Origin of the sequence: Parasporobacterium paucivorans DSM 15970 (assembly GCF_900141895.1) — a bacterium.
GTDB classification, from domain to species: domain Bacteria; phylum Bacillota; class Clostridia; order Lachnospirales; family Lachnospiraceae; genus Parasporobacterium; species Parasporobacterium paucivorans.
The window spans coordinates 1-46,179 of the sequence record NZ_FQYT01000024.1 but is presented as its reverse complement, the minus strand read 5'-3'; the positions used below and the strand labels follow the sequence as shown (position 1 = coordinate 46,179).

Sequence of the window (46,179 nt, the reverse complement as noted above, 5' to 3'; positions counted from 1 at the left end):
ATCATGATTGAGCGGTGGTTCCGCAGCTTCAAATATGAGGAAGCATACCTGACACAATATAACAATATCCGGGAAGCCAGGTCTGCAATCGGCAGTTATATCCATACTTACAACTTTGAAAGATGCCATTCATCCATCAATTATCAAACTCCGGCAGAACGCTACTATCCAGCAATGCTTTTGGACTATGTGGCTTGATGCATATATCTGGGGAGTGTTCCACTACATCTCCCCAAGCAACATGTTAATCATATCGGTTCATTAAGAAATGTCGATGTTTTTGTCTTGACAACTGACCCACTATAGAGACCTCCGATGTTTATGCCATCAGAACCGGCGCCCTGAATCGAAACGTCAACACCCAGGGAATCCAATACGGCGCCAGTATTCACATATCCGAAAAGACCCGCGGAATTATAGCCGGCTGCCAGTTGGGAGGTGTCCAGGACCAAACCGGTAATTGTATGGCCCTGGCCAAGGAATGTCCCATTAAAGTCATTGGTGGTATTCATTCCGATTGGAATCCAGAAGTGACCCGTGAGATTGATATTCCCTTCCAGGCGGATGGTTTTGCCGGTGAAATCATTTCCGGTTGCGGCCAGAACAGACAGGCCGGCTAGTTCAGAAGCTGTGGAGATGGAGAACGATGTGTTCGATGAATTATACCAGGAAATATCATAATACCCTTCCTGGTTCCAGGTGCCGGACGAGGCCTGTGCCTGGGATGGGAGAACTGCGAAGAACGCTAGAAACAGTAAGAAAAGACATGTCGGAAAACTGCGTAAGTTTTGGGGCATTTTACTCCTCCTTATAATGTTATGTAAATATTTTACGGTATTCCCAAGCAAATGTCACGAAAAAGTGATGTTGGTACCTGACACCATGAACAAACTGTGAACAAAAACAGAAAGAAAGTGCATAAAATCCCGTAAATAATGGATTTCATGCACTTTTTCTGATATAATGAATTATCAAAAGCGTGAAGGAATACATAATAATGAACAGCAGGATAACACTTCATAAAAATAGAACAGTGCAGCTCGTACGGGAGAATGAGATACTTGATGCTTCTGTCGAGCACCTGACCCGTAGATTGTGCGGGTCCAGTTTTGGGACATCCAGATTCCTTGGTTAAGGGGGCGGATGTCCTTTTTTATGTGAGCTTGCCGAGGAAAATCAATATCAGTTATGGAGGATGTTTCAGAAGGAGCCATTCATCTATAATGAGCAGAAGTGGATTGGCGTACCTTGCCATGACTTTCTTATAGGCACCTTCGTTTCCTGCCATCTCAAGGTCAATCAAAAGATCAGGAAGGCGAACATATCTGTTATTGAAGTGCTGCGTACATGCCTCCATACCCGGCGCACAAGCAAGGTATCTTTTTCCACTGCCTGTGGCACCGGTAATAAATAGGTTCCGGTGTTCGGTGATATATTCGCAGGTTGCCAGCCGTTGTATCTGGTAAGCTGAAAATGGAGGGAGAAATTTGAATGATTTGTATACTGAGTTAAAACGAAAAGAAGAATCATACGAAAGACTATATTACTACACAAATATAGAAGCTCTTAGATTGATTCTCGAAAATAATTCGATGTGATTGTCATGCGCGGGTCAAAATTTACAAGTGATTAAAAGAAGTGAAATAACGCATAAAACATATGAGTCAGTAAGTGATTGGGGATTTTTCGATATCTCTTTGGCTGATATAATGTATACGGAAGATGCCGAAAAATACAAATATTTTGATAAAGAGCTATATGATGATTACGGGGATTGCATTAACATGAATAGGAGTTGTTATCAAAAATAGTAAATGGATGGTTGCCAACTTGGAGAATTTTCCAATTGTTGTAAATGCATGCGATTATTGGGAACACACCCAGGTTGGATATATGAACCAGAATTTCGAAGCTGGCTACCATGACACCATGAACAGACTGTTTGGGAGGTAATATGAAATTCAGAATAACGAATCAAGCCATTATAACGAAAAAACTTTTTGTATGGTATATCCCTGCTGTACTGTTGCTGATTCATGGTTTCATGTTAATGAACGACATTGAGTTTTGGGAGAATGTCGTAACACCGCTTCTGATTATTTTTTCTGCAATCAGCTTAATACCTATTTTAAGGAAGCGGACTCCTAACTTCATGTCGGTCTTTTTCTTCATGGCTGGTCTTTTTGTCTTTGGTATTGCTGAGTCAATCTGGTCTGTTGTTGAAGGGGTTCTCCATCAGATGCCTTCAGAAAATGTGTATCTGGCGTATTTCTACACGCTGGCCAATGTATGCTTTTTTGCAGCCGCCATTGCCTACATGTACACAAATCAGAAGTGCTTCAATCTGATTCAGCTGCTTCAGGACTTAATTGCATCGATGCTGATGGGGATTGGCTTTATCGTAATGATCTATTATGACACCCAGATTTTTGGAAAGGTTGAGGTGGGAATTGAAAATACTTCCAACTTTATCTTTCTTTTAACCAACACCCTGACATTGATCATATTGGTCGGCATAGGGCTTTCGTTTCGTATTAAAAGACTCCGTTGGGGGGGAAACATTATCCTGAGCTCCCTGGTAATCTTTTTTTTGGCGGACAGTTTCTATGTCAGTGAAGTGACCAATAATATGTATGTTCCTTATGGATTTCTTGATTGGGTATATGCGTTTTCGCTGTTGTTTCTGTCAGCAGGTGTAAAGGTTGCATATAATGAATTTGAAGAAATGTCGGTATGTACAATCAGAATGGCGAAGCAAAACGAAGGGCCAATCCGGCATATGTGGTTATTGATAAGTATACCGATTTTGGATTTCTTATTGTGTGGGCTGCGTTTAAACCATGTAATTTATTTTGCTTCAGTAATAATCATTCATATTGTCCTTTCCCTGCACATCCAGAAAAATATATTTTCCGAAAAAAGTCTTAAGACAAATCTGGAAGTGAATGAATTGCTGCGAAAAAAAGTCGAGGAAAGAACCTTACAGCTCAGGACAATGAACACCAATTTGTCTTATCTTCTCAAGCATGACAATCTTACAGGCCTTGAAAATAGAGATTCGTTTTTTGAGCAGCTGGATGAAATATTATTGAAATGCAGGCAGAACGAAACAGTGCATCTTCTCATCCTGGACGTTAACCATTTCAGAATGGTCAATGAATTGTATGGAGATAGTGTAGGAGATAAGGTGCTGATAGAAATTGCAAAACGGTTGGAGAGTGTTTGCAAAGAGGAATACGCCCTTGCCAGAATCTATGGAGATGAATTTACCATATTTTGGGGAGGAACAGATGATAAATGCCGGATGAAGATGTTAACAGAGAACCTGTGTGCTGCATTTTCCGATTCCCTTGTCATCGAACCCTTTTCAATACCGATAAATATCCATATGGGAATCGCAAGCTTTCCTGAAAATGCCAAGAATCGGGTTGACCTCATAAATTGCGCCAAAATCGCTCTCAAGCAGGTTAAATCTTCAAAAACGGAATCGTATGCGTTGTATGATGAAACGCTTCATCAGCAGGAGCGCAGGAAGCAGGAACTCGAACTTGCTTTACGGGATTCGGATTTCGGCCGGGAGTTGAAACTGTATTTTCAGCCGGAATATGAGCCTACAGGCACGACGCTGATTGGAATGGAGGCACTGCTGCGCTGGCGTTCCCCTGCGCTTGGGCTCGTCGGCCCGGTTGAATTCATACCGATAGCGGAAGAGACGGGATTAATACTGGAAATTGGCGAATGGGTCATGAAAACTGCCATGGAACAGATCAGAGACTGGAATAAGAGGTATGAAACTGAATTTTTTGTAGGAATAAACATATCTGCCGTTCAGCTTCAGAACACTGGATTCGTCGGGCTGGTCAGAAAACTCATCGAGGAAACCGGTGTAAATGCAAGCCAGCTTAATTTTGAGATAACGGAAAGTTCAACACTTAATCCCAATGGAGCCGCTGTATCTATACTGAAGCAGCTTTCTGAAATGGGAATATCGATTGCCGTCGATGACTTTGGAACCGGGTATTCATCATACGGCTATATAAAGCGTTTTTCCATTGACATCTTAAAAATCGATAAACAGCTGATTGATACGATTACGACAAATCCAAACGATGCCCAGGTTGTTAAGGCCATAATAGCTATGGCATCAGCGCTGAATATCAGAACGATTGCAGAAGGCGTCGAAACAAAAGAACAGGCCCGGCTGCTGAAAAAGATGAATTGCGATATCATACAGGGATACCTTTTTGGCAAGCCGGTTCCTGCAGAAGAATTCGCTGACCTTCATCTTGACAAAGAGGAATGCGAAATAATTGCTTAACTGCAGCCGCTGCTGGTGCCTCGCTGCCTCGCTGCTTGGTACCTGACACCATGAACAAATTGTGAACTAAAGTTGAATGTTGAAAGGGGACACAAATGGGGTTGTTTGATCGATTAAAGGAACCGGTATTGCTGAAGGAATCAGGAGATTCTCAGGCACAGCTGGAGGCGCTGAAGGACCTTCACCTGCAGGCGCCGGACAGTGTGAAGCCGCAGATTGAACAGGATATAAGATTTCTGACTTACGGCATCCGAGGCGAGGAGACAATAGCCTTTGAATTGAAAAACAGCCATATTCCGATGTATGTACTGCATGATCTGCATTACGAATGGGAAGGCCTCACTGCGCAGATTGATTATCTGCTCATAACGAGAAAGAGGTTCTTTGTCATTGAGTGCAAAAACCTCTTTGGAAGCATTGAAATCAATAATAGCGGCGATTTCATCCGGACAACGGAATTCAAGGGCAGGTATCGAAAAGAGGGAATCTATTCTCCGATTACGCAGAATAAAAGGCACCTGGAACTGCTGAAGCAGATAAGGAGAGAATCCAAAGGCAACATCCTGACCAAGACCTTGTTTGATAAAAATTTCTATGATACTTACCGAGCAGTTGTTGTACTGGCAAATCCGAAAACAGTTTTGAATGCCAGATTTGCGTCCAAAGAGGTCAAGAACCAGGTCATCCGGGCAGACCAGCTGATTGAATATATCAAAAAAGTGAATAATCAACCGGGTACAGAGGCTATGTCCGATAAGTTCATGGAAGAGCTGGCCCGGTTCTATCTGGACGCACACAGCCCGAATCCGGTGAACTATCTGAAGAAATACGAAAAGATGGAATCAGCGGCCCCGGAGAAGGGAAGCACTTCTCACCCAGGCAACGCCGGGGATTCGGATTTGGAGTCGGAACTATGGGACGAATTGAAAGCCTTCCGCCTGAAGCGAAGCAGGGAAGAAAATATTAAACCGTACTGCATTTTCAGCGACAATCAGATGAGAGAGCTTATCGGTGCAATGCCGAAAACCGTGGAAGATTTGAGAGCCGTGTCGGGCTTTGGCGACGTGAAATGCAGCAAGTATGGGGATGAGATTGTGGAAATCATGACTGCTGCGTTGGGAAAGGCAGACAGGTGCCGTTTCTCCTGGGATGTTAAGTAGTTCTTGTGTCTATGAGGTCGAAAATTGCTATAAAAATGGATGTTGTCGATGACGGCAAGTACAATAGCTTTTTTGGTTTCATAGAAGCCGGTATGCTATCCACACTCCACAATCGCCAGAAGTTTGTGACAATTAAGATGCGTTGCCGAACATTTAATTTTGATATATAATCAAATTACGATAGTTTGCCTGATAATTATGATAAATACGTTTTACATGGAGGAGATGTCTATGAATGTTAAGTTTTTAGGAGCAGCTATGTCTGTTACCGGATCTTGTCATCTTATCACAACGGATAAATATACGTTTCTGTTGGATTGCGGACAGTTTCAAGGTGGTAAAACATTAGAAAAATTGAATTTTGGAGATCTGGGTTTTGATCCAGCTGAAATCGATTTTATGATTTTAAGTCATGCCCACATTGACCATTGTGGAAGAATACCGCTCCTTACAAACCGAGGGTTCAGGGGAAAAATCTATTGTACCGACGCGACGGCAGACTTGGTGGACATTATGCTGAAAGACAGCGGACATATTCATGAAATGGAAGCGGAATGGGGCAACAAGAAGGCGAGAAGGCAAGGAAGAGCTCTGGTTGAACCGCTTTTTACAATGAATGATGCTGCTGAATCATTGCAATATTTGAAGCCGGTTTTGTATGAACAGTTTATCGATATCAATCCGGATATAAGATTAAGGTTTCTTGATGCGGGACACATTTTGGGATCGGCAATAGTAGAATTGTGGATCAGAGAAGGTGATAAGATTTCCAAGCTTGTATTCTCTGGTGACCTTGGCATGAGAAATGCTCCAATTTTAAGGGATCCTACAATGGTAGAAGAAGCGGATTATCTAATTATGGAAACAACATACGGAAACAGAACGCATGAATCCAGTAGAGATAGTCTGGATAAGTTTATTCAAATTATATTGAAGACAATAAAAAGAGGCGGAACAGTAGTGATTCCTTCGTTTGCAGTCGGCAGGACACAGGAACTCATATATCATTTAAATAGATACTATGATCAGGATAAGGAATGTGAAAGTGCATTGAAAAATGTCATGGTATATGTCGACAGCCCTATGGCAACAAGCGCTACCGAAATATTCCGCAGGCATACCGAGGACTTTGACGATGAGACCAGGGACTATATTCTCAAAGGCGACAATCCCCTTGATTTCAAGAATTTGAGGTTTACCAGAACAAGTGATGAATCAAAGGAGTTAAACTTTATTAAGGACCCTAAGATTATTATTTCCGCCAGCGGAATGTGCGATGCGGGCAGGATAAAACATCATCTGAAACATAACCTTTGGAATCCAAAATCCAGCATCATTATTGTTGGATATCAGGCAGAAGGCACACTTGGCAGATCCATAGTAAATGGAGATAAGGATGTGCACATCTTCGGAGAAAAGATTCATGTGAGCGCTGAAATTTACAGCCTGGAAGGTTTATCCGGCCATGCGGACAAGAATGGACTGTTAGAATGGATTACCGGATTCAAAAAGCTGCCTCAAAAAGTTTTCCTTGTGCATGGAGAAGAGGATGCAAAGCACGCATTCGCAAGTACAGTAAAACAGGTTCTTGGATATGACTGCACGGTCGTTGAGGATGTATCAGAGTATAATCTGGATGCGGATGTCAGAATCAGCATTGATGATGTCAAAAACAGAGTTTCCAAAGGTGTAGAGATGTTTAAGTTAAGGGACAAACTTGCCAAAGTTCATGAAGAATTCGAGGCCATAGTCCATAATGCGAATCTTGCTGAAGATAGAGGCATATCCGCTGACAGGATGAACGAGATTTCAAATACAATTATTGAACTGGAAAAAACAACGATGAAGCTTGGAAATTTAGTTACAAAGGAAGAATCCTGAAAAGGCCGTAATGCTGGCAACTCTTGGAAAGCTTCTTCCCGGACACGGCGCTGCCAGCAGTAGAACTGCTTCTCGTTAATGTTATTTGCAGACATCCAGGATTTCTTCGGCATGCCGCTGTTGTTGCATTCACGGATAATGGATTTGTACCTCCGATTATTTACCGTGTACTTAAAATTGCAGACTGTACGATGAGAGAGGTCAGGGATAAAACGGCCCAGCAGATAAATCCCAGTAGAATCGGCCTGTTGCCGCCTTTGATGAGCTTGACTACATTGGTGTTCAGACCGACTGAAGCCATTGCCATAACTATGACAAACTTTCCTATTTGAGCAAGCGAACTTCCCAAACCCTGCGGCAAGGGCAGGAAGGTGTTGACAACGGAGGCTATTGCAAACCCGAGCACAAACCAGGGGAAAATCTTCGCGATACTGTAGCGGTTTCCGGATCTGGTGCCGGACGTTTTTTTTGAGGTATATAGCGCGAGGAAAAGAGTTACCGGGATGATCATGAGTGTCCTCGTCAGCTTGACAATAACGGCGAGATTACCTGCCGCATTGCTGAATGTATATCCTGCCGCTACAACCGAAGACGTATCATTCACTGCGGTTCCGGTCCAAAGTCCGAAGCTGTAGTCGCTCATTCCCAGCACATGCCCCAGAAAAGGAAACAAAAATGCTGCAATTACGTTGAATAGAAAGATTGTTGAAATGGAGTGGGCCACATTATCATCGTCGGCATGTATGACCGGAGCAGTCGCTGCAATTGCCGAACCGCCGCAGATGGAGGTGCCGACTCCAATCAGGATGGTGGTTTTTCCTTCAACTTTTAGCAGTTTACCGGCGATAAAGGCTGTGACAAATGCTGCAGTCAGGGTAAAACACATTAATATGAATGTCTCACTGCCGACTTTAAAAACATTGAACAGATTCATATCGAAGCCGAGCAATATTATGGAGTATTGGAGAAGTTTTTTTGATGAATATTTGATTCCGTCATCAAAAATGGCCGGCCGTTTCCAGAAAGACAATATCATGCCAAACAGGATACCAAGTACCGGGCTTCCGATGATGGGATAGGATTTTCCAAGCAACCATGACGGAACGGCAATGGCGAAAGAAATCAGAATTCCTGGTAATATACTAATGATTGTTTTCATATGAGAATATCCTCCTGTATGTCTAATATCATATTCCTTGACATGAGATAAGTAAAATATTATTATCATATCAATATTATAAGTAAATACTTATCAAAGGAAGGATATTATGACAATCCGGCATTTTAAGATATTTGTGTCCGTTTGTGAAGCTATGAACATGACAATGGCAGCAGAATCACTTTATATGTCCCAATCTGCTGTCAGCCAGGCAGTTGCCGAACTTGAGAAACATTATGATGTCCGGCTGTTCGAGCGGCTTTCACGCAAACTTTACCTGACGCAGGCGGGGGAAAAGCTTCTCATGTATGCACAGCATATGGTTCGAATGAACGCTGATATTGAAAAAGATATGAAAAGCTTGCATGAGACAGGTCTGATTCGGCTCGGAGCCAGCGTCACAGTTGGGGCGACTGTGCTTCCGGCTCTCGTCTCTACGTTCAGACAAGCAAACCCATCTGTCGACATTGAAGCCTATGAAGACAATACCAAACAAATACAAAAGAGGCTGCTTATGGACAAGACTGATATTGGCATAGTGGAAGGGGAAATAACTTCTCAGGATATCCTGAGCACACCCTTTATGAACGATGAGCTGGTGCTCATATGCAGTAATAATCATCGGTTTGCGGATTTGTCAGTGATCTCTCCGGACGAAGTGGAAAAAGAGGATTTTATTTTACGTGAGCATGGCAGCGGAACACGCAAAACATTCGAAGATGTGATGACGGCACATCAGCTTTCGTGGAAGGTTACCTGGATATGTAATAATACGGACACCATAAAAGCTGCGGTAATTGCCGGGTTGGGCATTTCAGTCATTTCAAAACGTGCCGTAGAAAAAGAAATGGAATCCGGAGCTTTGATAGTAAAGCCCATCGAAGGAGTACGCTTTTTTCGTACATTCAAGATTGCTTATCATAAAAACAAGTATATAACCGCACAAATGAAAAAAATCATTGACTTATGCATCGCTTTGTATCCTGAAGAAACATATTGATTCCTTTGATTTGATTCGGCCACAGAACTGTTTTCGATAAGATTATAATTGTACAATAGCGGTTTTAGGTCATGGGCTCGATATCTGTTATCCAAGCGAACATAAACTGCTCATGAAACGAATAGAAGAAACAGGATTATTATTGTCTGAATATGAACAGGGAGTCCAACCTGAAAAGAGCTATTTTCCGAGAAGAAATCGAATCATTGCGGCATGGTCGAATCTGATATTGGCGGATTCGGATATATCAGCTATTGAAATATCTTCCGAATAATGTGAATGGACATACTCCATCATTAGTTTTGTCCGTCCTACGTCTGGCGGGCTTTTTTTTCTTGTACCTTTCAGGGATTCACCCAGATTGGTTATTATCTCTAGCCACGCAAGGCAGATATTAACAGGCCGGCTAGATCAGAAGCGGTGGAGATGGAGAAAGAAGAAACGGATGGATCATACCAGGAAATATCGTAATACCCTTCCTGGTTCCAGGTGCCGGCCGAGGCCTGTACCTGGGATGTGAGAACTGCGAAGAACGCTAAAAATAGCAAGAAAAAACATGTCGGAAAACTGCGTAAGTTTTGGGGCGTTTTGCTCCTCCTTTTAGTGTTATGTAAATATTTTACTGGATTACCAAACAAATGCCACGAAAAAGATACTTCTTGTTGCCCAATTGAGACATTGACCCCTGGCACCACCTACCTGACACCATGAACAGGTTTTATATTCCCCATAATAGTAATTTCTCTTTCTTACGCCTAAAGAAATTGAATTCTGCATAATTTGATGATAATATTATGTAGAAAGAAGACATAATACCAGGAGGTTTGAAATTGAGAAATCTTACTGTCCTAATTTGTGACGACAATGTGGCTGTCCATGAGAGCATTTCTGCGTACCTGAATGCGGAAAATATCAACGTGGTGTCAGTATATGACGGGGAAAAAGGACTGGAACAGCTGCAGCAGCGACATTTCGATATGGTAATACTTGATATTATGCTGCCTAAAATGTTCGGAACGGATGTATGCAGGGAAATCCGGAAGACAAGCGATGTGCCCATTTTGATGCTCAGTGCAAAAAGTGAGGAATTGGATCGAATCATCGGACTTGAACTTGGCGCGGACGACTATGTAACCAAACCATTTTCTCCCCGTGAGGTCGTGACAAGGATAAAAACAATACTGAAGAGAACAACCCCTAAAATTGAAAAGAAAGTGCGGTTCGCCGAACTTTCTATTGACATGGAGGCATACTCCGCCTTTGTCCATGATGTGAAAATAGAATTCACTCCGAAAGAAATTGAGACGCTCTATTGTCTTGCAAGCAATCAGGGGAAAGTTCTGTCCAGAGAGCAGATTCTGAACAAGGTGTGGGGGTACGATTATTACGGGGATGCAAGAGTGGTTGATACACAGATTAAGAGGCTTCGTCAAAAGCTGGCAATAGATGATGTTCATTTCGCGATTAAGGCAGTTTATGGCGTGGGCTATAAATTTGAGATATTATGATTAAAGTATTTTCGAAAAAAATCAATTTGTTCATTGCGATTGCAATCCTTTTTGCTTTCGGTCAGCTTGCCGGAAGCCTTGCCATTCGCCATTTTTATATGCAGAGCAAACTGGAGGAGCTTGCCCCGCAGGCAAAACAGATGGCAGATGCATACGCCGATGGGCAGACAGTGCAGGTACCAGACAGCATGATTATCAGGCTGTATGATCTTTACGGCAAGGAAATTGCGATCGGTCATCAGGATGTGGAATTCATATATGAAGTGGATTTCGACACCCTAGCAAATAAATACATGCCAAAGCTTCTGACATCTCAGACCGTTTCCGCATTGGAAAGGGTGGACGGACTTCCGTCTGTCTCTGTGGTGGTTGGTGTGCCAATGGTAAGAGATGGGGCCACAATAGGCGGGCTCTTCATTTTGATGCCGGCATCTGTCTATAGTGGAACGCTTTGGGGATTCTTTTTGGTGTTTGGGGCAACACTTGCTGTGGGTCTGCTGCTGATTGGTGTTTTCTTCCGCCAGTATATAGTTCAGGTCAGGGAACTGGAAGAGACCAGAAGAAACTATATCGCCAATATAAGTCATGAATTGAAATCACCCATCGCCTCGGTCAGGGCGCTGACAGAGACGCTTGCGGACAACATGGTAAAGGATGAGGAAACGAAACAGCGTTACTACGACATAATTCTTGCGGAGAACAGCCGTCTTGAAAATCTCGTGATGGACGTCCTTGACCTTTCGAAAATACAAAGTGGAAAGATGGATTTTGTCCTTGCAAAGTTGGATGCGGAGGAAATTTTCCTGCCGGTCTGTAAAAAATACAAAATGCTTTGCGATGACATGGGGATAGGGCTTTCGGTTTCCGAGCGTATCAATAATCTTCCGCCGCTTTTTACCAATAAAGAGCGTGTTTCGCAGCTCCTGGTCATCTTGCTGGACAATGCGGTGAAATTTGTGGGCGAGGAAGGTGAAATCAGGCTGGATGCCCGGGTCCATGGGGGCAAAGCGGTTATTTCTGTGAGCGACAACGGAGTCGGAATTGAAAAAGATATTCTTCCTTATGTTTTTGATCGCTTTTACAAAGGGGATACGGCACATAATTCAAAGGGCAGCGGGCTGGGGCTGGCAATTGCTGAAGAAATCACGGCCGGATTGAAAGAACGGATCCGGGTTCAAAGCCAGCCCGGAAGGGGAACGGTGTTCACATTTACAGTTGCCATAGCATGAGGGAAAGGGAACGGAGGCCGTTTTGTTCGATCTTTGTGCGAATATATTCCCTTTTCCGCCATTTTTGCGCCACAATCGAAATGTATAATTCTTTGTATAAATAAATTCAAAGGAGATACAAGCATGAAAAAAATACTTGCTATAGCATCAGCATTACTACTGACTCTTTCCCTGGCAGCATGCGGGTCAACGGCCGATAATACAGAAACTCAGCAGGAAACGGAAGCTGAAACGACCGTGGCCGAAAAAACGCCGACAGGCGGCCTCGGTCAAAGCAGTCTGGATACCTCCTGGATTACCAACCAGTATACAGGCATTGCTTATGGCACACAGTCTGATACGCAGACTCTTGATATTTATCTTCCGGAGGAAGAAAGCAGCGAACCCTATCCTGTTATTGTGGCTTTCCATGGAGGAGCCTTTATGCTGGGAAGCTCAACTGGTGGAGATGTGAGCTCCATGATTGAGGGAGTGAATTACGGATATGCAGTCGTAAGCGTGAATTACCGTCTCTCCGGTGAGGCCATTTTCCCCGCGGCCATCAACGATGCCAAGGCCGCTATCCGCTGGATAAAAGCAAATGCGGAAGAGTATAACCTTGATGCCGAAAACATTGCGGTATGGGGCGGAAGCGCAGGAGGAAATATTGCCGCTATGCTCGGAACCACAGGAGACCTGGAAGGAATCGGGGAAAACGATAATCTTGAGAACCTTGAGTATTCTTCAGCCGTACAGGCGGTTGTTGACTGGTTCGGCCCGCTGGACTTCCTTGCGATGGACCAGCAGTTTGAAGAAAGCGGCATTACGCGTACGGTTATGATGGGTGTTGACAAAACTTCTTCCGAAAATTCTCCGGAAAGCAAATACATCGGGCAGCTGATCACCCTTGATGAAGAACTGACACAACAGGCTAATCCGGCTACCTATGTAAACACAATGGATGCCAGTGACGCACCTTCTTTCTTTGTTGAACATGGAACCGCGGACGGAAACGTACCGACGCAGCAATCCGTCGATTTCGCAGAGCTGCTTAAGGAAGCACTTGGAGAAGACAAAGTGGGAATCGAGCTTATTGATGGTGCCGGTCATGGCACATCAGAGTTTGGAACGCAGGAAAATCTGGATAAAGTGTTTTCGTTCCTGGACGGTGTCTTAAAGTGATGTGAATGAAAATATTTGAGGCAAGTGTGCTTGTGAATTGATACTTCAAATTACTGTCTGAAACCTCACGTTCTCCCAGAAATCAAATAAAGAGTATTTCAATGTTTTGCCAAGCATTGTGGACAGACCCTTATTTGTCATTGTCGGATTTTTAAACAAAAAGTACTTGTATAGACCAATCGAAGAAGAAGAAAAGAAGATACAGGCGATTTCTGCATTTTTGGAATCGCCTGTATCTTTTTTGAATTTAGGCGCAAAACCTTTCTCGATATCATTTTCCCACTTTATTTCAAATTGTGGATCGCCGTGAGGCCCCAGAATGTTTGTTGTAAGATAAATACGAATGAAATGCCGGTTGTCATGACGGAAGTTGCTAAAAAGTCGACAGAGTAATGACATTTCTCGCAAGATTCTGGGTCGGATACCATATTATTGATCGAGAACCCAAATATCTGGTTCCACCCGGCCAGAAAATCCCTGCCCCCATGAACGAAATGAATTGCCCAACCAATGTGCATAGTATAAAATAATAGATAGAGATAAAAGTGAAAAATATAAGGAAACTGAGGTGATATTATGAAGGAAACAGATTTGAACAGGGATCTGGTGACGGCGAAAATCGGTGTGATCAAAGTAACCCGGGAATTGTTCCCAGGGGAGCTGCTGAAGGTGAAATATTCGATTCAGGAAGGCGTTTTTCATAGCTTCGTCCATTCGGTGATATCCATTCGGGAAGTGAAAAAAATAGAAGAAGGCGTGAAAAAATGGGTAGCAGAGGACCATCCGATCGAGTTGCTTTGCCAGAAGGACGGTTATTATCATTACCAGACAGGCGGAATGACGATAAAATCGACTTATCCGGTAAACCCCAGGTCATCCATGGTGGTGCCGTTTGATATTGTTCCATTCGGAGGCGGTTTTATCGTGGATTTTGGAGCTGTCAGCAGAGCGAAAGGTGCACCGCTGGTGCCTCCTTACCAGCTGTCCGCGGCATTCGAAAAAGGCCTGAGTTTTCTGGAAAATATCGGCGTTGAGATCGTGGCGGATGTAAACGCCTTCATCTTGTCTGGTAAGAGCAATTCATTGCTTGATATGGCAGAGGCACTTCATGAAAAGGAAATTTCCGACATTGCCGATATGATACTGGAGCAGCGGCGGGCCCTGAGGGTACTGCTTATATCTGGACCGTCTTCTTCGGGAAAAACAATATTTGCGCAAAGGCTTCTGACCCAGCTTAAAGTCAATGGATTGAAGTCGGTGGTATTGTCGCTGGGCGACTATTTTGTTGACCTGGATAGGACCCCAAGGGATGGGGAAGGCAAATATGATTTCGAGACACTGCATGCGCTGGATCTTGATCTTCTGAAAAAGCATATCGCACAGCTTGATGAGGGGCAGACTGTTGAAATGCCGCAGTTTGATTTTGCAAATGGAATCCGCCGGAAGGAGACAAAGCCCCTGAGTGTCGGACCTTCGGATGTTCTGGTCGTTGAAGGACTCCATGCTTTGAATCCTGAGCTGATGCCGGATATAGACAGGAGAAAACTCTTTAAAGTATTTGTAAGTGCGCTGGGAGGGCTGAATATCGACCTGTCCAGCCGTATACCGACAGGTGAACTCCGACTGCTTAGAAGAATCATCAAGGATAACCGGACAAGAGGAATCGGAGCCGAAATGACCTTTGAACGCTGGCCGAGTGTGCGCAGGGGAGAGTATGCGAACGTATTCGCTTATCAGGAAGATGCGGACGTTATGTTCAATACAAGCCTCATTTATGAGCTGAATGCATTGCGTCCATTTGCGGAAAAATGCCTGCACGAAGTAAAAAGTGACAGCCCTCATTATGAGTCTCGGGAGCGTTTGCTTAATCTGCTTACCTTTTTTGAACCTATGGATATTTCTAAAGTCCCATTTAATTCCATTATTTGGGAATTCACCGGGGGAGGATTGACGGGGGTCTGACCCCCTATGAACAGGGATTGCTTTACTTGCAATTTTGCTGGCAGCTTTGATGTTCTTGAGGTATTGCGAATAACGCATACAGAAAGGTGCTGAAAAGATGGAGCTGGTGGAGAAGAGAAAATGCTGTGGCTGCAGCGCATGTTATAATGTCTGTTTGAAAGATGCTATTGTGATGAAGGAAGATAATGAGGGGTTCAAATACCCCATTATTAATGATGAACTGTGCGTCAATTGCGGATTATGCAGGAAAGCATGTCCAGTGCTGACCGTTCCACCCGCAGTAAAAATCAGAAAATGTTATGCCGCATTCAGCAAAAATGAAACAAATCGATTAAATTCTTCGTCCGGAGGTATTTTTGATTTAATTGCACGTTTTTTCCTGGGAAATAATGATTATATCGCAGGTGCCTGTTTTGATGAAAAATTTAGTTTGAATCATATAATCACAAATAAAGTCGAAGACTTAGAGAAGTTAAAAGGCTCTAAATATATTCAAAGTAATATAAATTTTCTTTATTGTGAGATAAGAGATGCGTTGCCTGCCAATAAGGTGATGTTTGTCGGAACTCCATGCCAGGTAGCCGGGCTGAAATCATTTCTGGGGAAAGAAAATGATAATTTATACACAGTTGGACTCTTCTGCCACGGAGTTCCATCCAGTAAGATTTTTCATAAATATTTACATGAAATGGAAGAACGGTATAAAGATAAAATCCACAGGATCGAATTCAGGAATAAAGAAGCGGGCTGGAGCACCTATCAAGTGAAGATTACCATGGGGCATCGCATTTACGTTGGCAAGAATCAGGATGATAACTATATGCAATTATTTTTGCAAGACGTTTGTTTACGGCCAAGCTGTGAGAGGTGCGCATTTAAATTATATTCTCAGGTGTCCGATCTGGTTTTGGGCGATTTTTGGGGAATTGACAATGTTTATCCTGAATTGAATGATCAAAAAGGAATTTCCGCGGTTGTAGTTAGAACGGTGAAAGGAAAAGAATTAATGCGCAGCATTTCCAAAGATTTGGTTCTAAAAGAATGCACTCTGAAAAATATAACAGATGGAAACCCTGGCGCTGCACATTCTGTTCTCGTCGATCAAGACAAAAGAAGGGGAGTCTTCGAACACATGGAAGCCTTATCCATGGATGAATTGAAAAAAAAATATGCCGCAACCTCTTTTAAAACGAGGTGCAAGAATGAATTAAAAAAGGTTTGGGGCAAATGGGGTCAGTAAAAGAGGGGGGTCAGACCCCCCTTTGCTGACCCCCTAGACAAATTGTGACGATAACATTCATGGCTCCTGTGCCGGAAAGCTTAGGAACCGGGGAGGGAACTATGTTGGAAAAAGTATTGGAACGAATTAAGGAAACTGGTGTATTTCAATATGGACTTATAAAACCATCGGCGATTTCATACCGACAGGAAATAAGAGACATATGTAAGGGGAATTTATGCAGGAAATATGGAACCACCTGGGCCTGTCCTCCAGCCGTTGGAACGATAGACGAATGCAGGGAGCGTTGTATGCATTACAATACTATGCTTGTATTTACGGGGAAATTTATGATGGAAGACTCTTTTGATTATGAAGGCATGGTGCAAAGCATGGCAGATTTTAAGAAACTAGCCCGAGACCTGGAATCAGCTGTGAAACCATGCCTGAAAGACTATTTGATATTGTCGAATGAAGGCTGTGACATATGCAAAACCTGCACCTATCCCTTTGCATCCTGCCGTTTTCCGGAGCAGCTGCATCACTCTGTTGAAGGATATGGAATTCTTGTAAGTGAGCTGGCAAAACAAGCTGGCATTAACTATTACAATGGAGAAAACTCCGTTACATACTTCGGCGCTCTTTTATTTTAATCGTTTATGGGGTCAGACCCCCCCACTCCTTAATGGGTGTTTTAGGAATTTATTCCAAAATGGAATTGAAATATGCGATATGGTCATGTGAAGTGGCTGATGCACACAGAAGCGTGAATCTGTGTAATGATATAATAACCGATTGACGGGGGGGATATTCTGATAAGGAATCGTTAAGTGCTGATTAGCTGTTTTCCAGAATCGATTGCATCAAGTATAATTCATTTACAGATAGCTTTGTGGATTGTGCATAAGAAAAGAAGAATTTGAAAATAAATTCTGTCTAAATTCAAAATTATCCAGGTGACGATTTGGTGGGTTTTGAAAGAGACAATCCAGAGAGAGTAATTTGAAATTGAATATACGAGGAGAAGTTTAATGAATGCAAAAAAAATAACACGATTTGGGAGCTTTTCAATCCTCCTTATCACCTTTGTCTGGCTGTTTGAAGCGTCAGCAGTTTCCCCGGCGATAGCGAGCATTGCGGCTGACTTTCCAGGAACATCCACTTTAAAGATGCAGCTGATTTCGGTAATACCATTTGCAACTTCCATAATTTTCAGTGTAGTCGCCGGTTTTCTCGCAGAAAGATTCGATAAAAAGGCCATAATAATAATCGGACTCCTTATGTATGGTGTTACAGGAATGCTTCCAGCATTCGCAACGAGCGTAGATCAGATTATTCTTCTCAGACTGCTGACGGGTATCGGCGTTGGACTTATCCTGCCCTTGCCGAATGTCATGATTTCCGAGTACTACGAAGGCGCGCCAAGAAAGCGAATGCTTGGACTGGCTTCGTCCGTATCCAATGTGGCCAACGCAATCAACAGCGTAGTAGTAGGGCTGCTCCTTGCTTTTGGATGGAGATACTGCTTCATATCTTTTGGAATTGTGCTCGTTATCATGGTCGTGAATATATTTGGTCTTCCAAAATCCCCACCAATGTCCGGGCAGCCTAAACATATGGAAATGCATCATGACGGTTCCATCAAAAAAGGTTCAAAAAAAATACCTGCCGCAGTTTTTGTCCTGTCCTTATTAATGGTTCTGCAATGGGTTGCATACCAGCTCAACATTCTCAACATGGCCAGCCATATTCTGGGCGAAAAATTAGGGGCGCCATGGATGATTGGTCTGATAATCGCTCCGTGTGGAGTGGGCCCGATATTAACTGGTGCTATCTTCCCGGAAATCAATAAAAGATTAAAATCATATACGGTACCCGTGGCATTGCTGATATTTGCAATCGGTTACGTTGTCTTATGGCAGTCACATAATCTCGGAATCATTGCATTGGGCAATTTCATTCAGGGACTGGGTACCGGAATACTGACACCGTATATACTTTATGCAACTTCCAGAAGTATAAAACCGGAACAATATGATGTCTCATTCGGAGTAGTAACGGCCTCCATCCATTTAGGCATTCTGGCGGCTCCGTTTGTTCAGGTTCTGATTGGCGTGACAACCGGCATCACAGAGCTGAGGCCGCTGTATCTGGTGGTATTGTGCGGAATTATTGTCTCTATGATTATTGCTTTCATATATGGAAGCACTCCTAAATCAAGAGCCAGAGCAAGGCAGGAACAGATTGATATTAATGTCGCCTGAGTCATAACGAAAAATAATGGAATAGACAACAGATTCAGAGACTGGCTTTGGTGCACACTGCCAGTCTCTTGCTGTCCCGGCCATTCAATTATGATTGTAAGGCGGCATTGCAAGTGATAAAATGTATATTAGAAAGAATGGGAGGGAATGTATGCATAATTACGATATCAGAAACGTCAGCCTTGGACAGATAAAGTATTACATCGAGGTTGTGGAATGCAACAGTTTCACAAAGGCAGCTGAGCGGCTTCATATCAGCCAGTCCACGATCAGTAAAAACATTGCCAGCCTCGAGAATATGCTGGGTCTGATGCTGCTGATCCGGGAGAAGAAAAACATTAGGGTCACGCCAGCCGGCAAATCCATCTATGATAAATGGAAACAGCTCACGCAGCAGATCGACCTCGACATTCAGGAGGCGTTTCAGATCCAGCTGTGCAACATACGAAGCCTTTCTGTCGGTGCGCTTGACTCCTTCAATCCGGATTTGTTCATTATCCCAGCCATCAAAAATTTCAAGCTTCTTCACGAAACCGTTGGAATCCGGGTGGAAAACAACGGCGCGCAGGAAATCCGCAGGATGCTCGTCGAAAATGAGGTCGATATCATTATTACGGTCTTGTACGATATGGAAGAATCGAATACGGATCAGCTGAATTACGTTATACTCGGAGATTCGCCCCATGCTGTCTGCATGTTGAAAACGCATCCGCTTGCAAAGAAGGATAAAATTTATGTAAAAGATCTGGCTTCCTGCGATTTTATCGGCATTTCTCCACTTGTGACGCCAAGCTACATAAACATGCTGACCAATCTGTGCACTCCCTTTGGTTTTACGCCAAATTTTTCCTGCTACACCTCAAGCGCAAATTCGCTGGCCTTAAACCTGGTTACGGATAATGAGATCTTCGTATGCGACAGAACCTTTCGGGATTTTGGCAGTGAACACCTTTGTTCAAAGACTCTGGAAAACACCAAGAGCGGCTTTGTCATGGCATGGAGAAAGGATAACACAAAGGAACTTACCAAGCTTTTCATCAACGAAACCATCGCACTGTTCAGCAGGGAACAGTATAATAAAGAGTGGTAGGGTACCCATTAAGGGTACCTGGTACCATGAACAAATTGTGAACAAAATTCCTGTTGAAATTTCCCAACTCATAAGATAATATAGACATATCTGTTAATCAAATCTTGTTTTATTCTAAATCCTAAATCCATTTTACCAAGATGCAAATCCCATTTTAAATTTCCGAGGAGATGATGTAAATAGCAAGAAAACAAAGAGTATGGTATCCTGGCGCGAAGTATCATGTGATGAATCGGGGTAACCATCGAGATGACATTTTCAAAGAGGAAGAGGATTATTCCATTTTTCTTAAACTATTGGAAAAAGTCCAAAAGCAATATCCATTTTTATTAATATCCTATTGTCTTATGACAAATCATATCCATCTGCAAATTGAAACGCTTGCCACACCTTTGTGGCAGATCATGCGTAACCTTCTCCTGAACTATACAAGATACTATAATGAAAAATACAATACGATAGGACATCTTTTCCAAGGCAGATATTCATGTGAAATCATTGAAAACGATGCTTATATGCTGCAGACCAGCAGGTACATACATTTAAATCCTGTTAAGGCAAGAATGGTAGCCAATCCGGTGGAATACCCCTGGAGCAGTTATGATGTGTATATGGGTAAAAGGAAATATGATTCTTTAAGCACTTATAAGATACTGGACTATTTTGATGATGGAAGCAGGCAGCTATATAAGGAATTTGTCGAGAAAAATCGGAATGTTGAAGAGGACATGTCAAAAGAAGTAATCAAATATGAAGAAGAGGTGGATGAATGGCGACTTTCGGCACCTGACTCCATATAAATATCTTTACAAATAAAGAGAAATAAGACATATTTATAGAAGAGGTACCTGACACCATGAACAAATTGTGAACAAAATTCAGGATGCACTGAAACAGGAGGATGACATGGAATTTCAGAAGGTTATAGAATCAAGAAGAAGCGTAAGAAATTATGATCCAGCCAAAAAAGTGGATAAGGCAACTGTTGAGGAACTTGTAGAGGCGGCCATTCTGGCACCTTCATGGAAGAATGCTCAGGCTTCAAGATATTACTGCATTCTGTCAGAAGAAGCCCTTTCCAGATTCAGGCAGGAATGTCTGCCGGCATTTAATGCAAACAACGTTGCTCAGGCTCCGGCCCTTATCGTTACCACATTTGTCAAGAACCGTTCCGGTTTTGAAAGAAGCGGGGAACAGGTGAATGAACTGGGAAATGGCTGGGGGCTCTACGACCTGGGCCTGCAGAATGAAAATCTGCTTCTCAAGGCTAAGGATATGGGACTGGATACGCTGGTGATAGGAATCCGGGATGCGGATAAGATCTGTGAAATGCTTTCAATCAATGAAGATGAAACCGTAGTTTCTGTAATCGGGCTGGGATATGCAATCCAGGAACCCGGGATGCCAAAAAGGAAGAATGCTGGAGAAATCCTGAAATTCTTCTAAGACGATGGGGGATGATAATAGTGAAGCTTGCGAAGAAGAATTATCTGATAGGCCCTGAAATCTATGAAACCTATCGTATGATAGCAAAAATATTCATGATTATTGCTGCTGCCGGAAGTGCGGTTGGGGTCACCGTGGATTTTATTTTTAACGACAAGCCCCTTATTGCCTTTCTTCCAAATCTGATATCGTCATCCGTAAGCGCGGCAGTGGGCGTTTTTGGGGCTATTACGCTGATATTCGCAATTATTGAGAGAACCGCCAGCGAAGAGACGCTCAATAAGCTCCATAAGGATCTGCCCCCCGAGGATATTGAAGAAAAACCGGCAAAGGCACAAAAGCCATTTAACAAGTTTGCCATCATAGCAGGAATGGTCGTCACCCTGCTTTTAATGATTCTGTTTAATCAATTTATCGATCTTCTTAGGGTTTACTATACGGTAAACGGCACGGGCCAGTTCGTCCGGGTCATAAACATTGAACTTTTCAGGACATATCTGCCTTATATAAACGTATTGTTGGTTCTGCAGCTTTTGCTGTATGTCAGCAAGCTGATATTTGGAAGATGGACCTATCCCCTTGCTTTCGGGAATCTGCTGGTCAACCTTCTTTCGCTCCTGCTCCTGTTTGCGATTTTGAAGAATACGGACATAATAGATTCGGAGTTGATGGGCAAAATATCCCAGCTGCCGGAGGAAGTGAAAAATGTAAGCGAAAAAGGCATACGGGCCTTATTCACAATGCTGAAAGTCATTTTCACCGTAATATTTGCACTTGATACTGCGGAAGGCTTCCTGAGAAGGAAAAAAGGTACCTGACACCATGAACAAATTGTAAACAGAAAGCTGCCAGAAGTGGCGGCTTTTATTATGCAGTGCTGCAGGATTAGCGCTAAAGTGGTGACAAACCGTACTCTTTGCTTTGTAGTACCGAAAGTAATTACTATTGGCACAGTATCAAGAGGAGAGACGATGCTTACGGAATATATTAAGAAATTTTTAGATGTTTGCGATGAAGCAAACGCGGAATATTTATGTCGTTGAGGCAATATATATTCTCAGCCTGGTGAGGGACTACGTAAATGTAAGCGATATCAGTGGAGAGTTGAAGGTTACAAGACCAAGTATAACCAAACTGATTAATGAGTCGAAAATGATGGGAGTTGCTTCGTTGATTACCGCGATTACCGGCAATAACATTTTTGCTGACGGCGTCGCACACGCCCCTCTTCTGGGTACCTGACACTGTGAACAGACACTGTGAACAAATTTTTCAGGTATTTGAGTTTGCCATATTTCTGCCATAAATTCCAAATATAATATGCATACAACAAACAAGTATCAGGGATAACGAAAGGAGAATTCATCATGAAAAAAATGTTTGTAGGAGTATTCGCTGCAGGAGTTATCTTTGCAGGAAGCGCATTTGCGGGAAATATATACGCAGCAGAAAGCGAAGATGTGAATCAGGGTCAGAATTACGTGGACGCTGGCGAAAATGGAGTCTGTGTCAACGCCGCTGCAGAATAAGCAACGTATGAGGAAATCCCGGGATCTATTTGTTCCTGGATTATCCATGCCTTGTTTTCTGGCAAAGCTTATATGCTTATTGCTCTCTGCGGGCATGCTGAGATACAGGCACCACATTCAACGCATTCATCGCTAATCACAGCTTTTGAATCTTCCGTCGTAATTGCATCTACGGGGCAAGATCTCACACAGGCTCCACATCCAACACACTTTGAATTCGCTTTTGCAGCCATAAAATCATCTCCTTACGTAATATAAAATTTCGTCCCTGTATCCGATTATATATTACAATAAAATTCTGACATCGCATGTGATAATGTCACAGAACTACACACCCATCCTGTAAATCTCAATATCCCAGTATTTGCCGAATTTCATCCCGACCTCTTTGATTGTTCCACAAAACTCAAATCCAAATTTTTCATGAAGTCTTCGACTGGCTTCATTTCCTGCCGTAATAACGGATACAACAGTATGTGTCCTTTCGTCCTTGTGGGCTTCCTCCAGAATAAATGCCAGCAGGGAAGAAGCGACTCTCTTGTTTCTGTATTCCACCCGGATATATATAGACATTTCAACTGTTGTTTTGAATGCTTCCTTTGCTCCGTACTCTGACATACTGGCATATCCGGCAACGCGGCCATCCACCTCTGCCACAAATAACGGCAGGTTGTCCACGTTATGCTTGTAAAACCATTCTTTCCATTCATCAGGAGTCTTCAGCTCCAAATCCAAGGTGGATGATCCGTTCTTTATTTCATGATTGTATATTTCTAATAGTTCCTTCAAATCCTTCATTTCAGCTTTTCGTATGAGCATATTGAGCAACTCCTTTATAGTTTCTGCCATGAGTATACCATTTTCAGGAAAAAAAGGGTACCTGGCACCATGAACAAACAATGAACAAAACTTAGTTCGTGGAATCCCGTATATACTGGATTTTACGCACTTTTTCTGATATAATTAGCTATTAAATCATTTATACTAAACATGGGATCTGCGGAGAAGGAGAAAGATGAATATTATTGAACATATATATCATGTAGGTGACTTAAAAACCCTGAACGGGCTTGAATGTAATCCATATCTGCTTATCGATGGAGAGGAAGGTGTCTTATTTGATCCGGGTTCAAAGCTGGATTTTGAAATAGTACTGGAAAATATCAAAAAATTAATAGATATCGATAAAATTAAATATATCGTACTTCATCATCAGGATCCTGATTTCTGCAGCTCCGTGCCCCTGTTTGAGAATGCTGGAGTAAAGGCTGAAATTGTCACATCCTGGAGAACGATGACGCTGGTCCAGTATTATGGGATTCAATCGGAGTATTACCTTCTGGAGGAACATGAGCATGAGCTGGTTATGGGCTCTGGTCGGGTACTTCGATTTTTACCGACCCCCTATTTGCATTTTGCAGGGGCATTTGCCACATATGATACGAAGACAGAAGTGTTGTTTTCGAGCGATTTGTTTGGAGCTTTCAGTAATAACAGCACACTGTATGCGGACGATGAATATATGGATAAAATGCTTGCGTTTCACGAGGACTACATGCCGTCGAATTCAGTATTGCGGCCAGTTATGGATACTTTGTCCAGGATCAGTATCACAATGATTCTCCCGCAGCATGGCTCGATTATCAATAAAGAAATTCCAAAATACATCAAAGCATTGAGAACCCTCGAATGCGGTACGCTGCTCACACCAATCAAAAAGAATTTGCTGGCCTCGGGCGGACATTTGAGGATATTCAATGATTTGATGAAGCGCCTTATGGCGCTATATGGCAGAGAGAAGGTTTTGGCTATTTTTCGGTCAATAGATGCCATAACCATCAGTCCGGAAGAAAAGATTACAGAATATGCAGGCAATCCGGTTGAAGTATTTAATACGATATTGGACGAAATAAAAGCCCAGGCGGGAATGATCTGGATTGCATCCATTGAACCCTATGTCCGAAAATTGACGGCAACCTATGAGATCCAAATGCCAACAGTATTTGAATCTCTGATCAAAAAAATGGGACAGGAAAATGAGAAGCTGCAGGAAATGAATCAGTCTTTGGAACAGACGATAAAGGCGGTCAACGAGCGCCTCAACAAAAACAGCATTACCGGGCTGTTTAATGAGGTGTTTTTGAAGTCGCTGCTGATGGAGGAGCTCGGGAACGAAAACTGGAGGGATATAGGTGCTTTTGCCTGCATCGACATCGATAGTTTTTCGAATTACAAATTATTATTTGGACTGGAAGAAGAAAACATAGCATTGAACAATATGGCATATATACTGAAAGAACAGTTTGGCTATAATGCAGTGTTCAAGATGGAATCTACGGACTTTGGCGTTTACCTGAAAGGTTATGACCGCAGGGATTTGATCGAAAAAATGGAAGAAGTCCGTATCCTTATATCAAAAAGCGAACTATTTTTAGCAAAAATAACCGTGTCGATCGGTATTGCTTTTCCAGATGAAATCAAGCTGGATTTATCTTCCAGTGAAATGACGGCAACACAATATATGGAATTGGGATTTACGCGCCTTAGAGGTGCAAAACGTGCCGGAAAGAACCGTGTCTGTTCCGTGGGACAGGAGGAACTGGCAAGTGTATTGGCCAAAAGTGTGTTGATTGTGGACAGCGACAGGACAAATGCGGAAGTTCTTAAAACATTTATAGAAAAACTGGGAGCAGAAGTTCTGATTGCGGAAGATGGGTATCAAGCCTTCGAAATGGCGGAAGAAAACCTGCCGAATGTCATTATCACCGAAATAAATACACCCAAGTTGGATGGGTTTTTATTAAAAGAAAAACTTTCATCAAACTCAAAAACAAAAAATATTGAGGTAATCTACCTGTCTTTTCAGAAAGACGAGGATTCCGTTAACCGTGCACTGGAACTGGGTGTCACCCATTATATGAAAAAACCATATCTGCTGTCAGAATTGCTTGGGCTTGTTAAGCGAAATATCAAGGAGGTGAATTAATGGAAGGGAGCATAAATATACTTGCTACGGTATGTGTGTTTTTGGGCTTTATCATTTTCATCCTTATCGCCAAAACTTTCATGAATAAATGCAAGTCATTGAACGAGACTTACGTCAGCAACAATAAACGGCTCGCTTTTATTTTGTCACTGATCAATTATGAATTCAAGGCGGATTTCAAAAGCTTATACGAAATAAAAATAATCAAGCAGAATTTCATATTGGGGCACATGAATAAAAATCTGCAATCGAAGCAGATTTTAAAGGTGGAAAAACAGGAAAGCAGAAATATTAGAAAAAGATCGAAGCTTGCGCGGAAGGAAGCCGCCACCTATCTGGGGATTATCGGCAGTGACCGATGCAGAAAAATCCTCGAAGATGCCATGGCTAAAGAGAAGGATTACTCTGTGAAAATCTATATTTCAAATGCATTAACGGATATCCGGAATCCAGAATCCTTGAAAGTCATGATTCCTGAAATCATAAATACAAAAAAATGGTACAGGGAAAAGGCCATCTCAAATATCCTCGAGTTTGGACATGAGCTTCAGGAACATTTAATTAGCCTGAAATATTCCTGTCAAATTGAACATATCGAATTATGTATAAAGTATGCAAATGAAAATTTCAATGAAGAGACCAAAACATACCTTTTTAAATTTATCAACGATCACGAGAAAATCAAAGGAAATATAATCGCATATTATTCCAGAAAAGATGGAAATGCGAAAACAGATTATCTGATGAACTATCTGGATGCGGACATTAACCAGCTGCTTATCCTCGCATGCAAGACACTCTCGAATTATTATTATAAAGAATTCAATTTGCCAAAATACGTGACCAGCTGCAATCCTGTGATTCAAACCTATGCCTTTTATGCGCTTTCTAAGGAAAACAAAAGGGAAAATTTTGAAACACTGTTATCCTTTATCCGCTCGGATGAACATGAAGATGCGATTTTGTCTGCGCTCATGCAGATGATAGAATATAATCCCAGATTCCTATACATTCTGGAAGATGCTTTTGAGGCGGAGGAATCCGGCATTGTAAAGGGGAGAATTGCGCAGATTCTTTCCAATAAAATCGAATATTATATTCTGCAGTTGAATACCAAGCATGATGCAAGAGCCGAAAAAATTATTCTTGAGATTATCGGGAACAGGAAAATCAATGAATTGATCGAGTTCATTAACAATAATAAAAATCATGATCTGGAGAACCGCCTTGTACACATGTTCAGAGACAATCTGTCCAGAGAAGACGGAACCGGAATTGAACTGAGGATGTACCTGAAACAGGAATTTCTTGAAAAATGGGGAGCGGAACCGGTCTATGCAAAAAATGAAGACCGAAAAAGCGAAAAAGACAAAAAGCTTATCAACGGTGTTTTTCTGGTAACGCTGGTCACCTTCCTTCTGTTCCCCTGCGTTTTTGTGTTGCTGCATACGGATGATATTTTATATAGCGGAATCCGGGATATATTGATGAAATACGTCATCGATTTTAATTATTATCTGGTCTATTATTCGGTAGCTATAAATTTTCTTTATCTGGCTCTATTGATTTTGTCCTACCGAAATGTAAAAAAACAGTCAAAATTATGGAATTTGAAAAACATTTCCATGTTGTTCAGGCAGAAAATGATTCCATCGGTTTCAATCATTGCTCCGGCCTATAATGAAGAAAAAACTATTGTGGAAAGCACAAAATCCCTTCTAAATCTGAACTATCCGGAATATGAGCTGATTATTGTCAATGATGGAAGCAGTGACGGAACATTAAATACATTGATAAAAACATTTAATCTGATCCGGGTTGATTATCCGTACACGTCACAGTTGGGTACAGCTCCGATTATGGGAATTTACAGAAACCCGTCCCTGCCGAAGCTGGTTGTTGTCAATAAAAGCAATGGCGGAAAAGCCGATTCTCTGAATGCAGGCTTAAATGTGGCAAAGAAAACCTATTTCTGCGGAATTGATGCGGATTCCCTTCTGGAGCCGGATGCCCTGTTAAAGCTTGCATCGCTGACGCTGGACGAAAGCGTGGAAATACCGGCATTGGGAGGAAATATCTTTCCGATTAACGGATGCACGGTCGACAAAGGAGCAATAACCAAGATAAATATACCCGGGAACCGGCTGGCAGGATTCCAAACCATTGAATATTTGAGGGCATTTATGGCCGGCAGATTGGGCTGGGAAAAATTGAACTGCCTGCTGATTATATCCGGAGCCTTCGGACTTTTCCGTAAGGATCGAATCGTTGAAATAGGCGGTTATCTTTCGCAAAAAGGGAAATACAAGAAGGATACGGTTGGAGAAGATATGGAGCTGGTCGTCCGGATATCCCAGCGGATGCATGAAATGAAGCATCCGTTTAAGATCCGATACAGCTTTAATGCCAACTGCTGGACCGAGGTCCCGGAGGATTTCAGCAGTCTTCGATCTCAAAGGTTCCGCTGGCACAGAGGACTCATTGATATTTTGTTTTTTCATAGAAAGATGATTTTCAATCCCAAATATGGAAAAACCGGATGCATTGGACTTCCTTACTTCCTGATATTCGAAATGATAGGGCCAATGATTGAATTGCAGGGGTACCTTATGGTCGCATTGGCAATTCTCTTTGGCATAATAAACATTCAGATTGCCTTGCTGCTGTTTGCTTCGGTTATTCTGCTTGGCATTATTGTCTCCCTGGCCTCGCTGCTGATTGCCGAAAGAGAAAAACAATATTTCTCAATTCGGGATTTAATGAAACTCATTGTGTATGCAATCGTAGAAAACCTTGGAATAAGACAGATGATGAGTCTTTGGCGGTTCAGGGGACAGATCAGTGTTATGTTTGGAAATACAGGATGGGGACAGATCAAAAGAAAAGGACAGCAAATGGAACAGACAGTGAAAAGCATAAATGAAGGATAACGGGGTATAATCCAGTGACAAAAAACAGAAAGCTTTTTGGAATCACAAGTATAGTCATTGCCTTGGCGGTCGGCGGCATTTTATTCCTGAGAAGTCCCGCAAATGACATCTATGAGGAAAATGGGCTGAAATATATATCTAAGGTTGAGGGCAAAGACTTTCTGATTTATGAGGATGGGAAGTGGCAGAAGAATTTCCTGACGGGAGTAAACATGGGATCGGCCAAGCCGGGATATTTCCCCGGCGAGTTGGCCATAACAAAAGAGGAATACATGCGCTGGTTTCAATATATCAGTGACATGAATGCCGAGGTGATAAGGGTTTATACGACCCTTAAGCCGGAATTTTATGACGCCCTGTATGATTTTAACAGAAAGGCAGAAAAACCTCTTTACCTTATGCAGGGAGTCTGGGTAAAGGAGGAAGATATTGCCGCTTTGAATGATGCGTATGCCAACAATGACCAGATCATGAATGAATTCATGAAGGATGCGATGAATCTGGTAGATATAATCCACGGCAATGCAACGCTGCCTGCAAAGCCTGGATTTGCCAGCGGAGAATATAAAAGCGACGTTTCGGAATATGTTATAGGCTGGATACTGGGTATCGAATGGGATCCTGAATTTGTGGACAGCACAAACCAAGAGAATCCGGGTAGAAGCGATTATTCCGGGAGATTTTTGGCTACCGAAGGGGCGTCTCCTTTCGAGGCGTTTTTGTGCGAGGTGGGAGACAATGTACTCGAATATGAAGCATCCAGCTATAAGATGACCCGCGCTTTGAGTTTTACAAACTGGCTGACGACAGATATGCTGGATCATCCCAATGAACCTTATGAAATGGAAGATTTTTCCGTGGTAAATATGGAGCATATTAAACCGCAGAAAGAATATAAATCCGGACTTTTCGCATCGTATCATATCTACCCCTACTACCCTGACTTTATGAACTATCAGGTCGACTATGGCAGCTACAGGGATGAAGAGGGCAACATCAATACATATGAAGCCTATCTCAAGGATTTGATCGCCCGTCATACAATGCCGGTGCTTGTGGCTGAGTTTGGGGTGCCGGCATCAAGAGGAAAGGCCCATGAAAACAGGTTTTCAGGTTACAACCAGGGCTTTATCGACGAAAAGCAGCAGGGAGAAATCCTGGCCGACCTTCTTCAGGATATTTCGGCGGAGGGCTACTGCGGAGCCATAGTTTTCAGCTGGCAGGATGAATGGTTTAAACGAACCTGGAATACTGTGGATTTTGATGTGGCCGACCGTCGGCCCTTCTGGTCCAACCCCCAGACCAACGAGCAGGAATTTGGACTGATGGCCTTTGATCCGGGCGAAAAAGAGAGTATCTGTTATGTGGACGGCGATGTCGTCGACTGGAGTGGCGACTCCCCTCTTTACACCTGGGATGGGAACAGTCTGTATGTGAAATCGGATGAAAAATATCTGTACATTTTGGCTAAAACGAAAGATTATGATTTTACCCGGGATACGTTATACATCCCCGTAGATACGATCCAGGGGCAAGGCAACGCGCAGGCGGAAGGCGGCCAGATTGCATTGGACAGCCCGGCAGATTTCCTGATCCAGATTAGCGGGAAAGAGGATTCCAGAATCCTGGTGGATGCTTATTATGACTCTTTTTATTACTTATATGCCGAAAAGCTGAAAATGCTGGAGAAACATCCGGAATACAGCCAAAAGAATAGTGGGATCTTTAATGGGATAAACCTATGTTTGAGCAGCGAAATCCATCTTCCCCAGACGAATGAAACCATACCCTTCTCTAAATATGAGACCGGAATCTTACGGTTTGGGGATGCAAACCCCGGGCATGAGGGGTATAACTCCCTGACGGATTTTTCTGTGAAGGATGGAAATGTAGAGATAAGGATTGCCTGGCAGCTGCTGAATGTCATGGATCCATCGACCAAGCAGATAATCAGCGATCTGTATAAAAATCAATCCATTGAGGCGGAAACAATCAAGGAAATTCGTCTTGGCGCCGGCATACAGAAAGCCCAGTCTTCGGATCTGCTTTCTATCGGAATGAAACCTTATTCCTGGGAATCCTGGGAAATGCCGACTTACCATGAGAGGTTAAAACCGTCTTATTATATTTTAAAGGATGTATTTGAAGAGTACAATGATTAATCATTCTTGGAAGAGAAAGGGTTTACAAAGGTAGACGAGCTATACATTGAAAAAACCCGGCACTGCCTGAAAGGGGAAACAATTGATGAATACCTATTGGAATCTTGATACCTCGAAAATCCTTCATGAAATGGAAAGCACTCCGGACGGCATCAGCACGGAGGAGGCAGGCAGACGTCTTCAGAAAGTGGGTCCGAATGTACTGAAGCCGCGCAGGCGATTTACAACATTTCAGTCACTGGCCAAACAATTTACCAGTCCTCTGGTTTTGATTCTTCTTTTTGCGGCCGTTGTATCCCTCGTTGCGGGGGAATGGACAGATGCAATCATAGTTATTCTCATTGTACTTGCAAGCGGACTGCTCAGCTTTGTGCAGGAATTCAGAGCCGGCAAGGCGGTTGAGAGACTTCAGGCTCAGGTGGTCACAAAGGCTGTGGTGCTAAGGGACGGAAAACCGATGAGCATACCGGCGGGACAGATTGTACCTGGTGATATCCTGATGCTTTCAGCAGGAAGTCTGATTCCGGCAGATGGAATTGTGCTGGATGCCAAGGATTTCTTCGTAAATCAGGCAGTCCTTACCGGAGAGACTTTTCCGGTAGAAAAGAAAGAGGGCCCGGTTCCAGCAGACGCAGAGTTGACTGAACGCATCAATTCCGTGTTTATGGGCACAAATGTCCGGAGCGGAACGGCGAAAGCACTCGTTGTGCGGACCGGAGCAGACACCATGTTTGGTGAAATTGCGGAAAGGCTGAAGCTCAGACCGCCGGAAACAGAATTCGAACACGGAATACGGAAATTCGGTATTTTGCTTACAAAAATTATGACCGTCCTGGTGGTGGCCGTTTTAATTATTAATATTATCCTGAATAAACCTCCTATCGATTCCCTGCTGTTTGCCATTGCGCTCGCAGTAGGCATCGCCCCGGAACTTTTGCCGGCGATAATAACGATCAATCTGTCAAAGGGTGCACAGCTTATGTCCAAATCCGGAGTGATCGTGCGACAGCTGAATGCCATTGAAAATCTGGGGAGCATGGATATCCTCTGCACCGACAAGACGGGCACGATTACGGTAGGAGTGGTAAGTCTGGACGGCGCCCTCGATACCGCAGGGGCTCCATCGGAGGATGTGATGCGTCTGGCATTTCTGAATGCGGCATTCCAGACTGGTATAGCCAATCCTCTTGATGAGGCAATTCTGGCGAGTAAGCATACAGATGTAACGGGAATCGATAAACTGGAGGAGATTCCTTACGATTTCCAACGCAAACGCCTCAGCGTAGTGGTGGATTCCGATCCGGGGACAGCAATCAGGCCGTTGCTGATTTCCAAAGGAGCCCTCGATAATGTTCTCTCTATTTGCACCTCTATTCAGGTTGGCAAAGACGCCGTGCCATTTAATGAAGGACATAGAGCGGAAATTAAAAAGCAGTTTGCTGGATGGAGCGAGCAGGGCTACCGGGTGCTTGGCATCGCTGCGCGGGAAGTGGCTCGAAAAGCAGAATATACAGTGAAACTGGATGAACGCGAAATGACTTTCAGCGGATTTCTCCTGTTCTTCGATCCACCAAAGCCTGGTGTCGCCGCGACAATCGAGTCGCTGAAGCAGCTGGGTGTCCAGATCAAAGTAATCACAGGGGACAACCACCTGGTAGCCCGTCATCTGGCGGAGTCTGTGGGGCTGCCGGTTGAAGGAATCATTACCGCCAATGAAATCAAGGAGATGAACGATGAGGCCCTATGGCATGCTGCCGAACGCATGACCGTATTCGCTGAGGTTGACCCGGTCCAGAAGGAACGGATCATACTTGCTTTGCGGAAGATGGGGCATGTAGTCGGCTATATGGGGGATGGAATCAATGATGCGCCTGCGCTGCATTCCGCAGATGTTGGAATTTCAGTAGAACAGGCCGTAGATGTTGCAAAGGATGCTGCGGATTTTGTGCTTCTCAGTCAGGACCTGGACCTGCTGGTGTCAGGAATCAAAGAAGGCAGACGAACATTTGCCAATACCCTGAAATATATTTTTACAACCACCAGCGCTAATTTTGGCAACATGCTTAGTATGGCTGGTGCCTCTCTGTTCCTTCCGTTCCTGCCATTGCTGGCAAAACAGATCCTGCTGAATAATTTCCTTTCAGACATTCCTGCCATCGGGATTCCTGGTGACAATGTGGATGAAGACCAAATAAAAACACCTCACCGCTGGAACATGCGCTTCATCCGCAATTTTATGATTATCTTCGGACTTGTGAGTTCAGTATTCGATTATGCCACGTTTGGTATGCTCCTTTTTATACTAAAGGCTACGGAGTCCCAGTTCCAGACGGCCTGGTTCATCGAATCGCTGCTGACAGAGCTAGTTATTGCGCTTGTGGTACGGACCCGGTTCGCCTTTTATAAAAGCCGGCCTGGAAAAGCGCTGCTGTGGCTGACGATTGCCACTAGTGTAGTGACATTTGCTCTTCCATATCTTCCATTCAACCATTTTCTGGGGTTCACACCTTTGCCGGCCTGGGTCATTGCAGCGCTGATCGGCCTTACCGCTCTGTATGTGGTCGCAGCGGAAATAGCGAAGAAATATTTCTACGCCCATGCCAGCTTGTAATGGCTAAGCGCCTGATGCAGTCAGGCGCTTCAAATGATGTGGTACTATATGGCTGGGCAGGAATAGGAGAAAATTGGGTTTGTGAAAGAAACGAAAAAGGATATCCTAATTTCATGTGGAGAAAATGGTTCCGAAACAACTGGCCTTGTACATGTTGGAACATGATTCCAATGAATTCCATATATTGAGAATATATATCAGCAGCATTTTCGTGTTGTTTTTAGTTCAGGGGGTCAGACCCCCCAGTCATCATTACATGCCATATCGACCGGTCATACTGTCCCTGAACCAGGGCAAGTGTGGAGCATTGAAGGTGAAAATGATAAAAATGAGGATAATCAGGATGATAAGTATTATGGAGGCATAAAGAGGCAAGCCTGTCGAATGCTTGTACAGATGGATTCCAATACACTGGCCAGCTGCAACAGCCAGAAGCAATATAAAGACATCTACGATTATAAGGCTTACCCCAAATGCTCCTGAGTAAAAATAAAAGGAAAAAGGTATTGCCAGTATCGAGACACCCAGCGAAGCGGCTAATCCGGTGAACCAATTCCTTTTGTTGATTTGATTTTTCTTCCCTTTAATTAGAAAATATAGGACCCACCAGCTTGTAACTGGCAGCAGAACCATTTTCTGGTGTTCCCATACGCTTTCGTTCACAGCAGAAATAGCCCCGATTATCGGAGAATTGCCAGACAAATCGTATAAAAAATGAAAAATAGATCCGAAAAAAAACAGGATAGGTATGCTTAAGTAATACCATTTTTGGGTTTTTGGCGGGATTTTTTTCATCAATTCCTCACTTCCCCTCATAAAAGAGCGCAATTTATTTCAATCTTCTATGCAGTAATTATAGCATGAAATACAGCCATGCAGAAGGCTCAATGAGAACAGGACACAGCTGTGAGCAATTATTGTGTTTATTGCGAAGGTTATATGATAAAATGTAACTATAATATTCGTGAATTAACTTAAAAAAGGGGTTGATTGTATGCACATTCCAGAACCTGTTGACACGTCGGATGTAATTCTGCCTGATGATATTGCCAGGCTGAATGAGTGGCTGGCTGAAAATGTCCATAACATCTGGGCTGCTGGCCGCCTGGCTGACGGCTGGACATATGGCGGAGAGCGGAACGATGAAGCGAAGACCCATCCGTGTCTGGTGCCTTATTCCGAGTTGCCCGAAAGCGAAAAGGAATATGACCGCAATACTGCGTTGGAAACCCTGAAACTGATTATTAAACTGGGTTATAAAATCATTCCTGATTGATTGAAACACATGGAAAGGGGGCAATTCCATGGGCTTATCATTGAACGATATCAGAAAGTTTTTTTCCACCCTGGCTCTGGACGGAGACGGAAAAAACGGCCAATTCCATAAGGTTTATATAAGGCAGACTGTGGAGGCTTTTTTAGACAATGAAAACGGCGACACAGCACTTCGGGTATACATGTCGTTCTGCTACGCATATCGTTTTTCGCAGAGAGGAGACACGTTCATTGATCTCCTGGACATGATGAAGAACTATGAGGAAGGCACCGGATCTCTGGTCAGGAAGCAAAGAGATCACTATATCCATTCTGTCAACGTCTTTTTACTGGGGCTTTGCATGTATTCCCGGAATTCTTCGCTGCGGAATTATTTTGGGCAGGATACAAAAGCCGGAATGTATTTCTCATCCGTGCAGGAGGAGTTCTTCTTCAGATGGGGACTTGCCTCTCTGTTTCACGATATAGGGTATCCGGTGGAAATCATCTCAAAACAGCTGGAGATGTTTTTTGAAAATGCGGCTGATATTCCGGGCAGTACTTCACCCAAAATACAGGCACAGGTTTTCATAAGCAACTTTGACAGCTTCAATACACTGTCGGAGTGGGCCGGGAATGGCAGCGCTCCTGATTCCGTTGTGAATCCACGAAAGGCACTGGATATAATCGCGGTCAGCCTCCATGAAAGGCTTGGACTGGACTTTGCCCGGATAAAAGAACTTCTTGATGGTCTGCCGGAGAATATGAGAAAAAGCGGTTTTGTCGATCATGGTTTTTTCAGCGCACTTATCATCCTGCGCTGGTATGCATCGCTGATCCAGCAAAACGGCATCAACAGCAGTATTTTTCCTTCTGTGATTGACAGTGCCAGTGCGATTTTTCTCCATAATTATTACGGAAATATACTGATAAAGGAATTTGCGGGTATTGGTCCGCTTAAGGCATCGGCGCACCCACTGGCTTATCTGCTGATTCTGTGTGATGAACTGCAGGAATGGCACCGTGAGACGTATACCCGGACGGATAAAGCTGATTTTGTGGCATGCGTTGCCAATATTGAAATTTCAAATGACAGGCTTTCTGTGCAATACCATATGGAACGCTTTGAATCCAGCGACGAAAGCAGGGATTTATGCTGCTCGTTTAAAGAAAAAAAGAGAAATATTATTTGTGAGCGCCTGGACATGGGGGCTCTTTTTATGGAAGGGTTTTTGTTGGATGCGGTGATAAATTTCGGTTCAGAGCCTGCAGTTAAAATCAGGATGCCTCTGCGGCAGCTGGTGTCAAATATTGAGGCTCTGGCAAAAGCTTCCCATACCCAATACCTTAAAGAAATGGTGAGGAAAGGGAAAACAGGACCGGCAGCGGTCGCCTGGGAGGCGCTGGGGGAAGATGAAGTGATGCAGAATTTCAGACAGGCGAGCGCAATTGTTGATAAGCTTGCGATTGTAAACTGTGGTTTTGCATCCCCGGATATCCTTGTCAGAGCGGTTGAATCCTTCACGGAAGATGAAATTGAGGCGATGGCGGTATGGGAGCACGCAGACTGGGTAAGAGAACATGTGAAAAATGGATGGGTTTATGCTGCTGTAAGGGACGATGAGAAGAAATCCCATCCCTGCCTCATTCCATGGGATAAATTGCCTGAAGAGTACAGGGAATTCAATCGCGAGAATGTACGAAACATCATTCCATTGCTTCAAAGTATAGGGCTTAAAGTATACAGGTTGTGATTGTGGTTTAAGTATCCAGGCAGGATTATCCTATGGAGGTATGTTGGATGAGTATATTTTCAAATGAATCTGGAAACGCCTATGGGGAAGTGACTTTTGCAGGTGGAAAAAAATATATCGGAGAATTTAAGGATGGGAAACCTCACGGAAAAGGGGCGGAATTCTTTAGCAACGGCGATAGATACGAAGGGGAGTTCAAAGACGGCCTGCGAAGCGGGCAGGGGACAAAAACCTATGTGAACGGTGACCGGTATGAGGGAAGTTTTGAGGAGGGAAAATTTCATGGTTATGGTATCTTTTCCTATAGCGATGGAAATAAATACGAGGGCGAATGGATAAAAGGGAAACCGAATGGGCAGGGGACCAGGATATTTGCAAACGGAGACAAGTATGTCGGGGGATTCAGGAATTATAATTTCCATGGACGTGGAATCTGGATTTCTGCAAATGGAGATAAATATGAAGGGGAATTCAAGGATGGAAAATTTAATGGGCTTGGGACACTGCATTATAGATCCGGAGACAAATATGAAGGCAAGTGGGAAAAGGGGGTATTCCATGGATATGGAATACTGACATATGCTGACGGAACAAGAAAAGAGGGGGAGTTTGAAGACGGAAAGCTGAAGTACGGATATGAAAATCGATATGAAGAAGAATTCACCAAAGAAAAAGTAAAGAGTGTAACACATGCAGTGGTGAGCAGTCCGGCCATACAGGAAATACGGATATTCATATCCTCCACTTTCATGGATTTAAATGACGAGCGGAAGTACCTTATGAATAGGATATTCCCGGTTTTTGCGGCCAGGCTCAGAAGACGAGGGGTGGATCTCAATGTTATAGACCTGCGCTGGGGAATCCAGCCGGAAGAGCGGGCGGCCGCGGGGAAGTGCGGAGAGCGGAATATCAATAAAAACACGCTGGAGATCTGTTTGAAAGAAGTGGATCGCTGTTATCCTTTCTTTATCGGGATAATCGGAGGCAGATACGGATGGATTCCGGAGCTGGAAGACGTAGATCTGGAGACGGATTTTTATAAAAGAAATAGGGAGAAAATTGCTTCTTACCTGTCACAGCGAAAGAGTATGACAGAAATGGAGATACTTTTCGGTACCCTGGAGAGGCAAGACGCTCCTATCGACTACCGTTTTTATATTGGCGATGAAGATGTTTATCAGGATAGTGCAGAGAACTATGCAGCCTGTGCCAGAAACAGGCAGGTGATGCAGACTCTCTTCAAAGAAGCTGTGACTAAACAAAAAGCTCTGAGAAAAAGGCTTATCGGATCAGGCAAGGCATGTGAAAAAACATTCAAAAATCCAGCCAGCCTTGGTGAATCAATCCTGAAAGACATGGAAATGCTGATAGAGGAGTTAGAGCAGCAGGGAAAAATCCCGACGGTTGATTTGACGGAGGATGAACTCCGGCTGTTGGAAATCATAAGCTTTGAAAAACAGAAAACGAAAGGATATGTCGGAAGGGAAGCCGAAAAGATTCTCGACCGTTATCTGGAGCTGCTGCTTGGGAAGACGGAGCAGGAAGAGATTCAGCCGCTCTTTATCACAGGTCCCTCAGGGACAGGAAAGAGCACTATGATTGCCCGCTGGTCAAAACGCCTGGAGGCGTATACACAGCTGAAGGTGATTAAGATTTATATAGGGCTTCAGAATAACATTACGACCCAGAGCAATCTTATAAAACAGCTGCTCACAAGTATAAAAAAAGAATTCGGCATTGAACGGGAAATTCCGCAAGAGAGTGAACTGCGGATTCAGTTTGAAACCTGGTTGAGCTATATAAATGGCCCAGCCCTGATCATTATCGATGGTATGGATCAGTTGACGGATTATTCCGGCAGCATGGGCTGGATACCTGCCAGCACCCATTTCCCGATTGGTATGATAGTTACGAGTACCGGTTCAATCAGGCCGGGAAAACGGGAGCTGCCAGTGAACGAATACCGGATAACCGGATTCACAACGAAGGAGAAGGAGAATTTTATCAATGAATATCTGATAAAATCCGCAAGAAGCATGTCAGAGGAAGGGCGAGCGGCCCTGATGGGCAGAACAGATGAATTGGGGAACAACCCTTTGTTTGTGTATCTGATTCTGCAGGAACTGATACGGAGCGGAAGAAAAGATATTTATTCGGAGGATGAAATCCGTCAGAAAAATTTTTCGCCGGACAGTGTGCTTGGAATAATTACGCTGCTGCTTTCAAGCCATTCTATGGAGGAACTCTTCATTAAACTGTATACAAGGTACGAGAATGATTATGGAAAGCATTTGACAGAACAGATGCTGTCGTTGATAGAACTGACCAGAAAAGGCATATATTACAAAGAACTTGTCGATCTGGTCAGCGAAGAACAGGGAAAGTCACTATCAGGAACAGAATTTCAGAGCCTATTTTCCGTAATCGAAGATAATCTTATCCGAATCAGCGGGAAATATGCCTTCCATCATGCATACCTGAAAAATGCAGTTCAGAAAAAATACGGGGATCGCGAAAGGGAGTACAGGGAGCAGATGGCCGCCTATTTTAACCAGGCAATCCGGAAGGCCCCCACGGAAGCCGACCTGCATCATGCGGAAGAGCTGACCTATCATTTGGCGAGGCTCGGGAAGTGGGAGGAATTGCTTGATGCGGTCAGCAATCCAAAGATTCTATACTGGATGCTCAGCTACTATGAAAATGAGATGTCAGGATATTTTAAGAATTTTAAGGAAATGGGCATTGGCTTTTCCGATTTTTATGAGAAAATCAAGGATACAATAAAGACAGACGTCAAGCTGAAAGATATGCTGGGCTGGCTGTTTCTGGTGAATGGTGAAAATGAGCTGAGCATAAGGCTGTTTGAGGAGCAGGAATCGGAGACCCTACATAGATATGGGGAGGATGAGCCGAATCTGTGGATAATGTGGGAGCATTTGGCGAATGCATACCTCTCAAAAGGCGAATGGGATAAGGCCATCGGCCTGTTTCAAAAGGTGGAAGAAAAGAGAGGGAATGCTTACAGGGAAGAGAGTCAGGATTTGTGGACAGTCCGGCACGGGCTGGCAGCCGCATATTTGGCAAAGGGCGAATATGACAAGGCTGTTGGGCTGTTCCAAAGAGTAGCTGCTGAAGAAGAGCAGAAACACGGAGAAGAGAATCCTGGTTTATGGAAAACATGGAATGCCCTGGCAGAGGCATTGAGGGGGAAAGGAGAATTCGAGGAAGCCATAAACCTGCTCCGGAAGACAATCGCTAAGCAAGAAGACCGGTTCGGTGAAGATGACCCTGTTTTATGGACTATGTGGAACAACCTCGCCAATGCATATCTTTCAAAAGGCGAATGGGATAAAGCCATCGACCTGCTTCAAAGGGTAACTGCGAAAAGAGAGGAACGGTATGGCACGGAATTCCCGGGGCTGTGGAGATCCTGGAGCAATCTGTCTTCTGCCTACAAGGAAAAAGGAGAGCTGGAGAAGTCTATCGAGCTGCTCCAGAAGGTTACCGAAAAGCAGGAGCAGAAGTATGGGGATGAGAATCCGGACTTATGGACAATGTGGACGAATCTCGCTCTGGATTATTCGGAGAATAAAGAATTTGACAAGGCTGTCGGACTGCTTGAAAAGGTAATGCATAAGCAGGAAGAGAGGTTCGGTGAGGGATATCACGATTTATGGAAGACATGGGCCTGTCTTTCTAAGGTTTATACGGATAAAGGGGAATATGAAAAAGCAGCGGATTTTCTGCATAAGGCAAAGGTCAGGAAGGACAAATAGACAGGTATTCGTAATAGAAGGGAGGCTTACATATGGGTATATTTTCTAAATTGTTCAAGAAATCAACAGAAGAAAGCGTGAAGCAGGAGATCATACCGGAACCCGCCAGGGAGAAAGCGGAGGAAGAAGTCAGGAAAGAAGAGACGGGAACCATAAAAAACCTCGTATATGCGGACGGCAGCAGATACGTAGGGGAGCTGAAGGATGGACTGTACCATGGTCAGGGAACTGTGACCTGGCCGGATGGGGATAAATACGAAGGAGCCTGGAAAGCCAACAAGGAGGATGGATTTGGAACGTATATCTATGGTTCCTCCGGGGATGTCTATTCGGGTGAATGGAAAGAGGGCCTGTACGACGGTCAGGGGACAAAGTCGTATGCAAACGGCGCTGCATATACGGGAGGATTTAAGAACGGAAAATTTGATGGACAGGGCACTCTGACCACAGCAGCCGGAGATAAATATGCAGGAGGATTCAAGGATGGATTACGGTACGGCCAAGGGACGCTGATATACGCCGGGGGAGACAGATATGAAGGCGAGTTCGCCGATGATAAATTCAATGGACAGGGAGTATTGATTTTGACGAATGGGGACAGATACGAAGGCGGATTCAAGAATGACCGGCCTGACGGACAGCTGACATATACATGTAAATCGGCCGGGTTCACGTACACAGGAAGCTGGACCGATGGGGTGAAAAACGGCAGGGGAAAGCTAATGCTGGCAAACGGGCAGGTTTATGAAGGTGAATACGCCGGTGATAAAGAAAACGGACAGGGGATATTGATATGGCCAGGCGGGGATAGATATGAAGGTGGGTTCAAGGACGGAAAACGCCACGGACGAGGGATACATTACTATTCAAATGGGGATAAATATGAAGGTGAATTCTCGGATGACAAATATAATGGATATGGAGTACAGAGTAGTGCCGGCGGGGACAGGTATGAGGGTGAGTTTAAGGACGGCAGCTTCAATGGCCATGGAAAGTTCACCACTTCCAGCGAAGACGAATACGAAGGGGAGTTCAGGGATGGAAAGCCGGTAAAGCTGACGTGATATTGTCCTTTTGGTTTAATTTATTTTTTGGTACCATGATTCCGGTTATCATAATCGCGATAGGGGTTGTGTTCAAAAATCACCCTCCTAAAGAAATAAACTCCTTCGCAGGATATCGGACATCCAGATCAATGAAAAGCAAGGAAACCTGGGAATTCGCCAATAAATATTCGGCCAGGCTGATGCTGCTGTGCGGAATCATCTTATTGATAATAACTGTCCCCATTTTGCTTGTATTCCGCAATGAAAGTGAAGAAATACAGGGTGTGGTCATGGTGGCTTTATGCACCGTTCAGACGGTTGCGGTAGTATTAACCATTATCCCAGTTGAGAAGGCATTAAAAAACAGATTTGACAACCGTGGATAGAATAGTTGTATCTAAGTCAGGGGGTCCTTATGAGCAGACAAAGAATTGCCATTTTAGGATTGGTCGCGTTCGTAGCCATTGCTGTTAATGCTTGTCAAGTCTCGAGCATCGACACTCAAACTGAAAAGGAGACGATCCTCGCTGAAAAAGAGTCGGAAATAAGGGATCTTATCGACAAAGTTGACGAATACGCCGTGATAGGAGGGGAGTTCACGGAGATAAAAAATCCCGTGACCCCCTGCAAGGTTTTTATCGTGCAAAACAACTTTACTCCGGGCGTAGCCCAGACTCCAGATGAGGGCTATAAATATTCGCCGATTTATTTTGAGCTTCCGGAGGAACTTCAGGCGAAATCGGCAGCGGAATTGAATACTCTTGTCCAGCTGAATATTTATGAAGCCGTTACAGGAAAGTATACGAATGGCGACAATGCGTATACATTGCATACGGAGATGACGGTAATCGATATGACAAAAAACGAGGTAATCTACTTTGCGGACATTGTTCAAAAACCCTTTACAAACATAACCGACGACAGTCAGCTGCACAGGCAAATCCCAGAGTATGAAATAATCGCCAGGATAGAAGATCTTGCCGGCTATATCAGAGAGTAACTGGATTTTCAGGAAACGGAGGAGATTATCATGAAAAGAGTCAGATTGATTGATTTTCTGGTCGCACCCGTCCTGATTGTTTTATTGGCAACAGGATGTGCATCATCTGCTGACACTACTGAAGACACGCTTGACACAGCTCCTTCCACCGCACAAAGTACCGAACTGGAAATAACAGAACAAAACCACATGATTTCGGCTGGATTTAAACACACTTTGGGTTTGAAAACGGATGGAACGGTGGTTGCTGTCGGCAATAATGAGAATGGTCAATGCGAAGTTACCCAGTGGACCGATATCGTTGCGGTATTTGCCGGGGATGTGAACTCGTTTGGATTGAAGAGTGACGGAACTCTTGTGGTTTCCGGAAAGCCAGATGAATTCGGTGAATATGGACAATGCGACGTTTCTCTTTGGAAGAATATCAGGGCCGTATCTGCTGACAGGTATCACACGGTAGGGTTGAAGACAGATGGCACTGTGGTGGCTGTTGGTTATAATGGATTTGGTCAGTGCGATGTTTCAGGGTGGGCAGATATTGCAGCAGTTTCTGCGGGTTCACATCATACAGTAGGATTGAAAAATGATGGCACAGTCATAGCTGTTGGCAGAAATCAATACAGCCAGTGTAATGTTTCGGAGTGGAAAGACATAGTCCAGGTTCAGGCATTTGGAAATGCTACAGCTGGCTTGAAAAAGGATGGTACGGTGGTTTGGACCGGAGAAGGATCATCCGGTTCACAGGACAGAATCGAAGGCTATGAGAACCTGATAGCGATATCTGGTGAATTTGGTTATTTGACTGGATTGACAAGGACCGGGACAGTAATTGCAAGCGGGCAATATGTATCCGGCGGTTATTGGCGATTTTTAGAGGAGGATGTTTCAAAGTGGTATTTCGTTGAAGTGATATCGGCCGGATCCGGGTTTGTGGTTAAATTAAATACAGGCGAAATGAATGCAGGTACTGTCGAGGCAGTCGGCGACAATGAATACGGCCAATGCAATGTCTCGGGATGGAGGAACATTGGGTACCTGACACCATGAACAAATTGTGAACAACCCAAATATATTTGACATTTCAAGAAAAACATAGTAGCTTAAATAGATGCAGGCGAATATCTCGCAGCAATTGAAAAGGGAGAAATGAAAATGGAAGAAAATAAAATAGTCAGGGACCAAAAAGATTTGAAATTAGCAGACCTCTATGGGTCATATCTTGCCTTGAAAGAGCTGCATGTTTTGGAAGTGGCATGCGATCTCGTCTGCCGTTACCCGGTAAGCATGCTTGGGATACACGAAGAGGATAGAAAAGAATTGGCCAGGATACTACATGACATAATAGAATTTATGGAGAGCCAGCCCGTAAAATATTCCGAAATATAATATCATACAAAATGTCGTATTCTCACATGCCAGGGGATACGGCATTAATTTTATAAAGGAATGGTGCCTTGAAATAATGGTTGAAATTCCATGAGTGAGAGAGTATAACTGAAATATATATCGTACAAAACACATACAAAAAGGAGAATGTAAAGCAGATGAGTGAAAAGGGATTAGAACTGATTCGAAGTATTCTTCAGGATGATGCGATGGCTGAAGAGGAAGAAGCCCTGCATTTGCTTTTGAGCGAGCAGATTTCGGAAAATGCAGTATCAGAACATGACAACAGACTGACAAAAGGTCAGAAGGCAGCTGACAAGCTTGCAAAATTTGCTGGCAGCTGGTATTTTATAATATTGTTCTTTTCCATATTGGTTATATGGATTGTTCTGAATGTAGTATTTCTCAAAAAACCATTTGATGTATATCCTTTTATTCTTATGAATCTGATTTTGTCGTGTCTGGCTGCAATTCAGGCCCCGGTCATAATGATGAGTCAAAACCGACAGGAAGAAAAGGACCGGTATCGGGCGAAAAATGATTATAAAGTCAATTTGAAGGCAGAAATAATTGTGGAGGACATTCATAATAAGCTGGACTCCCTTATCGAAATGCAGATAGAAATCATGAACAGACTGGATAATCTTGAAAAAATAAATAATGAAAAAGAAAAATCATCCCAGTCATAGGGATGATTTTTGTGTAATCAAGGATATTTACGCCGCATCCGTATGTCTTCTGGCAATAACCTGAGGAGCCGTTTCGCGTAAGAACAGGGACACAATGGCTACAATAATCAGTGCGACGCCTCCGGTAACAACAATTGCTGTGATACCAAAATTATCTCCAATTGAACCAAGCAGGGGAGGAGCGATAACGGTTCCCACAATTTCACCAATGCTGGAAACCAATGCAATGGCGGTGGCGGCATATTTCATGGGGATGCTTTCTGTCGGGGCAATGGAGAGGAACACGGGGTACATTCCCCATGCCGCAAAAGAAGATACTATGAATATCAAAAAAATGCCGGAAAAAGGAAGCTCAGGGAGCATGGCAATGGCCAAAGTCCCCGCTGCTCCAATGATTGAGCCAAGAAAAAGCACTTTCTTCCGACCAATCCTGTCAGAGAAGGACGGCATGATCAGCATTCCAATGAATCCGCCGATTCCCATGGCAGATTGAAGACCGCCGGCAGCGCTGCTGCTATAACCTTTGGATACGAAAAAAGTTGTCCCAAAGCTCAGCCAGCACCATAGCCATATCATTCCGAAAACAGCAAGGATGATAATGACAACAATATTTTTGTTTTTCAATACCAATGCCCAGGACCCCTTCGGGCTATCAGCCCCTTCCGAAGCAACGGATGCCTTTTTTGGAATAAAACGTTTAGATTCTTTTATGAAGAATTTTATTAAAAGCGCAAGAATAATGCCTGGGATAATTGTCAGGACACATGCCGTCTGCCAGCCCCATATGGAAGCCACTTTCGTTGCATAAATTGGAGCCACGAAGCTTCCGAGCAAAGCAAAGAGGGAAAAATAGATTCCGGAGTATAATCCTCTTTTTTCAATGGGTGCTTCTTCTGAAATCTGTGCAGCCGCGGCAGAATTTAAGAATCCCTGACCGCCGCCTACGATCGCACGTATTCCAATCAACTGTGCAAATCCGGTAACCAGACCGGTAAGGGCTGAGCCAACGGAAAACAGGATGATGGAAGGCAGAATCACTTTTTTTCGGCCGAACTTGTCGGACAGGACTCCCCCAATCAATGCACAAATAATATATCCAACTGCCATTGCACTGGCTATCCACCCTGCCTGTGTAAGGTTTAGATCAAAGTAGGGTATTATGAATGGAAACAGCATAAGAATCAACAGTCTGTCCATCGAGGAAAAACCGAAAGCCAAACCATACGCTGCCACCATTACTTTTATCGAATTATCTTTCTTTTCTTCCATATCCATGTCCGTAATCTCCTCTATTGAAATACTTTAAATATTGTATATAATATATCACAATATGCAGAGCTGTGTTACTGGAAATTTAATCACCTTAGCGAAAAAGCCCGCATACCCTATATACTATAATGGTTCCATGAATCAAGACACTTTTACGGACAGTTTTTAATGAATCTGATATACTAAAATCAGTATAAAAAGAGAGGTTCATTATATGTCCAGACAAAGAAGAAACTTTAGTGCCAAATTCAAATCAGATCTTGTGATTGAGCTCCTGAAGGGTGAGAAAGATCTCAATACACTTGCAACCGAAAACGGCATCCAACCCAATCTGCTCCGCAACTGGAAGAAGGAATTCCTTGATAATGCGTCGGTGGTATTTGATGACAA

Annotated in this window: 42 protein-coding genes and 2 pseudogenes; 35 read left to right on the top strand and 9 right to left on the bottom strand. The window is 43.5% G+C overall.

Going from position 1 to position 46,179, the window contains the following annotated elements:
• The coding region (locus BUA79_RS10485) for an integrase core domain-containing protein (RefSeq protein WP_143147909.1) at positions 1–198 on the top strand (198 nt) is incomplete at its 5' end.
• A 50-nt stretch (positions 199–248) separates the two neighbouring features.
• Here the strand turns inward: BUA79_RS10485 and BUA79_RS10480 are convergent.
• Both BUA79_RS10480 and BUA79_RS10475 read right to left on the bottom strand, forming a co-directional pair.
• Entirely contained in the window at positions 249–797 is a 549-nt protein-coding gene (locus tag BUA79_RS10480) for a hypothetical protein (RefSeq protein WP_073994374.1), read from the bottom strand.
• A 401-nt stretch (positions 798–1,198) separates the two neighbouring features.
• Positions 1,199–1,480 (bottom strand): annotated as a pseudogene (locus tag BUA79_RS10475) (ATP-binding protein); the annotation flags it as partial.
• A gap of 350 nt (positions 1,481–1,830) precedes the next feature.
• On the opposite strand from BUA79_RS10475, the gene BUA79_RS12825 reads away from it, so the two are divergent.
• The 4 genes from BUA79_RS12825 to BUA79_RS10460 all read left to right on the top strand — a co-directional run bounded on the left by BUA79_RS12825 (position 1,831) and on the right by BUA79_RS10460 (position 7,359).
• Positions 1,831–1,953 carry a hypothetical protein gene (locus BUA79_RS12825; RefSeq protein WP_278308921.1) on the top strand — a complete coding sequence of 41 codons (123 nt, stop codon included), beginning with the start codon at positions 1,831–1,833 and terminating at the stop codon, positions 1,951–1,953.
• A gap of 1 nt (position 1,954) precedes the next feature.
• Entirely contained in the window at positions 1,955–4,318 is a 2,364-nt protein-coding gene (locus BUA79_RS10470; RefSeq protein WP_073994373.1) for a bifunctional diguanylate cyclase/phosphodiesterase, read from the top strand.
• Positions 4,319–4,413: 95 nt separating this feature from the next.
• Positions 4,414–5,478, top strand: a complete 1,065-nt coding sequence (locus tag BUA79_RS10465; RefSeq protein ID WP_073994372.1) for an HRDC domain-containing protein — start codon at positions 4,414–4,416, stop codon at positions 5,476–5,478.
• Between the two features lie 231 nt (positions 5,479–5,709).
• On the top strand, positions 5,710–7,359 hold the full coding sequence (locus BUA79_RS10460; RefSeq protein ID WP_073994371.1) for an MBL fold metallo-hydrolase RNA specificity domain-containing protein: 1,650 nt from the start codon (positions 5,710–5,712) through the stop codon (positions 7,357–7,359).
• Positions 7,360–7,519: 160 nt separating this feature from the next.
• On the opposite strand, the gene BUA79_RS10455 is transcribed toward BUA79_RS10460, so the two are convergent.
• Positions 7,520–8,518, bottom strand: coding sequence for a YeiH family protein (locus tag BUA79_RS10455; protein ID WP_073994370.1), 999 nt, complete (start codon positions 8,516–8,518; stop codon positions 7,520–7,522).
• Between the two features lie 109 nt (positions 8,519–8,627).
• Here BUA79_RS10455 and BUA79_RS10450 point away from each other — a divergent pair, with 109 nt between their 5' ends.
• Together BUA79_RS10450 and BUA79_RS10445 are read left to right on the top strand one after the other, a co-directional pair.
• Positions 8,628–9,518 carry a LysR family transcriptional regulator gene (locus BUA79_RS10450; protein WP_073994369.1) on the top strand — a complete coding sequence of 297 codons (891 nt, stop codon included), beginning with the start codon at positions 8,628–8,630 and terminating at the stop codon, positions 9,516–9,518.
• Between the two features lie 55 nt (positions 9,519–9,573).
• A complete protein-coding gene (locus BUA79_RS10445; protein WP_094757430.1) occupies positions 9,574–9,792 on the top strand; it encodes a DNA-processing protein DprA in 219 nt (72 codons plus the stop codon).
• Positions 9,793–9,892: 100 nt separating this feature from the next.
• On the opposite strand, the gene BUA79_RS12605 is transcribed toward BUA79_RS10445, so the two are convergent.
• Positions 9,893–10,066 (bottom strand): hypothetical protein, encoded by a 174-nt coding sequence (locus BUA79_RS12605; protein WP_178138593.1) that lies wholly within the window; start codon positions 10,064–10,066, stop codon positions 9,893–9,895.
• Positions 10,067–10,348: 282 nt separating this feature from the next.
• Here BUA79_RS12605 and BUA79_RS10440 point away from each other — a divergent pair, with 282 nt between their 5' ends.
• From BUA79_RS10440 to BUA79_RS10430, 3 genes are all read left to right on the top strand, one after another.
• Positions 10,349–11,026 (top strand): response regulator transcription factor, encoded by a 678-nt coding sequence (locus BUA79_RS10440; protein ID WP_073994368.1) that lies wholly within the window; start codon positions 10,349–10,351, stop codon positions 11,024–11,026.
• Complete coding sequence (locus tag BUA79_RS10435; protein WP_073994367.1) at positions 11,023–12,255, top strand: sensor histidine kinase; 1,233 nt, start codon at positions 11,023–11,025, stop codon at positions 12,253–12,255. Before BUA79_RS10440 ends, BUA79_RS10435 begins: the two co-directional genes overlap by 4 nt.
• Positions 12,256–12,378: 123 nt before the next feature.
• Positions 12,379–13,416, top strand: a complete 1,038-nt coding sequence (locus BUA79_RS10430) for an alpha/beta hydrolase (RefSeq protein ID WP_094757429.1) — start codon at positions 12,379–12,381, stop codon at positions 13,414–13,416.
• Between the two features lie 45 nt (positions 13,417–13,461).
• Here BUA79_RS10430 and BUA79_RS12600 read toward each other — a convergent pair whose 3' ends face one another.
• Positions 13,462–13,815 (bottom strand): hypothetical protein, encoded by a 354-nt coding sequence (locus BUA79_RS12600; RefSeq protein WP_073994366.1) that lies wholly within the window; start codon positions 13,813–13,815, stop codon positions 13,462–13,464.
• Positions 13,816–13,992: 177 nt separating this feature from the next.
• On the opposite strand from BUA79_RS12600, the gene BUA79_RS10420 reads away from it, so the two are divergent.
• The 11 genes and pseudogenes from BUA79_RS10420 to BUA79_RS12595 all read left to right on the top strand — a co-directional run bounded on the left by BUA79_RS10420 (position 13,993) and on the right by BUA79_RS12595 (position 22,926).
• The gene (locus tag BUA79_RS10420) at positions 13,993–15,378 is read left to right on the top strand and encodes a uridine kinase family protein (protein ID WP_073994365.1); all 1,386 of its coding nucleotides are present in this window, start codon (positions 13,993–13,995) and stop codon (positions 15,376–15,378) included.
• A gap of 97 nt (positions 15,379–15,475) precedes the next feature.
• Positions 15,476–15,637, top strand: a pseudogene (locus BUA79_RS12995) (4Fe-4S dicluster domain-containing protein); the annotation flags it as partial.
• Complete coding sequence (locus tag BUA79_RS10415; protein WP_242941688.1) at positions 15,638–16,618, top strand: Coenzyme F420 hydrogenase/dehydrogenase, beta subunit C-terminal domain; 981 nt, start codon at positions 15,638–15,640, stop codon at positions 16,616–16,618. It begins immediately after the preceding pseudogene.
• A 101-nt stretch (positions 16,619–16,719) separates the two neighbouring features.
• On the top strand, positions 16,720–17,250 hold the full coding sequence (locus BUA79_RS10410; protein WP_073994363.1) for a DUF2284 domain-containing protein: 531 nt from the start codon (positions 16,720–16,722) through the stop codon (positions 17,248–17,250).
• Positions 17,251–17,628: 378 nt separating this feature from the next.
• Complete coding sequence (locus BUA79_RS10405; RefSeq protein WP_073994362.1) at positions 17,629–18,861, top strand: MFS transporter; 1,233 nt, start codon at positions 17,629–17,631, stop codon at positions 18,859–18,861.
• Between the two features lie 151 nt (positions 18,862–19,012).
• Positions 19,013–19,951 carry a LysR family transcriptional regulator gene (locus BUA79_RS10400; RefSeq protein ID WP_073994361.1) on the top strand — a complete coding sequence of 313 codons (939 nt, stop codon included), beginning with the start codon at positions 19,013–19,015 and terminating at the stop codon, positions 19,949–19,951.
• Between the two features lie 224 nt (positions 19,952–20,175).
• Positions 20,176–20,751 carry a transposase gene (locus tag BUA79_RS10395; protein WP_278308920.1) on the top strand — a complete coding sequence of 192 codons (576 nt, stop codon included), beginning with the start codon at positions 20,176–20,178 and terminating at the stop codon, positions 20,749–20,751.
• A gap of 106 nt (positions 20,752–20,857) precedes the next feature.
• Positions 20,858–21,397: a nitroreductase family protein gene (locus BUA79_RS10390; RefSeq protein WP_073994379.1), complete on the top strand. Its 540-nt coding sequence runs from the start codon at positions 20,858–20,860 to the stop codon at positions 21,395–21,397.
• 11 nt (positions 21,398–21,408) lie between these two features.
• Positions 21,409–22,215, top strand: coding sequence for a hypothetical protein (locus BUA79_RS10385; protein ID WP_073994359.1), 807 nt, complete (start codon positions 21,409–21,411; stop codon positions 22,213–22,215).
• 193 nt (positions 22,216–22,408) lie between these two features.
• A complete protein-coding gene (locus BUA79_RS10380; RefSeq protein ID WP_178138592.1) occupies positions 22,409–22,639 on the top strand; it encodes a helix-turn-helix domain-containing protein in 231 nt (76 codons plus the stop codon).
• 125 nt (positions 22,640–22,764) lie between these two features.
• Positions 22,765–22,926, top strand: coding sequence for a hypothetical protein (locus BUA79_RS12595; RefSeq protein ID WP_178138591.1), 162 nt, complete (start codon positions 22,765–22,767; stop codon positions 22,924–22,926).
• 68 nt (positions 22,927–22,994) lie between these two features.
• Here BUA79_RS12595 and BUA79_RS10375 read toward each other — a convergent pair whose 3' ends face one another.
• Positions 22,995–23,159, bottom strand: a complete 165-nt coding sequence (locus tag BUA79_RS10375) for a 4Fe-4S binding protein (RefSeq protein WP_073994357.1) — start codon at positions 23,157–23,159, stop codon at positions 22,995–22,997.
• A 94-nt stretch (positions 23,160–23,253) separates the two neighbouring features.
• Positions 23,254–23,775, bottom strand: coding sequence for a GNAT family N-acetyltransferase (locus tag BUA79_RS10370; RefSeq protein ID WP_242941686.1), 522 nt, complete (start codon positions 23,773–23,775; stop codon positions 23,254–23,256).
• 166 nt (positions 23,776–23,941) lie between these two features.
• Here BUA79_RS10370 and BUA79_RS10365 point away from each other — a divergent pair, with 166 nt between their 5' ends.
• From BUA79_RS10365 to mgtA, 4 genes are all read left to right on the top strand, one after another.
• Complete coding sequence (locus tag BUA79_RS10365) at positions 23,942–25,912, top strand: oxygen-binding di-iron domain-containing protein (protein WP_073994355.1); 1,971 nt, start codon at positions 23,942–23,944, stop codon at positions 25,910–25,912.
• Positions 25,912–28,842 carry a glycosyltransferase gene (locus BUA79_RS12305; RefSeq protein ID WP_094757427.1) on the top strand — a complete coding sequence of 977 codons (2,931 nt, stop codon included), beginning with the start codon at positions 25,912–25,914 and terminating at the stop codon, positions 28,840–28,842. Before BUA79_RS10365 ends, BUA79_RS12305 begins: the two co-directional genes overlap by 1 nt.
• A gap of 14 nt (positions 28,843–28,856) precedes the next feature.
• Positions 28,857–31,004, top strand: coding sequence for a family 2 glycosyl transferase (locus BUA79_RS10355; protein WP_073994354.1), 2,148 nt, complete (start codon positions 28,857–28,859; stop codon positions 31,002–31,004).
• 85 nt (positions 31,005–31,089) lie between these two features.
• Positions 31,090–33,615 carry a magnesium-translocating P-type ATPase gene (mgtA, locus tag BUA79_RS10350; RefSeq protein ID WP_073994353.1) on the top strand — a complete coding sequence of 842 codons (2,526 nt, stop codon included), beginning with the start codon at positions 31,090–31,092 and terminating at the stop codon, positions 33,613–33,615.
• 252 nt (positions 33,616–33,867) lie between these two features.
• Here the strand turns inward: mgtA and BUA79_RS10345 are convergent, their stop codons facing one another.
• On the bottom strand, positions 33,868–34,410 hold the full coding sequence (locus BUA79_RS10345; RefSeq protein WP_073994352.1) for a DUF6512 family protein: 543 nt from the start codon (positions 34,408–34,410) through the stop codon (positions 33,868–33,870).
• 199 nt (positions 34,411–34,609) lie between these two features.
• Here BUA79_RS10345 and BUA79_RS10340 point away from each other — a divergent pair, with 199 nt between their 5' ends.
• The 9 genes from BUA79_RS10340 to BUA79_RS10300 all read left to right on the top strand — a co-directional run bounded on the left by BUA79_RS10340 (position 34,610) and on the right by BUA79_RS10300 (position 44,520).
• The gene (locus tag BUA79_RS10340; protein ID WP_073994351.1) at positions 34,610–34,891 is read left to right on the top strand and encodes a RyR domain-containing protein; all 282 of its coding nucleotides are present in this window, start codon (positions 34,610–34,612) and stop codon (positions 34,889–34,891) included.
• Between the two features lie 28 nt (positions 34,892–34,919).
• Entirely contained in the window at positions 34,920–36,623 is a 1,704-nt protein-coding gene (locus tag BUA79_RS10335) for a RyR domain-containing protein (protein ID WP_073994350.1), read from the top strand.
• Positions 36,624–36,670: 47 nt separating this feature from the next.
• Entirely contained in the window at positions 36,671–40,399 is a 3,729-nt protein-coding gene (locus BUA79_RS10330) for a tetratricopeptide repeat protein (RefSeq protein WP_073994349.1), read from the top strand.
• 32 nt (positions 40,400–40,431) lie between these two features.
• Positions 40,432–41,463, top strand: coding sequence for an MORN repeat-containing protein (locus tag BUA79_RS10325; RefSeq protein ID WP_094757425.1), 1,032 nt, complete (start codon positions 40,432–40,434; stop codon positions 41,461–41,463).
• 35 nt (positions 41,464–41,498) lie between these two features.
• On the top strand, positions 41,499–41,831 hold the full coding sequence (locus BUA79_RS12590) for an SdpI family protein (RefSeq protein ID WP_278308919.1): 333 nt from the start codon (positions 41,499–41,501) through the stop codon (positions 41,829–41,831).
• Positions 41,832–41,860: 29 nt separating this feature from the next.
• Entirely contained in the window at positions 41,861–42,445 is a 585-nt protein-coding gene (locus BUA79_RS10315) for a hypothetical protein (RefSeq protein ID WP_073994348.1), read from the top strand.
• Positions 42,446–42,475: 30 nt separating this feature from the next.
• A complete protein-coding gene (locus tag BUA79_RS10310) occupies positions 42,476–43,492 on the top strand; it encodes an RCC1 domain-containing protein (RefSeq protein ID WP_242941685.1) in 1,017 nt (338 codons plus the stop codon).
• Between the two features lie 105 nt (positions 43,493–43,597).
• Entirely contained in the window at positions 43,598–43,831 is a 234-nt protein-coding gene (locus tag BUA79_RS10305) for a hypothetical protein (protein ID WP_073994347.1), read from the top strand.
• 158 nt (positions 43,832–43,989) lie between these two features.
• Positions 43,990–44,520: a DUF1003 domain-containing protein gene (locus BUA79_RS10300; protein ID WP_073994346.1), complete on the top strand. Its 531-nt coding sequence runs from the start codon at positions 43,990–43,992 to the stop codon at positions 44,518–44,520.
• Between the two features lie 27 nt (positions 44,521–44,547).
• Here BUA79_RS10300 and BUA79_RS10295 read toward each other — a convergent pair whose 3' ends face one another.
• The gene (locus BUA79_RS10295) at positions 44,548–45,795 is read right to left on the bottom strand and encodes an MFS transporter (protein ID WP_073994345.1); all 1,248 of its coding nucleotides are present in this window, start codon (positions 45,793–45,795) and stop codon (positions 44,548–44,550) included.
• Between the two features lie 208 nt (positions 45,796–46,003).
• Here BUA79_RS10295 and BUA79_RS12925 point away from each other — a divergent pair.
• Positions 46,004–46,179 (top strand): transposase (locus tag BUA79_RS12925; protein WP_143147908.1); only part of this gene is annotated, 176 nt, incomplete at its 3' end.

Bases quoted from the DNA above. Each gene is read 5' to 3' on its own strand.
- BUA79_RS10480 (WP_073994374.1), bottom strand. From the start codon at position 797: ATGCCCCAAAACTTACGCAGTTTTCCGACATGTCTTTTCTTACTGTTT.
- BUA79_RS10470 (WP_073994373.1), top strand. From the start codon at position 1,955: ATGAAATTCAGAATAACGAATCAAGCCATTATAACGAAAAAACTTTTT.
- BUA79_RS10465 (WP_073994372.1), top strand. From the start codon at position 4,414: ATGGGGTTGTTTGATCGATTAAAGGAACCGGTATTGCTGAAGGAATCA.
- BUA79_RS10460 (WP_073994371.1), top strand. From the start codon at position 5,710: ATGAATGTTAAGTTTTTAGGAGCAGCTATGTCTGTTACCGGATCTTGT.
- BUA79_RS10455 (WP_073994370.1), bottom strand. From the start codon at position 8,518: ATGAAAACAATCATTAGTATATTACCAGGAATTCTGATTTCTTTCGCC.
- BUA79_RS10450 (WP_073994369.1), top strand. From the start codon at position 8,628: ATGACAATCCGGCATTTTAAGATATTTGTGTCCGTTTGTGAAGCTATG.
- BUA79_RS10435 (WP_073994367.1), top strand. From the start codon at position 11,023: ATGATTAAAGTATTTTCGAAAAAAATCAATTTGTTCATTGCGATTGCA.
- BUA79_RS10430 (WP_094757429.1), top strand. From the start codon at position 12,379: ATGAAAAAAATACTTGCTATAGCATCAGCATTACTACTGACTCTTTCC.
- BUA79_RS12600 (WP_073994366.1), bottom strand. From the start codon at position 13,815: ATGTCATTACTCTGTCGACTTTTTAGCAACTTCCGTCATGACAACCGG.
- BUA79_RS10420 (WP_073994365.1), top strand. From the start codon at position 13,993: ATGAAGGAAACAGATTTGAACAGGGATCTGGTGACGGCGAAAATCGGT.
- BUA79_RS10410 (WP_073994363.1), top strand. From the start codon at position 16,720: ATGTTGGAAAAAGTATTGGAACGAATTAAGGAAACTGGTGTATTTCAA.
- BUA79_RS10405 (WP_073994362.1), top strand. From the start codon at position 17,629: ATGAATGCAAAAAAAATAACACGATTTGGGAGCTTTTCAATCCTCCTT.
- BUA79_RS10400 (WP_073994361.1), top strand. From the start codon at position 19,013: ATGCATAATTACGATATCAGAAACGTCAGCCTTGGACAGATAAAGTAT.
- BUA79_RS10390 (WP_073994379.1), top strand. From the start codon at position 20,858: ATGGAATTTCAGAAGGTTATAGAATCAAGAAGAAGCGTAAGAAATTAT.
- BUA79_RS10385 (WP_073994359.1), top strand. From the start codon at position 21,409: ATGATAATAGTGAAGCTTGCGAAGAAGAATTATCTGATAGGCCCTGAA.
- BUA79_RS10380 (WP_178138592.1), top strand. From the start codon at position 22,409: ATGAAGCAAACGCGGAATATTTATGTCGTTGAGGCAATATATATTCTC.
- BUA79_RS12595 (WP_178138591.1), top strand. From the start codon at position 22,765: ATGAAAAAAATGTTTGTAGGAGTATTCGCTGCAGGAGTTATCTTTGCA.
- BUA79_RS10375 (WP_073994357.1), bottom strand. From the start codon at position 23,159: ATGGCTGCAAAAGCGAATTCAAAGTGTGTTGGATGTGGAGCCTGTGTG.
- BUA79_RS10370 (WP_242941686.1), bottom strand. From the start codon at position 23,775: ATGGCAGAAACTATAAAGGAGTTGCTCAATATGCTCATACGAAAAGCT.
- BUA79_RS10365 (WP_073994355.1), top strand. From the start codon at position 23,942: ATGAATATTATTGAACATATATATCATGTAGGTGACTTAAAAACCCTG.
- BUA79_RS12305 (WP_094757427.1), top strand. From the start codon at position 25,912: ATGGAAGGGAGCATAAATATACTTGCTACGGTATGTGTGTTTTTGGGC.
- mgtA (WP_073994353.1), top strand. From the start codon at position 31,090: ATGAATACCTATTGGAATCTTGATACCTCGAAAATCCTTCATGAAATG.
- BUA79_RS10345 (WP_073994352.1), bottom strand. From the start codon at position 34,410: ATGAAAAAAATCCCGCCAAAAACCCAAAAATGGTATTACTTAAGCATA.
- BUA79_RS10340 (WP_073994351.1), top strand. From the start codon at position 34,610: ATGCACATTCCAGAACCTGTTGACACGTCGGATGTAATTCTGCCTGAT.
- BUA79_RS10335 (WP_073994350.1), top strand. From the start codon at position 34,920: ATGGGCTTATCATTGAACGATATCAGAAAGTTTTTTTCCACCCTGGCT.
- BUA79_RS10330 (WP_073994349.1), top strand. From the start codon at position 36,671: ATGAGTATATTTTCAAATGAATCTGGAAACGCCTATGGGGAAGTGACT.
- BUA79_RS10325 (WP_094757425.1), top strand. From the start codon at position 40,432: ATGGGTATATTTTCTAAATTGTTCAAGAAATCAACAGAAGAAAGCGTG.
- BUA79_RS12590 (WP_278308919.1), top strand. From the start codon at position 41,499: ATGATTCCGGTTATCATAATCGCGATAGGGGTTGTGTTCAAAAATCAC.
- BUA79_RS10315 (WP_073994348.1), top strand. From the start codon at position 41,861: ATGAGCAGACAAAGAATTGCCATTTTAGGATTGGTCGCGTTCGTAGCC.
- BUA79_RS10310 (WP_242941685.1), top strand. From the start codon at position 42,476: ATGAAAAGAGTCAGATTGATTGATTTTCTGGTCGCACCCGTCCTGATT.
- BUA79_RS10305 (WP_073994347.1), top strand. From the start codon at position 43,598: ATGGAAGAAAATAAAATAGTCAGGGACCAAAAAGATTTGAAATTAGCA.
- BUA79_RS10300 (WP_073994346.1), top strand. From the start codon at position 43,990: ATGAGTGAAAAGGGATTAGAACTGATTCGAAGTATTCTTCAGGATGAT.
- BUA79_RS10295 (WP_073994345.1), bottom strand. From the start codon at position 45,795: ATGGATATGGAAGAAAAGAAAGATAATTCGATAAAAGTAATGGTGGCA.